The 57208-nt window shown below is 72.9% G+C and carries 46 protein-coding genes and 5 tRNA genes (2 of these 51 cut by a window edge); 8 read left to right on the plus strand and 43 right to left on the minus strand.

Annotation, left to right across the window (positions count from 1 at the left end; translation table 11 throughout):
• From ACZ3TI_RS23890 to ACZ3TI_RS23925, 8 genes are all read right to left on the minus strand, one after another.
• A protein-coding gene (locus ACZ3TI_RS23890; protein ID WP_465729353.1) for a ComEC/Rec2 family competence protein crosses the window boundary here: on the minus strand, positions 1–1684 show its 5' portion. The gene continues 950 nt to the left of window position 1, outside the view; only the first 1684 of its 2634 coding nucleotides appear in the window; its start codon is at positions 1682–1684; the stop codon falls past the left edge of the window.
• Positions 1685–1728: 44 nt separating this feature from the next.
• Entirely contained in the window at positions 1729–2418 is a 690-nt protein-coding gene (locus tag ACZ3TI_RS23895; RefSeq protein WP_465729355.1) for a ComEA family DNA-binding protein, read from the minus strand.
• Positions 2419–2976: 558 nt separating this feature from the next.
• Positions 2977–3822 carry a DegV family protein gene (locus ACZ3TI_RS23900; protein WP_465729357.1) on the minus strand — a complete coding sequence of 282 codons (846 nt, stop codon included), beginning with the start codon at positions 3820–3822 and terminating at the stop codon, positions 2977–2979.
• Between the two features lie 221 nt (positions 3823–4043).
• Positions 4044–4841 (minus strand): hypothetical protein, encoded by a 798-nt coding sequence (locus ACZ3TI_RS23905; RefSeq protein WP_465729359.1) that lies wholly within the window; start codon positions 4839–4841, stop codon positions 4044–4046.
• A gap of 417 nt (positions 4842–5258) precedes the next feature.
• Complete coding sequence (leuS, locus tag ACZ3TI_RS23910) at positions 5259–8147, minus strand: leucine--tRNA ligase (protein WP_465729361.1); 2889 nt, start codon at positions 8145–8147, stop codon at positions 5259–5261.
• 348 nt (positions 8148–8495) lie between these two features.
• Positions 8496–9791, minus strand: a complete 1296-nt coding sequence (locus ACZ3TI_RS23915) for a hypothetical protein (RefSeq protein ID WP_465729363.1) — start codon at positions 9789–9791, stop codon at positions 8496–8498.
• A 98-nt stretch (positions 9792–9889) separates the two neighbouring features.
• Positions 9890–9962, minus strand: a tRNA-Ala gene (locus tag ACZ3TI_RS23920).
• A gap of 203 nt (positions 9963–10165) precedes the next feature.
• Positions 10166–11605 (minus strand): MFS transporter, encoded by a 1440-nt coding sequence (locus ACZ3TI_RS23925; RefSeq protein WP_465729365.1) that lies wholly within the window; start codon positions 11603–11605, stop codon positions 10166–10168.
• A gap of 103 nt (positions 11606–11708) precedes the next feature.
• On the opposite strand from ACZ3TI_RS23925, the gene ACZ3TI_RS23930 reads away from it, so the two are divergent.
• Complete coding sequence (locus ACZ3TI_RS23930; protein ID WP_465729368.1) at positions 11709–12608, plus strand: helix-turn-helix transcriptional regulator; 900 nt, start codon at positions 11709–11711, stop codon at positions 12606–12608.
• Positions 12609–12749: 141 nt separating this feature from the next.
• On the opposite strand, the gene ACZ3TI_RS23935 is transcribed toward ACZ3TI_RS23930, so the two are convergent.
• From ACZ3TI_RS23935 to ACZ3TI_RS23970, 8 genes are all read right to left on the minus strand, one after another.
• A tRNA-Ala gene (locus ACZ3TI_RS23935) sits at positions 12750–12822 on the minus strand.
• Between the two features lie 43 nt (positions 12823–12865).
• Positions 12866–12938, minus strand: a tRNA-Ala gene (locus ACZ3TI_RS23940).
• A gap of 169 nt (positions 12939–13107) precedes the next feature.
• A complete protein-coding gene (locus ACZ3TI_RS23945) occupies positions 13108–13758 on the minus strand; it encodes a histidine phosphatase family protein (RefSeq protein ID WP_465729499.1) in 651 nt (216 codons plus the stop codon).
• The gene (rsfS, locus tag ACZ3TI_RS23950; RefSeq protein WP_387748248.1) at positions 13755–14213 is read right to left on the minus strand and encodes a ribosome silencing factor; all 459 of its coding nucleotides are present in this window, start codon (positions 14211–14213) and stop codon (positions 13755–13757) included. Before rsfS ends, ACZ3TI_RS23945 begins: the two co-directional genes overlap by 4 nt.
• Before the next feature lie 186 nt (positions 14214–14399).
• The gene (locus tag ACZ3TI_RS23955; protein ID WP_465729371.1) at positions 14400–16262 is read right to left on the minus strand and encodes an LCP family protein; all 1863 of its coding nucleotides are present in this window, start codon (positions 16260–16262) and stop codon (positions 14400–14402) included.
• Between the two features lie 16 nt (positions 16263–16278).
• Positions 16279–16911 carry a nicotinate-nucleotide adenylyltransferase gene (gene nadD / locus ACZ3TI_RS23960; RefSeq protein WP_465729373.1) on the minus strand — a complete coding sequence of 211 codons (633 nt, stop codon included), beginning with the start codon at positions 16909–16911 and terminating at the stop codon, positions 16279–16281.
• 147 nt (positions 16912–17058) lie between these two features.
• Positions 17059–17214 (minus strand): hypothetical protein, encoded by a 156-nt coding sequence (locus ACZ3TI_RS23965; protein ID WP_179852881.1) that lies wholly within the window; start codon positions 17212–17214, stop codon positions 17059–17061.
• 152 nt (positions 17215–17366) lie between these two features.
• Complete coding sequence (locus ACZ3TI_RS23970) at positions 17367–17513, minus strand: hypothetical protein (RefSeq protein ID WP_465729375.1); 147 nt, start codon at positions 17511–17513, stop codon at positions 17367–17369.
• A 258-nt stretch (positions 17514–17771) separates the two neighbouring features.
• Here ACZ3TI_RS23970 and ACZ3TI_RS23975 point away from each other — a divergent pair, with 258 nt between their 5' ends.
• Positions 17772–18866 carry a M48 family metallopeptidase gene (locus ACZ3TI_RS23975; protein WP_465729377.1) on the plus strand — a complete coding sequence of 365 codons (1095 nt, stop codon included), beginning with the start codon at positions 17772–17774 and terminating at the stop codon, positions 18864–18866.
• A gap of 135 nt (positions 18867–19001) precedes the next feature.
• On the opposite strand, the gene ACZ3TI_RS23980 is transcribed toward ACZ3TI_RS23975, so the two are convergent.
• The 5 genes from ACZ3TI_RS23980 to proB all read right to left on the minus strand — a co-directional run bounded on the left by ACZ3TI_RS23980 (position 19002) and on the right by proB (position 24222).
• On the minus strand, positions 19002–20063 hold the full coding sequence (locus tag ACZ3TI_RS23980) for an SCO2583 family membrane protein (protein ID WP_465729380.1): 1062 nt from the start codon (positions 20061–20063) through the stop codon (positions 19002–19004).
• 141 nt (positions 20064–20204) lie between these two features.
• Positions 20205–20789, minus strand: a complete 585-nt coding sequence (locus ACZ3TI_RS23985) for an SCO2584 family spore wall biosynthesis protein (RefSeq protein ID WP_465729382.1) — start codon at positions 20787–20789, stop codon at positions 20205–20207.
• Between the two features lie 90 nt (positions 20790–20879).
• Entirely contained in the window at positions 20880–22202 is a 1323-nt protein-coding gene (locus ACZ3TI_RS23990) for a glutamate-5-semialdehyde dehydrogenase (RefSeq protein ID WP_465729384.1), read from the minus strand.
• A gap of 184 nt (positions 22203–22386) precedes the next feature.
• Complete coding sequence (locus tag ACZ3TI_RS23995; protein ID WP_465729386.1) at positions 22387–22911, minus strand: hypothetical protein; 525 nt, start codon at positions 22909–22911, stop codon at positions 22387–22389.
• Between the two features lie 174 nt (positions 22912–23085).
• The gene (gene proB, locus ACZ3TI_RS24000) at positions 23086–24222 is read right to left on the minus strand and encodes a glutamate 5-kinase (protein WP_465729388.1); all 1137 of its coding nucleotides are present in this window, start codon (positions 24220–24222) and stop codon (positions 23086–23088) included.
• A gap of 313 nt (positions 24223–24535) precedes the next feature.
• Here proB and ACZ3TI_RS24005 point away from each other — a divergent pair, with 313 nt between their 5' ends.
• Positions 24536–25336, plus strand: a complete 801-nt coding sequence (locus ACZ3TI_RS24005) for a hypothetical protein (RefSeq protein ID WP_465729390.1) — start codon at positions 24536–24538, stop codon at positions 25334–25336.
• A gap of 102 nt (positions 25337–25438) precedes the next feature.
• Here the strand turns inward: ACZ3TI_RS24005 and obgE are convergent, their stop codons facing one another.
• From obgE to ACZ3TI_RS24035, 6 genes are all read right to left on the minus strand, one after another.
• Positions 25439–26917 carry a GTPase ObgE gene (gene obgE / locus ACZ3TI_RS24010; protein WP_465729392.1) on the minus strand — a complete coding sequence of 493 codons (1479 nt, stop codon included), beginning with the start codon at positions 26915–26917 and terminating at the stop codon, positions 25439–25441.
• 122 nt (positions 26918–27039) lie between these two features.
• A complete protein-coding gene (gene rpmA, locus ACZ3TI_RS24015; protein WP_030058248.1) occupies positions 27040–27297 on the minus strand; it encodes a 50S ribosomal protein L27 in 258 nt (85 codons plus the stop codon).
• 14 nt (positions 27298–27311) lie between these two features.
• Positions 27312–27629, minus strand: coding sequence for a 50S ribosomal protein L21 (gene rplU / locus ACZ3TI_RS24020; RefSeq protein ID WP_045696828.1), 318 nt, complete (start codon positions 27627–27629; stop codon positions 27312–27314).
• A gap of 228 nt (positions 27630–27857) precedes the next feature.
• Positions 27858–31517 carry an Rne/Rng family ribonuclease gene (locus tag ACZ3TI_RS24025; RefSeq protein WP_465729394.1) on the minus strand — a complete coding sequence of 1220 codons (3660 nt, stop codon included), beginning with the start codon at positions 31515–31517 and terminating at the stop codon, positions 27858–27860.
• Positions 31518–31916: 399 nt separating this feature from the next.
• Entirely contained in the window at positions 31917–32717 is an 801-nt protein-coding gene (locus ACZ3TI_RS24030; protein ID WP_465729396.1) for a TIGR03936 family radical SAM-associated protein, read from the minus strand.
• Between the two features lie 235 nt (positions 32718–32952).
• A complete protein-coding gene (locus ACZ3TI_RS24035; protein WP_465729398.1) occupies positions 32953–34881 on the minus strand; it encodes a TIGR03960 family B12-binding radical SAM protein in 1929 nt (642 codons plus the stop codon).
• A 501-nt stretch (positions 34882–35382) separates the two neighbouring features.
• Here ACZ3TI_RS24035 and ACZ3TI_RS24040 point away from each other — a divergent pair.
• A complete protein-coding gene (locus tag ACZ3TI_RS24040) occupies positions 35383–36699 on the plus strand; it encodes a M14 family zinc carboxypeptidase (protein ID WP_465729400.1) in 1317 nt (438 codons plus the stop codon).
• Positions 36700–36826: 127 nt separating this feature from the next.
• Here the strand turns inward: ACZ3TI_RS24040 and rodA are convergent, their stop codons facing one another.
• The 8 genes from rodA to folC form a co-directional block, all read right to left on the minus strand.
• The gene (rodA, locus tag ACZ3TI_RS24045; RefSeq protein ID WP_465729402.1) at positions 36827–38026 is read right to left on the minus strand and encodes a rod shape-determining protein RodA; all 1200 of its coding nucleotides are present in this window, start codon (positions 38024–38026) and stop codon (positions 36827–36829) included.
• Positions 38023–40314: a penicillin-binding protein 2 gene (mrdA, locus tag ACZ3TI_RS24050; RefSeq protein WP_465729404.1), complete on the minus strand. Its 2292-nt coding sequence runs from the start codon at positions 40312–40314 to the stop codon at positions 38023–38025. Before mrdA ends, rodA begins: the two co-directional genes overlap by 4 nt.
• Positions 40315–40365: 51 nt before the next feature.
• Positions 40366–41010, minus strand: coding sequence for a rod shape-determining protein MreD (gene mreD, locus ACZ3TI_RS24055; protein WP_465729406.1), 645 nt, complete (start codon positions 41008–41010; stop codon positions 40366–40368).
• 3 nt (positions 41011–41013) lie between these two features.
• A complete protein-coding gene (mreC, locus tag ACZ3TI_RS24060) occupies positions 41014–41955 on the minus strand; it encodes a rod shape-determining protein MreC (protein ID WP_465729408.1) in 942 nt (313 codons plus the stop codon).
• Between the two features lie 94 nt (positions 41956–42049).
• Positions 42050–43075 (minus strand): rod shape-determining protein, encoded by a 1026-nt coding sequence (locus ACZ3TI_RS24065; protein ID WP_030256393.1) that lies wholly within the window; start codon positions 43073–43075, stop codon positions 42050–42052.
• 321 nt (positions 43076–43396) lie between these two features.
• Positions 43397–43810: a nucleoside-diphosphate kinase gene (gene ndk / locus ACZ3TI_RS24070; RefSeq protein WP_224277488.1), complete on the minus strand. Its 414-nt coding sequence runs from the start codon at positions 43808–43810 to the stop codon at positions 43397–43399.
• Positions 43811–43938: 128 nt separating this feature from the next.
• Positions 43939–44286, minus strand: a complete 348-nt coding sequence (locus ACZ3TI_RS24075) for a DUF4233 domain-containing protein (RefSeq protein ID WP_465729410.1) — start codon at positions 44284–44286, stop codon at positions 43939–43941.
• Position 44287: 1 nt separating this feature from the next.
• Positions 44288–45679, minus strand: a complete 1392-nt coding sequence (gene folC / locus ACZ3TI_RS24080) for a bifunctional tetrahydrofolate synthase/dihydrofolate synthase (protein WP_465729412.1) — start codon at positions 45677–45679, stop codon at positions 44288–44290.
• Positions 45680–45875: 196 nt separating this feature from the next.
• Here folC and ACZ3TI_RS24085 point away from each other — a divergent pair, with 196 nt between their 5' ends.
• Positions 45876–46238, plus strand: coding sequence for a hypothetical protein (locus ACZ3TI_RS24085; protein ID WP_465729414.1), 363 nt, complete (start codon positions 45876–45878; stop codon positions 46236–46238).
• A 98-nt stretch (positions 46239–46336) separates the two neighbouring features.
• On the opposite strand, the gene ACZ3TI_RS24090 is transcribed toward ACZ3TI_RS24085, so the two are convergent.
• Positions 46337–46861 carry a hypothetical protein gene (locus tag ACZ3TI_RS24090; RefSeq protein ID WP_465729416.1) on the minus strand — a complete coding sequence of 175 codons (525 nt, stop codon included), beginning with the start codon at positions 46859–46861 and terminating at the stop codon, positions 46337–46339.
• 346 nt (positions 46862–47207) lie between these two features.
• Complete coding sequence (locus tag ACZ3TI_RS24095) at positions 47208–49847, minus strand: valine--tRNA ligase (protein WP_465729417.1); 2640 nt, start codon at positions 49845–49847, stop codon at positions 47208–47210.
• A gap of 190 nt (positions 49848–50037) precedes the next feature.
• Between ACZ3TI_RS24095 and ACZ3TI_RS24100 the strand changes: the two genes are divergently transcribed.
• Positions 50038–50841, plus strand: a complete 804-nt coding sequence (locus ACZ3TI_RS24100; RefSeq protein WP_465729418.1) for a hypothetical protein — start codon at positions 50038–50040, stop codon at positions 50839–50841.
• A gap of 70 nt (positions 50842–50911) precedes the next feature.
• On the opposite strand, the gene clpX is transcribed toward ACZ3TI_RS24100, so the two are convergent.
• The 5 genes from clpX to ACZ3TI_RS24125 all read right to left on the minus strand — a co-directional run bounded on the left by clpX (position 50912) and on the right by ACZ3TI_RS24125 (position 55823).
• Positions 50912–52201 carry an ATP-dependent Clp protease ATP-binding subunit ClpX gene (gene clpX / locus ACZ3TI_RS24105; RefSeq protein ID WP_045696864.1) on the minus strand — a complete coding sequence of 430 codons (1290 nt, stop codon included), beginning with the start codon at positions 52199–52201 and terminating at the stop codon, positions 50912–50914.
• A 249-nt stretch (positions 52202–52450) separates the two neighbouring features.
• On the minus strand, positions 52451–53113 hold the full coding sequence (locus ACZ3TI_RS24110; RefSeq protein WP_030283759.1) for an ATP-dependent Clp protease proteolytic subunit: 663 nt from the start codon (positions 53111–53113) through the stop codon (positions 52451–52453).
• A gap of 56 nt (positions 53114–53169) precedes the next feature.
• The gene (locus ACZ3TI_RS24115) at positions 53170–53787 is read right to left on the minus strand and encodes an ATP-dependent Clp protease proteolytic subunit (RefSeq protein WP_046386806.1); all 618 of its coding nucleotides are present in this window, start codon (positions 53785–53787) and stop codon (positions 53170–53172) included.
• Between the two features lie 279 nt (positions 53788–54066).
• A complete protein-coding gene (tig, locus tag ACZ3TI_RS24120; protein ID WP_465729421.1) occupies positions 54067–55455 on the minus strand; it encodes a trigger factor in 1389 nt (462 codons plus the stop codon).
• 294 nt (positions 55456–55749) lie between these two features.
• Positions 55750–55823: transfer RNA gene (locus ACZ3TI_RS24125), tRNA-Pro, on the minus strand.
• 167 nt (positions 55824–55990) lie between these two features.
• On the opposite strand from ACZ3TI_RS24125, the gene ACZ3TI_RS24130 reads away from it, so the two are divergent.
• Positions 55991–56061: transfer RNA gene (locus ACZ3TI_RS24130), tRNA-Gly, on the plus strand.
• Positions 56062–56156: 95 nt separating this feature from the next.
• Here ACZ3TI_RS24130 and ACZ3TI_RS24135 read toward each other — a convergent pair.
• Complete coding sequence (locus ACZ3TI_RS24135; protein ID WP_465729423.1) at positions 56157–56711, minus strand: DUF6197 family protein; 555 nt, start codon at positions 56709–56711, stop codon at positions 56157–56159.
• Positions 56712–56901: 190 nt separating this feature from the next.
• On the opposite strand from ACZ3TI_RS24135, the gene ACZ3TI_RS24140 reads away from it, so the two are divergent.
• Positions 56902–57208: the 5' end (the start) of a DUF6348 family protein gene (locus tag ACZ3TI_RS24140; RefSeq protein ID WP_465729425.1), read on the plus strand. Its footprint extends 485 nt past the window's final position; only the first 307 of its 792 coding nucleotides appear in the window; its start codon is at positions 56902–56904; its stop codon lies off the right edge, out of view.

A 57208-nucleotide genomic window follows, 5' to 3' on the forward strand; every position in this document is an offset into this window, starting at 1 on the left:
TCACCAGCACCCGCACCCCGCGGCGTCGGGGCCGGTCGGGCTCCCGGATGCCGGCCACCGCGCGCCGGGGCAGCAGGAGCGGCGCCGCCCAGCAGACCGCCAGGACGGCCAGCGCGACCGTCAGCGTCCCGAACCAGCCTCCCGGCCAGGAGAGTTGGCCGCCCGGCAGCTCGGCCCCGCGTCGCGCGACCAGGGCGAGCCAGCCGGCCGTCACCCCGGCCGGAACCGCGAGCAGGTGTGCCAGGCCCGGGAGGAACGGCTGCAGGACGAGCGCCCCGAAGCCGAGCAGCGTCGCCGGGGCCACCGCCGGCTCGGCCAGCAGGTTGCACGGGATGCCCACCAGGCTGACGTGTCCGGACAGCACCACCGTGACCGGCGCGCACAGCGCCTGCGCGGCCGCCGCAGCCGCGAGGGCACCCGCCAGGTGGTGCGGCCAGCGGCGGGCCCGCAGGGCCTCGGCCCAGTGCGGCCCGAGGACGAGCAGCCCGGCCGTGGCGAGCACCGAGAGCAGGAAGCCGAACGAGCGTGACAGGAACGGGTCCAGCAGGACCAGCACCAGGACGGCTCCGGCGAGCGCGGGCACCGCCTGACGCGGACGGCCGGTGGCCAGGGCCAGCATGCCGATCAGCCCCGTCCCTGCCGCCCGCAGCACACTGGGCTCGGGACGGCAGACGGTCACGAAGGCCAGCGTCAGCCCCGTGCCGAGCAGTGCGCCGGTCCGCAGCGACAGCCCGAGCGCCGCCGCCAGCCCGCGCCGTTCCGGGGTCCCGGCCTGGCCGGGCGCGCCCAGCAGTGCGCCGAGGACGATCGCCAGGTTGGCCCCGCTGACCGCCACGAGGTGGACCAGGTCGGTGGCCCGGAAAGCGTCTTCGAGGTCGTCGGGCAGACGCGAGGTGTCGCCGACGACCAGGCCCGGGAGCAGCCCGCGCGCGTCCGACGGGAGCCCGTCGGTGGCCGTGCGCAGGCCTTCGCGCAGCCGCCCAGCGATCCGCTGCGGCAGGCTCGGCGGTGCCAGCCGCCGGGGTGGGCCGTGGGCGATCAGCAGCGCCGCGGACTCGGTGTCGCGTCCCTCCCCCGGCGGCTGGACCTCGGCCTCCACGGCGAGCCGCTCGGACGGGAGCAGCCGTTGCCAGGGCTCGCTGTCCGACCCTCGGACCATGACGGTCACGGGCGTGCGGGTCCGGGTGGTCCGGCGGTCCGGAAGCAGCACGACTCGGTCGGCCACCGCGTCCACGGTGAGGAGCGTCTGCCCGCCGGTGGTGGTGCCCCGGGAGGTGTGGACCTCGGGGTCTCCCGCGACGGTCAGCTCCACCTCCACCGCGGGGGCGGGCTCGCCCGGGGACCGCGGCGCGGTGTGCTCGGCCGCGCGGGCGAGTTCCGGCAGTGGGCCGCGGTGCAGGTCGGCGGTGTGAAGCGGGGTCGCGATCGCGGCCGCCGCTGCGGTGAGCAGGACGGCGGCCAGCGTCACCGCGGCCCCGCGCCGGCGCAGGACGCCCGGCCGGACGAGCAGCAGGACGGCCGCGAGCGCGGCGACGCCCGCTGCCGCGAAGACAGGGGCCTCGTACCCCGCGTCCGGGTGCAGGAGCGCCGCGGTGACCACCCAGGCCGACACGGCGGGCAGCAGCAGCCGGAAGTCGGCGCCCGAGGATCGGGCGTGCGGGACCGGTGCGGTGGCGGCGGACACGGCGGTTCCTCCCTTCGAGGTGTGGTGGACGGACAGGCGAGGCGTCAGAGGGTGAGCAGCGGACGGAGTTCCGCGTAGGTACGGGCGCCGATGCCGCTGACCTGGCGGAGTTGGTCGAGGGAGCGGAAGGAGCCGTGCGAGGTGCGGTAGGCGAGGATGCGCTGGGCGAGGGTCGGGCCGACGCCGGGGAGGGTGTCGAGCTGCTCGAGGGTGGCGCGGTTGAGGCTGACGGGTGGTCGGGGCGTGGCGGGGCCCGGCGGTCCGCTGCCGGCTCCGGAGCCCGGGACGGGGGCGGAGCCGGCCTGCTCACCGACCAGCAGCTGCTCGCCGTCCGTCAGGATGCGGGCCAGGTTGAGGTTCCTCGTGTCCGTGTCCGGTAGCACGCCGCCCGCGGCCCGCAGGGCGTCGGCCACCCGCGAGCCACCGGGCAGGGTGTGCAGGCCGGGGATGTGGACCCGTCCGCCGATGTCGATCACGACGGCCGCCCCGGCACTGGCACCGGCACCGGCACCGGCACCGGCACCGGCGCCGACTCCCGAGAGGGCGGTACCCGCCTCGGCTACCGCGCCACCTGACGCCGCGTCGGCCGGAACAGGGCCCGGGGTCGAGGCAGTCGCCAGCGCGGGAACGGCGACCGGCTCCGGCCTGGCCAGCCAGAAGTGCTGCACGGCGTAGCCCACCGCGAACAGCAGCAGGATGGCCAGTCCTGCCACCGCGCGTCGGTCGAGTGCCATCGCCGGAGCGAGCACGTTGAATCGTGGCCGCGCTCCGACACCCGGTGGGGCCGTGTCGGCGCCAGGATCCGCTGCGCCGCCAGCGCCGGGCGGCAACGGCGCCGCACCCGCAGGAGGACCGGTCGCCGGCCGCTCCCCCGTCGCGGACGACGCCGCACCCGGAGCCGCCCCGGAGGAACCGCTCAAACCGGCCGAACCGCCCAAGCCGCCCGAGCCGGCCACGTCAGACAGGCCGCCCGTCGGCTCGTCGTCCGTCGGCAGCAGGGCGGCCATCCGCAGCCGCACCGTCTCGTTGATCGCTCGGCGCTTCGCTGCGCCCAGGCCCATGGTCGTCATGCCGAGGACGGTAGGAGTCCTCCGGCGAACGGGCGGAAATTTCCGAAACCCTGTGGATAACCCTGGGGTTGTGGATAAAGAGCGTCACTCGCACGAGCGGGCAAGGCCCCCGTAGGTTGACCAGGCGGCGCACGACCCGCCCACACCTCGCCCGCACCCCGCCCGTGACCCGGCCCCCGCACGCCGCCCGCCAGCCCGGCCCCCGGACCACCACCGCCCGTGTCAACGCGGCGCGACCACCACCGCGAGCAGCCCCGGACCGACGTGCGCGCCGATCACCGCCCCCACCTCGCCGACGTACAGCTCCCGCAGCCCCGGCACCCGTGCCCGCAGCCGCTCCGCGAGCGGCTCGGCCCGGTCCTCGGCCGCCAGGTGGTGCACGGTGATGTCGACGTCCCGCTCCCCCGACCGCTCGACCGCGATCTCCTCCAGCCGCGCGATCGCCCGCGACGCCGTCCGCACCTTCTCCAGCGGCTCGATCCGCCCCCCGTCCAGGTGCAGCAGCGGCTTGACCGCCAGAGCCGACCCGAGCAGCGCCCGCGCCGCCCCGATCCGCCCGCCCCGGCGAAGGTGTTCCAGGGTGTCGACGTAGAAGAACCCGCTGGTCGCCCCCGCTCGGCGGCCCGCCGCCTCGGCTGCCTCGGTCGGGCCCTGCCCGGCCGCGATCGCCTCGGCCGCCGCCAGCACCCCGTACCCGAGCGCCATCCCGACCAGCCGGCTGTCCACCACGTGCACCGGTACGGGGGCCTCGGCGGCTGCCAGCCGGGCGGCCTCGACGGTACCGGACAGCTCGCCCGAGATGTGCACCGAGACGATCCCCTTCGCCCCGGCTTCGGCGGCTGCCCGGTAGGTGGCCGCGAAGGTCTCCGGGTTGGGCCGGGAGGTGGTCACCCGCTGCTTGCCGCGCAGCGCCTCGGCGACGTCCTTCGGGGAGATCTCGACGCCCTCGCTCAGGACCGTGTCACCGACGGCGACGCTGAGCGGGACCACCGTGATCCCGTACCGGTCGAGGGCCTCCTGCGGCAGATAGGCCGTGGAATCGGTGACAAGCGCGAGGTCGGAGGGCATGAGGCGGAGGTTACTCCCCGTTCGTACGCGAGGACAGCGCCCGCCGACGGACGGCCGCGCCCCGGCAACGAGGCACCCGCGAGCTGCCCGAAAGCCGAGCCGAGCCAAGCCGAACCGAACCGAACCGACTCGAGCGAGCCGGCCCGAGCCCCGTGAACGCCATGAGCCCCATGAGCCCCGTGAACCCGGTGAACCCGGTGAACCCGGTGAGCCCCGGCCGATCAGCCCGCCGAGGACCCCGTCGACGGCTTCCGCAGCCGCTGCGCCAGCTTGGCCAGCGGATCGGCGAGCCCCAGCAGCTCCTCCGCGCTCGGACGCCCCTTCCCGTCCGTCAGCCCGGCCCGGGCCGCACCCCCGGCAGAACCCACGGCACCGCCGGAGCCCGAACCGGAGCCCGAAGCGGACCCCGAACCGGAGCTCGGACCGGAGGCACCCCCGCCGGAGGACCCCGCACCGGCGGCCCCCGCCCGGTCCCAGTGCCGCAGCGCCCCCGCCTCGCTCTCGCACTCCTGGCTGAGCCGGCTCAGCTCGTCGTCCGCGAACCGGTGCATCCGGTCCTGCGCCGCCCACCGCATGGTCTCCGCCGCGTGCGTGATCCGCTCCGCCCGCTCGCGCAGCTCCGGCAGCTTGGCGGCGATCCGCGCGACGTCCGGCTCGCGCTCGAGCATCCGCAACTCGCCGTCGAGCTCCGCCGCGTGGGCGTCGAGCCGGGTGAGCAGGGCGAGCGACTCACCGAGCTGGCCGTCCTGCTCGAGCCCGCCCTCCAGCACCTGCCGGGTGCCGTCGAGCGAGGTGCGCAGGCCGAGGCGGACGGTGGCGATCTGCGCGGGCGGGCCGACCTTGGTGTACGTCTTCGCCTTGAGGGTGACGGTCTCGACGGCGCGCCGGGCGTTGGCCTCGTGCTTCTCGATCTTCGCGCCGACAGCCTTGGCCGCCTTGACCGTGCCGACCACCGCCAGGACGACCACCGCGATCCCGAAGAGCAGGACCAGGCCGATCATCACGCCGAACACGTCCATCGCGAGTCACCTTCCGCCGCCGTTTCGGCCCCCACCGGGCCCAACACGGGCCTCATCGCCGATGGTTCCACGGTAGCGGCCGGGCCCGCCCCGAGGGCGGCTCGAGCGGGCCCGCGGGCGGAGATCAGGGACAGATCCGGGATGTCCCCGAGGGCTCCGAACCCACCCGCCCTGACATCCTCACGCCCCCGCCTCCGCGCCCACTGCCCCCCACACACATACGCATCACCACGGCGAAGCACCGCAGCAGAAGCGGGCCCGCAAAAGCACCGGGCGGGCGCCCCGAAGGACGCCCGCCCGATCAGCCAAGCCAGGGATCAGCCCAGCCGGGGATCACCCCAGGCCGGACTCAGCCCCGGCCCGGAGCCGACCCCGCACCGGACTCAGCCCCGGCCCGGACTCGGCAACAGCCCGCAATCACCCCGTGACGATGTTCACCAGCTTCGGAGCCCGCGCGATCACCTTGCGCACCTCCGCGCCGCCGATCGCCGCGACCACCGCCGGGTCCGCCAGCGCCAGCGCCTCCAGCTCGGCGTCCGAGATGCCCGGCGCGACCTCCAGGCGGGCCTTCACCTTGCCCTTGATCTGCACCACGCAGGTCACCGACTCGTCCACCACGTACGCCGGGTCGGCGACCGGGTAGTCGGTGTGCGCCAGCGACTCGCCGTGGCCCAGGCGGCGCCACAGCTCCTCGGCGATGTGCGGGGCCAGCGGCGCGACCATCAGCACCAGCTGCTCGGCCACGGCCCGCGGCGTCGAGCCGCGCTTGACCAGGAAGTTGTTCAGCTCGATCGCCTTGGCGACGGCCGTGTTGAAGCGCAGCCCGGCCATGTCGCCGCGGATGCCGTCGATCGCCTTGTGCAGGGCGCGCAGCGTCGCGTCGTCCGGCGTCTCCTCGGTGACGACCAGCTCGCCGGTGGTCTCGGAGACGATGTTGCGCCACAGCCGCTGCAGGAAGCGGTACGAGCCGACGACGGCGCGGGTGTCCCACGGGCGGGAGACGTCCAGGGGGCCCATCGACATCTCGTACAGGCGCAGCGTGTCGGCGCCGTACTCGTCGGCGATGTCGTCCGGCGCGACGGCGTTCTTCAGGGACTTGCCCATCTTCCCGGCCTCGCGCTTGACCGGCTCGCCCTGCCAGGAGTACTGGCCGTCGCGCTCCTCGACCTCGGCGGCGGGCACCGGGAAGCCGCGCTCGTCGCGGTAGACGTCGGCGGTGATCATGCCCTGGTTGAACAGCTTGTGGAACGGCTCGACGGACGAGACGTGGCCCAGGTCGTGCAGCACCTTGTGCCAGAAGCGCGCGTACAGCAGGTGCAGCACGGCGTGCTCGGCACCGCCGACGTACAGGTCGGCGCCGCCGGCCGGCTTGGTGTCCGTCGGGCCCAGCCAGTACTGCTCGTTGGCCGGGTCGACGACCGCCGAGGAGTTCGACGGGTCGACGTAGCGCAGCTCGTACCAGCACGAACCGGCCCAGTTGGGCATCGTGTTGGTCTCGCGGCGGTACTTCTTCACGCCGTCGCCCAGGTCCAGTTCGACGTTGACCCAGGCCTCGTTGCGCGACAGCGGGGTCTCGGGCGAGGAGCTGGAGTCGTACGCGTCGTAGGTGCGCGGCGAGTAGTCGTCGACCTCGGGGACCTCGACCGGCAGCATCGACTCGGGCAGCGCGTGCATGACGCCGTCCTCGTCGTAGACGATCGGGAAGGGCTCGCCCCAGTACCGCTGGCGGCTGAACAGCCAGTCGCGCAGGCGGTAGTTGACGGTGCCCTCGCCGATGCCGCGCTCGGCCAGCCAGGCGGTCGCGCGCGCCTTGGCGTCGATGACGCTCAGCCCGTCCAGCGACAGGTCGCCCTGCTCGCGGGCGGAGTTGACGATGACGGAGTCGTACGTGTCGAAGGCGTCGTCCCACAGCGCCGGGTCCTCGCCGCGGCCGTCCGTCGGCTCGACGACGCAGCGCATCGGCAGGGCGAAGGCGCGGGCGAAGGCGAAGTCGCGGTGGTCGTGGGCGGGGACGGCCATGATGGCGCCGGTGCCGTAGCCCATCAGCACGTAGTCGGCGATGAAGACCGGGACGGACGCGCCGCTGACCGGGTTGACGGCGTAGGCGCCGGTGAAGACGCCGGTCTTGACCTTGGCCTCGACCTGGCGCTCGACGTCCGACTTGGCGGCGGCCGCGGCGCGGTAGGCGGCGACGGCCTCGGCGGGGGTGGCGGCGCCGCCGGTCCACTCGGCGGGAACGTCCTCGGGCCAGGCGGCGGGGACGATCGAGTCGACCAGGCCGTGCTCAGGCGCCAGCACCATGTAGGTGGCGCCGAACAGGGTGTCGGGGCGGGTGGTGAAGACGGTGATCCGCTCACCGGAGCCGACCGCGAAGTCCACCCGGGCGCCCTCGGAGCGTCCGATCCAGTTGCGCTGCTGCAGCTTGATGGCCTCGGGCCAGTCCAGCAGGTCCAGGTCCTCGATCAGCCGGTCGGAGTACGCGGTGATGCGCATCATCCACTGGCGCAGGTTGGACTTGAACACCGGGAAGTTGCCGCGCTCGGAGCGGCCGTCCGCGGTGACCTCCTCGTTGGCCAGCACGGTGCCCAGGCCGGGGCACCAGTTGACCGGCACCTCCTTGGCGTACGCCAGGCGGTACTCGCCCAGCACCTCGTCGCGCTCGGCGGCGGACAGCGCGGTCCACGCCCGGCCGCCCGGCACCTCGCGCGCGCCGGACTCGAACTCGGCGATCAGCTCGGCGATCGGACGGGCCTTGCGGGCGGCCTCGTCGTACCAGGAGTCGAAGATCTGCAGGAAGATCCACTGGGTCCAGCGGTAGTAGTCCGGGTCGATCGTGGAGATCGAGCGGCGCGGGTCGTGGCCCAGGCCCAGTCGGCGCAGCTGCTGGCGCATGTTGGCGATGTTGGCCTCGGTGGAGACCCGCGGGTGGGTGCCGGTCTGCACCGCGTACTGCTCGGCGGGCAGGCCGAAGGCGTCGTAGCCCAGCGTGTGCAGCACGTTGTGGCCGGTCATCCGCTGGTAGCGGGCGTAGACGTCGGTGGCGATGTAGCCCAGGGGGTGGCCGACGTGCAGGCCCGCGCCCGAGGGGTACGGGAACATGTCCATGATGAAGCTGTGCGGCTTCGCGGCGACGTCACCGGCGGACGGGTCGGCCAGCGCACCGGTGGGGTTGGGGGCGTGGAAGGTGCCCTCCTTCTCCCAGAGGTCCTGCCAGCGGGACTCGATCTCGGCCGCCAGCGCGGCGCTGTACCGGAACGGCTCGGTCGCGGTCTCGGCCGCGCCGGACGCAGGGGTCGTCTCGCTCATGGTCCTTCAAGCTCCATCGGTGTCGGTTGGCGAACCGCGCTGGCGGCCGGCCCGGGGACCCGGCCCGGACGGGGTCGGGGGCGGAAAACAAAAAATCCCCTCGCAGGAGGGGACGCCACGCCGACTCCGGCACCGCCCGTGGGGGCTCAGCCGGTCCTGGTCAGCGCGGCCGGCTAAGGAGCAGGCGCACGGTTCGCATGGGCTCAGGGTACCGCAAGCGGTCCGGCGCGCTGCGGGGTATGCCGCCGGGGCGGCCGTACGACGCCCCGGCGGGCCGCCTGCCCCGTCAGCGCCCGGCAGCGCCGGCGGCAACCGGCACCCCGGCCTCGCCGCACCCCCGCCCCGGCCTCAGCGCGCCACCGCCCGCCCCGCCGCGTCGAAGTCCCGCAGCGCCTTCGCCAGCCGCTCCGACTGCATCCCGGCCGCGAGCGCGCGCGCCAGCGCCGCCGTGCGGGCCGCCTCCCGCTGGTCGCCGAGCCGCCGGTGGGTCTCGGCGAGGCGCACCATCAGCAGTGCTTTGGAGCGGGCCCGCCCGGGCCCGAGCCCGGCCACGGCCTCGGCGAGCAGCGCCTTCGCGGGCCGGTGCCGGCCGAGCGCCAGCCGCCCCTCTCCCACCATCCCGGCGATCAGGGCGCGGGCCTCCTCGGTGCCGGGCACGCCGTCCAGCTCGGCGAAGGCCCTGGCGGCGGCGGCCTCGGCCCGTTCCGGCTCGTCCCGGCGGCCGTACGCGCGGGCGAGCCGGCCGAGCTGGCGGGCCCGCCCGGTGGGGCCGAGTGCGGCGCCGTGGGCCTCCAGGGCGGTCTCCAGCGCGGAGACGGCGTCCAGACCGCGCCCGCCAGGTCCCTGGGTGGCGAGCACCACCAGCGCGCCGAGCACGGCGACCCCGAGCCGGGCGTCGCCGCTGACGTGGGCGGCGCGTAGCGCGGCGACGAAGGCGCGCTGGGCGGCCGCGTCGTGGCCGAGGTCGTACGCGGCCCAGCCGGCCAGTCGGGCGAGCCTGCTGGCCGTGCCGTACAGCTCGCGTCCCAGCCGTTCGTCGTAGGCGCCGAGTTCCAGCAGCTTGGCGAGCATGGCGAGTTCGGCGCGGGTGGGGCCGAGGACGAGTCCGCCGCCGCAGGCGCGTTCGAGCCGCTGCTTGCTGCGGTAGGACAGGCCGAGTTCGCCGACGAGTGCGGCCTCGACGCGCAGTGCGCCCTCACCACCCCCGACGGGCGGTGGCGGGGAGGCGAGCCGGGCGGCGGCCTGGTCGAGGTCGGCGTTGCGGAAGAGGTCGGTGAGGCGGACCGGTCCGGCGTCGGTGGCGGCCTCGCGCAGCGCGGTCTGGGCGGTGTCGGCGGTCCACGGGTCGGTGAGCAGCCGGGGCGAGAGGATCTTGGCGCCGCGGTGGCCGCCCATCCGGCCCCAGAGCTGCTCGTAGGTGACGGCGATGCCGAGGGTGCGGCTGAGCACTTCGCAGACCGCCTGGTCGTGCGGGCTGCGCGGCACCATGCCGCGGTCGCGCCACTTGTAGGGGGCGGTGGAGCTGATGGCCAGGCCCGGCGGCAGCGCGAGGCTCACCTCGCGGGCGAGCCGTTCCGGACTCCAGCCGAGCTGGTGGAGTATCCGGGCCAGTTCCTCGTTCCGCCTTCGCTCCAGATCGGCCATGGCACGACGGTAGCGGGATTCCGGGTCCTCCCGCCGGTGGCATGGTCGAAACGGCGAAGAGCCGCCTCCCGTTCCCGGGAGGCGGCTCTCGACTGCTGTGGAGCTATGGGGAATTGAACCCCAGACCTCTTGCATGCCATGCAAGCGCTCTACCAACTGAGCTATAGCCCCTTGACCTGCGATGTCACCGGGGCTTTCGGCCGTTTCCGTCCGGTTTCCCTCGGCGACATCGACTACTTTACACGGTCGGGGGCGTGCTCCAGAAATCCGTTCCCCGGGCCCCGTTTCCCGGGCTCCGCGCCCGAGACTTCGCGGCCGGGGCTCCGAGGCCTGGGCTCCCCCGGGCCTGGCGCGCCGGGGCCGACGCGCCGGGTCTACCGCGCCGCCCGCCGGCTGCGTGCGGCGAAGCCCGCCGCAACCAGCGCCGCGAGGGCGTCGACCAGCAGGGTGGTCCGCAGGGCGTGCCCGGACTCGGCGGCCGGCGCCGGCAGGTCGACCTGCCCGAGGAACACCGAGCCGAGCACCGCGACCCCGATCACCTGCCCGAGCTGGATGACCGTCACCATCACCCCGCTGGCGTCGGCCGCGTCCTCGGGCGCCACCCCCGCGAGCGCCCGGGCGAACAGCGGTGCGTACGCGCAGCCGGCGACCAGGCCGAGCGCGGACATCTCCACCAGCGGTCCCGTGCCGATCCCGGCGCCGCCGCCGAGCAGGACGCCCAGCAGCAGGTAGCCGCCGCCGAGGAGCATCCCGGCGAGCACCGGCAGGGCCGTGTGCAGCCGCCCGGGCAGCCGGTGCCAGTGCATGCTGGACAGGCCGAAGCCGATGGCGACGGGTGCCGAGCAGAGCCCGGCCTTGAGGGCGCTGTGGCCGAGCGCGGCCTGCTGGTGCAGGGCGAAGGCGAACATAAAGCCGGCGAAGGCCGCCATGATCGCGAACAGTCCGGCCGCCGCGGGCCGCAGCCCGGGGGCGCGCAGGACCCGCCCGGAGATCAGCGGCTGGCCGCCGCCGCGGGCGATCCGGCGCTCGACCGCCACGAAGAGGCCGAACAGCAGCACGCTGCCCGCGATCATCGCCCAGCCCCAGACGGGCCAGCCGAGCTCGTGGCCGAGGACGAGCGGCACCACCAGCAGGCCGAGCGCCGCGCCGAGCACCACCAGGCCGGGGAGGTCGAAGCCGCGCGAGGGGTCGCCGGGCAGCCGGGGCAGCAGCCTGGCGCCGGCGGCCAGCAGCAGCACCCCGATCGGCACGTTGACCAGGAACACCGGCCGCCAGCCGCTGCCGAACAGGTCGGCGCTGACCAGCACGCCGCCGAGGACCTGTCCGAGCGCCATGCCGCCGGCCAGCACCGCCGAGTAGAGGCCCAGCGCCCGGGTGCGGGCGGCACCGGTGAAGGTGCGCTGCAGCAGGCTCATCACCTGCGGCACCATCAGCGCCGAGCCGGCGCCCTGGAGCAGCCGGAAGGCGATCAGCCAGCCGGTGGACGGGGCGAGGCCGCAGGCCAGCGAGGTGGCGGTGAAGGCGGCCAGGCCGAGCTGGAACAGCCGACTGTAGCCGTACCGGGCGCCGAGCCGGGCGCCGGTGATGAGCAGCACGGCGTAGGCGATGGTGTAGCCGGCGATCACCAGCTGCAGGGCGGCGCCGGAGGCGCCCAGGTCGGTGCGGATGGTGGGGACCGCGACGTTGACGATGGAGACGTCGAGCACGGCCATGAACTGCCCGCACAGGACGAGCGCGAGGAGGAGCCCGGGCCGTACGGCCGGGGCCCCGGTGGTGCCTCCGGCCACGCCGGGCCGGGTCTGGAGGTCCGTCATGGCAGCCAGCCTGCGGCCGTGCCGGTACTGGTGGTTAGAGCCTGCCGATCCTGGTACTGGCAGCACCTGTATCGCCCGCCGGGCCTGCGGCACGATGGTGGCCATGACCGTGCTGGAGGAACTGCCCACCGCCGCGGGCGGGCGCGACCGCCGCCGCACCGAGCTGGCCCGCTTCCTGAAGGCCTGCCGGGCGCGGGTCACCCCCGAGGAGGTCGGGCTGCCGCCCGGGCTGCGCCGCCGTACGCCGGGGCTGCGGCGCGAGGAGGTCGCGCAGCTCGCCGGGGTCGGGGTCACCTGGTACACGTGGCTGGAGCAGGGGCGGCCGATCAACGCGAGCGAGCAGGTGCTGCTGGCGGTGGCCCGGGCGCTGCGGCTGGACGGCACCGAGCGCGAGCACCTGTTCCGGCTGGCCGGGATGTCCCCGTCGCCGCACGCGCAGCCAGCCCCGCCGGAGCTGAGCCCGTCGATCCAGGTGATCCTGGACTCGCTCGCTCCGCTGCCGGCGGCGGTCTCCAACACCCGCTTCGACGTGCTGAGCTACAACGGGCCGTACCGTTCGCTGTTCGGCACCGAGCGGATGCGCCCGGCCGGCGGGGTCGTCTTCAACAGCCTCTGGTGCATGCTGACCGCCCCGCCGTGCTGCAACCCGTGCGAGAACCGGGACGAGGCGCTGCCGCGGATGGTGGCGGTGCTGCGCTCGGCGTACGGCAAGCACGTGGGGGAGCCGGCCTGGGAGGAGCACGTGCGGCGGCTGTCGGCGCGCAGCACGCTGTTCCGGGAGCTGTGGGACCGCCAGGAGGTCGCGCCGCCGGAGACCTGGCTGCGGATGTTCCGCCACCCGCAGCTGGGGGTGCTGCGGCTGAACGCCACCTACCTGACGATGCCGGGCGTGCCGGAGTGCTACATCGTGGTGTACGTGCCGGCGGGCCCGCAGGACCAGGAGCGGGTGGAGCGGCTCGGCTCGCTGCCGCCGGGCGGCTGGACGCACTGCTGCGAGGGGTGAGCGGCGGGCGGTGCCCGGCCCTCAGCACCCGCCGGCACCCACCCCCCGGGCACGCCGCATCGGCACCCGGCACCCACGCCGGCACTCGGCACGAACGCCGGGAGGCCGCCACCCCGTGGGTGACGGCCTCCTGAACTGCTGTGGAGCTATGGGGAATTGAACCCCAGACCTCTTGCATGCCATGCAAGCGCTCTACCAACTGAGCTATAGCCCCGCGACACGGACGACCCTGGCTGACCACGACCGCCGATGCGGAGTGGAGCTATGGGGAATTGAACCCCAGACCTCTTGCATGCCATGCAAGCGCTCTACCAACTGAGCTATAGCCCCGCACTCACCGGATCTCCCGCTTCCCTTCCGGGCCGCGTTCCTTCCCTGCGAACGAGGAAGACTCTAGCTGGTCAGGGCCGGAACTGCGAAATCCGTTCCCGTGCGGCCCGGCGAGGCCCCCGCGCTCACGCGCGGCAGCCCCGCGCAGCAGCCCCGCCCGGGTGTCGCCTCAGGTGTCGTCGCCGATGACCGGCTGCGGGAGCGTGCCCGCGTTGTGCTCCAGCAGGCGCCATCCGCGCGCCCCCCGGCCGAGCACCGACCAGCAGCAGTTGGACAGCCCGCCGAAGCACTCCCACTGGGCGGGCTCCAGGTCCAGCAGCCGTCCGAGCATGGTGCGGATCGTCCCGCCGTGGCTGACCACGACCAGCGTGCCGTTCTCGGGCAGCTTGGCGGCGGCCTCCAGCACCACCGGCACGGAGCGGTCGGCGACCTCGGTGGCCAGCTCGCCGCCACCGCCGCGCCGCACCGGCTCGCCGGCCGCCCAGGCCGCGTACTCCTCGGGGAAGCGCTCGCGGATCTCGGCGTTGGTCAGGCCCTGCCAGGAGCCCGCGTAGGTCTCCCGCAGGCCCTCGTGGTGCGTCACGTCGAGCCCGGTGACCGCGGCCAGCTCGTCGGCGGTGCGCCGGGCGCGCTTGAGGTCCGAGGAGATCAGCAGGTCGGGGCGGAGCCCGGAGAGCAGCCGGGCCGCCCGCTGGGCCTGCTGGACGCCCTGGCCGGTCAGCTCGATGTCCGTGGTGCCCTGGAACCGCGATTCGAGGTTCCAGGACGTCTGGCCGTGCCGCCAGAAGACGATGCGCGGGCCTCGCGCCCCGCGGCTCAGTGCAGGTCCTCGGGCTTGCCGAAGTCGTCGGCCGGGGCGAGGGCGTTGCCGGCCTCGTCGGTGTGTGCGTCGGGGCGGTTGCGCGAGGCCAGGGCGTCCTCGGGCAGCGGCAGCTCGGGGCAGTCCTTCCAGAGCCGGTCGAGCGAGTAGAAGGAGCGCTCCTCGGAGTGCTGGACGTGCACGACGATGTCCAGGTAGTCGAGCAGGATCCAGCGGCCCTCGCGCTCGCCCTCGCGGCGCACCGGCTTGATGTCCAGCTGCTCGCGCAGCTGGTCCTCGATCTCCTCGGCGATCGAGCGGACCTGGCGGTCGTTGTTCGCGGAGGCGATCAGGAAGGCGTCGGTGATCGACAGCACCTCGCTGACGTCGAAGGCGATGATGTTGTGCGCGAGCTTGTCGGCCGCCGCCTGCGCGGCGACGGTGATGAGCTGCTGGCTGTGGTCGGTGACGGTCACGGTGTTCTTCCGGCTCGGCGGCTTGGGGGCGGCGCCCCGGCGCGCGGCCGGGGGTCGCCTTCCAGGATCTCACGCCGCCCGGGCGGGCCCGGAACCGATTTCCGGGCCCGCCCGGGCCGCCGTGCCCGCCGCGGGCCGGGGCCGCCGACCGTGCCGGCCCCTCGTCCCGGCCCCGGCCCGACCGTCCTACTGGTTCTTCGGCGCCTGGTAGTCCTTGCCGAGCACGACCAGCAGGTCCGCGTTCTGGGTGTCCCCGGTCACCTTCTTGACCGCCGTCTCCGGCAGGCCGAGGCTGGTCGCCAGCGACTTCGCGACGCCCTGCCGGGCGTCGTCGGTGTAGCGGATCTCACTGGCGGCCTGCGCGGCGGTCTTGGCACCGCCGGGGATGAAGGTCAGGCCCGAGTTGACGATCTGGACCTGCGCGGCGGCCGCCGCGGCGTCGTTGCCGGTGGCGTCCTGCAGCGCGACGCGCGCCGGTGCGTTGCCGGCGGCGGCGGACTTCACGGTGCCGCCCAGCACGTCCTTGACCTGCTTGCCGGCCGTCGCCTCGTCCAGGCTGCCGTCGGGCTTGACGGTCAGCGCGGTGGTGCCGAAGTGGCCGTCCTTCGCCTGCTGGGCGAGCTGGGCGAGCACCCCGGCGAGGGCGTCCTCGGGCAGCGACGGGTCGAGCACCGCGTTCATCCGGTGCACGTCGTCCTTGGCGTCCTTGAACTCGGTCGGCATGGTGCGCACCACCGCGTCCATGACCTGCCCGAACCGGGCCAGCTGGGCGTCCCGGTTCTCGCCGGGGTTCTGCAGGGTGGCGTACGCGACCGCGGCCTTCCCGCTGAGCATGGTGTTCTTCCCGGCCGCGGACAGCAGCTTGCCGTCCGGCTTGCCGCCCTCGTGGGTCTCGGCGTTGGTGTCCACCCGGACGCCGCCGAGCTGGGAGACCAGCAGTTCCAGGTACGGGGTGTCCAGCCGCCAGGTGCCGGCCACCGGGGCACCCAGCACGGTGGACAGGCCGTCCCGGGTCGCCGAGGCGCCGATGCTGTCCATGGCCTGCCCGACGGTGGTGACCGGCGGGTCGCCGGGGCCGGGCAGCCGCAGGTTGTCGGGCAGCAGCAGCACGGTGCCCTTCTTCCCGGAGGCGTCGTCGACCAGCAGCGCGCTGGACACCTTACCCTGCAGGTCCCGCAGGTGGACGACGTTGACCTGGCGCCCGCCGGCCGCGGCGGCCGCGGTCGGCTTGTCACCCGTGAACCAGAGGTAGCCGCCGGCGCCGCCCGCCGCGAGCGCCACCACCACCCCGAGGCCGATCAGCCGGTTGCGCAGCTTGCGGCGGCGCTCGGCGCGCACCTCGCTGCGGGACTCGGCGAACTTCAGCCAGTCGATGACGTCCTCGGTCTCCTCCGCCTCCTCGTCGACGAAGGTGAACTCGCCCGTGGTGTAGCTGTCCTTGGGCGCCTTGCCCCCGGTCTTGCCCCCGCGCACCCCGGCGACCTGCTCGGACGGCGCGGCTGCCTTGGCCGGCGCCGCCTCCGCGGCGGGCCGGGACGCCCGCGGGCGCGGCGGCACGGCGGCGGGAGCGGGCGCGGCGGGGGCGACCGGCGCAGCGGGCGCGACGGCCTCCGGCTGCGCCGGCGGCTCGGCGACGACCGGAGCGGCGGCGGCCTGGTACGGCTGCTGCTGGTACCCCTGCTGCTGGTAGCCGCCGTACGGGTCCTGCACGTACACCGGCTGCCCGTACTGGTCGTACTGCGGCTGCTCGTACGGGGTCTGCTCGTACGGCTCGTACGACTGCTGCTGCGGGAACTGGCCGGTCTGCTGGTACCCGTCGTACCCCTGCTGCCCCTGGTACCCCTGCTGCTGGTAGCCGCCGTACGGGTCCTGCACGTACACCGGCTGCCCGTACTGGTCGTACTGCGGCTGCTCGTACGGGGACTGCTCGTACGACGGCTGCTGCGGGTACTGCTGCTGGTACGCCTGGCCCTGGCCCTGGTACGGCTGCTGGTACTGCCCTGTGGACCAGTCCTCCGGCCGCTGCTGGCCGCCGCTGCGTTCGGTCATGCGCGCCGCTCCCGGCTCAGGTCCCGCGCGGCGCGTACAGCGCCCGCTTGTCGATGTAGCGGACCACGCCGTCCGGGACGAGGTACCAGACCGGCTCGCCCTTGGCGACCCGGTTGCGGCAGTCCGTGGAGGAGATGGCCAGCGCCGGGACCTCCACCAGGGAGACCCCGCCCACCGGAAGCCCGGCGTCCGACAGAGTGTGCCCCGGGCGGGTGCATCCGATGAAGTGGGCGAGCGAGAAGAGTTCGTCGGAGTCGCGCCAGGACAGGATCTGGGCGAGCGCGTCGGCGCCGGTGATGAAGAAGAGGTCGGCGTCCGGGTGCATGGCGTGCAGGTCGCGCAGGGTGTCGACGGTGTAGGTCGGGCCCTCGCGGTCGATGTCGATCCGGCTGACCGAGAACTGCGGGTTCTCGGCGGTGGCGATGACCGTCATCAGGTAGCGGTCCTCGGCCGGGGTGACGTGCCGGTCGCTCTTCTGCCACGGCTGCCCGGTCGGCACGAAGATCACCTCGTCCAGGTGGAACGCGCTCGCGACCTCACTGGCGGCGACGAGGTGGCCGTGGTGGATCGGGTCGAAGGTGCCGCCCATCACGCCGAGGCGCTTCTTCACCGGTTCCGGTCCGCCGGGATTCCCGGCCTGCTCTCCCATGCCGCCACACCTTACGCGACGCCCGTTACGGTGCGGGAACGCCCGGGTGGGGGCCGCCCGGAGACCTCGTGGGGGTTGTCCGCAGATGCGTGAGGGAGCGGCCGACCGGGTGGGCCGGACGCTCCCCGAGCGGTCCGCGGAACGGGCTCAGCGGTCCCGGTTGAAGCGGGTGGTGATGAAGAGCAGGAGCAGCAGGATGAACAGCGCGGCGCCACCCGTCAGGGCCGGGTTCAGGCTGTCGTGGTTGCCCCCCTCGCCCTCGGCGAGCAGGTTCAGAACGGGGAGTGCGGCGGCAGTGTTCATGGTCGGCGGGACCTTCTCGGCTCGGTAACGGACCTGGGGGTTGTTCCGGGCCGGTGAGGGCCCACCCGTCATCGTACGGGGGGTCACACGGCAACCGCTCGGCGGCCCACCGCCGCTGACCGGGCGTGAGCCTGTGCGAGAAAGGGCCGGGTCTAGTTGCCGCGGAAGGCGCGGGCCATCAGCCAGACCAGCAGGCCGATGCCCACGAAGGACGCGACCACGATGATCCGCAGGAAGAGGCCCGGGCCGGTCTCGTCGGAGATCGGCGCGGCCAGGCTGACAAGCGTGTCGGTGGACATCTGCGGGGCTCCTCGCACTGCTCGGTACCGCGGCCGGGTCCGGTCTCGGTGGTCCAGGGCATTCAGGGTAAACCGGCCTCACACCGGCACCGCCCACCGGCCCCGGGGACTCGCCCGCCGGCCCTGGGGACTCGCCCACCGGCCTCCGGGGACGAGTACGCAACCGCGGACGTTGCACAGGCAGTCGTTTCAGGCGAAGACCAGCGGGGGGCCGGCCAGGGGGCCGGGGCCGCCGTCGACCAGGAGGGTACCCAGACCATGACCGACACCACCGCGAAGACCCCGAGCCGTCGCCGCGAGCGCTTCCCCGGGATCTCCACCCGGGCCTGGGAGCACCCGGCGGACCGCTCGGCGCTGGTCGCCCTGCGCAAGCTGACCGGCTTCGACGACGTCCTGAAGAAGCTGGCCGGGCTGGTTTCCGAGCGCGCGATCCGGCTGATGTTCCTGGCCACCGCGGTGAAGACCTCCGAGCGCCAGTTCCCTGAGCTGTACGACATGGTGCGCGACACCGCGTACGTGCTCGACCTGGAGCAGGTCCCGGACCTGTACGTGACCCAGGACCCGGCGGTCAACGCGTTCACCATCGGCATCGACTCCCCGATCATCGTGGTCACCAGCGGCCTGGTCGAGCTGCTCGACGAAGAGGAGCTGCGCTCGGTCATCGGCCACGAGGTGGGCCACGCGATGTCCGGCCACGCCGTCTACCGGACGATGCTGATGATCCTCACCAACATCGCCGCCCGGATCGCCTGGGTGCCGCTCGGCAACCTGGCGATCATGGCCATCGTCACCGCGCTCAAGGAGTGGTTCCGCAAGGCGGAGCTCTCCAGCGACCGGGCCGGCCTGCTGGCCGGGCAGGACCTCCAGGCGTCCATGCGGGCCCTGATGAAGCTGGCCGGCGGGCACAACCTGGCCGAGATGAACGTCGACGCCTTCCTGGAGCAGGCCGAGGAGTACGAGAAGGCCGGGGACCTGCGCGACGGTGTCCTCAAGCTGCTCCAGGTGCTGCCGCAGACCCACCCCTTCGCGGTGGTCCGGGTCGCCCAGCTGAAGAAGTGGGCGGAGAGCGACGAGTACCGCTCGATCATGGCGGGCGCCTACCCGCGCCGCGCGGACGACCCGGACGCCTCGGTCGGCGAGCAGTGGAAGGCCGCGGCCGACCACTACACGACCTCGGTGAAGGAGAGCAAGGACCCGCTGATGGGCCTGCTGCGGGACGTCGCCGGCGGCGCCGCGACCGTCGGCGGCAAGCTCCGCGACACCTTCACCGGCAACGGCAACGGCAACGGCAACCGCGGCGGCACGAACGGCTCGAAGGGTTCGAACGGCTCGAACGGCTCGAACGAGAGCTGACCTGCCTCCGGAGCCCTGAGCGCGGAACGCTGAAGACCGAGCGCCGAGAACCGAGCGCCGAACACCGCCGACGGCCGGTGACCCACCCGGGTCACCGGCCGTCGGCCGTCCGACTGCCCCCGGGCGCCCCCGCACTCAGCTCCCCGCCAGCACCCCGCACACCTGCCACGCCGGCCGGGCGTGGTTGCCCGGGTCGACCGCCGTCGGCGGGGCGACCGTCGTGCCCTGCGCGGTGGCCAGCACCGGCTGCAGGAAGCCCGCCATCGAGGTGCCGCAGGGCGCCGGCCCGGCCTGCAGCACCGAGTCCACCAGCCGCAGCTGCGCCGCGGCCAGGTCGACCCGGTCGAACTGGAAGGTCAGCTGCCGCCGCACGGTCTCCAGGGTGACCGGCGCTCCGGCCGGGGCGCCGGCCGGCTTCAGCGCGTAGACGAAGGTGTGGTCGGTGGTGATCTGCAGCGTCCCGCTGTCCGCCTCGTCGATCCTCATCGCGCCGACCACCTTCACGGTGTCCGAGGCCAGCGCGACCTGCGCCGGGTCGAAGCGGACCAGCCAGCCGGTCACCGCGTGGTGCCGGTCGTCCACGGGCTGGGTCACGCTCGCGTCGAACTCCGCCTGCTCACCCGGGGTGACGAAGGCCCGGACGTCCGCGGTGGCGCCCTGGACCAGCGCGGTCTGCGCCAGCGAGGAGGTGACCAGGTAGCGCTGGACGGTGTCGAGCGCCTTGGTCACCTCGACCTTGCTGAAGTGCTCGGTGGGCGCCCCGGACGGGGTGTTCAGCCCGAGCGTGCCGTCCCCGTACCCGGCCGGCAGCGCGGCGTAGGGGTTCGCCGGGTCGGCGACCGGGTGGACTGCCGAAGCCGGGCTCAACGCGACCAGGCTGACGGTCAGTTGGCTGCCCTCGGCCCGGGCCGGGATCCCCCTCGGCGAGCTGACCCCGAAGTACACCGCGGCCCCGAACGCGAGCAGGATGAGCAGCAGCAGGGCGAGCGCCTGGCGCGGGATGCTGCCCAGCGGGCCGAGCCGCACCCGCGGCCGGGTGGCCTTGCCGAAGGAGCCCGCCAGCCGCTCCCGGGCGGACAGCTCCTGGATCCGGGCAGCCCGGACGAACGATTCGTCGAACACGACGGACCGGAATTCGTCCTCGTTGCCGGAACCGCCCTCGGGCGTACCCTCAGGAGGCTCTCGCGGGTCACCCATAACACCAGGGTAGGCGGACACCCGCGCCGCCACGAGGGTCCCCGCAGAGATTCCCGGGGACGCTCCGTGACCGCCCGCCCCGGGTGTGCGCCCGCGCGACGGCCTCCGGCGTTCCGGCGGGGGCCTCCGTGGTCGATACACCTAGCCCGCAGGCGCGGTCACCGCCAGCGACGGCTCGGCGGGGGCGGGGCGCGGGTCCACCCCGGCGCTGCTGCTGCCGGACTCCGGCCTGCGGGGGGTGCCCGAGGAGCCCACGCCCTGGTAGATCGCCGCGACCGCCACCGCGACCAGGCTCACGCCCATGATCACGGCGAGCACCCAGGCCACCGGCCGGTGCCAGCGCTGCTGGGCCACGTACCGGCCGCGGGCGCGCACCGGGTCGTAGCCCCGCCGCCGCCGACGGCGTCGGCCCTCCCGGTCGACGGCCCGGCCCGGGCCCGACCAGGGGTCGGGGTAGAGGTGGTCCGCGTCGAGTCCGCTCGGGTACGGGCGCAGCTCCAGCGGGAGCCCGTCTCCGGCCGAGACGTCATAGCCCCAGCCCGGGCCCGCGGTGTCCGGCTCGAACCGGGCCTCGGCGGCGGCGAGTTGCCGCTCCTTGGCGGTCGGCTCGTGCACGGCGGCGGACCGGACGAAGGCCTCATCGAAGACCACGGTGGCGAACTCGTCGTCCGCTCCACCGTGGTCGGCGCCGTCGGGGTACGGCAAGCCCCCCACATCCTCAGCCACGGATTCAGCGTATTACCGGCCGGCCGTTTTGTCTGTGGCTCCCGGCAGTTGGTCCGTCACACGTGTGACGCACCGGCTCCCGGGCCCCGCTCAGCGGGCGTCGGAGGCCCCGCCGACGGTCTGCGAGGCCTCGCCCCGCACGTGCCCGTCGCCGGTGACGATGTACTTGGTGCTGGTCAGCTCCGGCAGTCCCATCGGGCCGCGGGCGTGCAGCTTCTGGGTGGAGATGCCGATCTCCGCGCCGAAGCCGAACTCGCCGCCGTCGGTGAAGCGGGTGGAGGCGTTGACGGCCACCGTGGTCGAGTCGACCAGCTGGGTGAAGCGCCGGGCGGCGGCCTGCGAGGTGGTGACGATCGCCTCGGTGTGGCCGGAGGACCAGCGACGGATGTGCGCGACGGCGTCCTCCAGCGAGGGCACCACGGCCGCGGCCAGGTCCAGCGAGAGGTACTCGGCGCCCCAGTCCTCGTCGGTCGCGGGCACCACGGTGGCCGGGCCGCCCTCGGCGGCCTTGAGCACCGCCTCGTCGCCGTGCACCGTCACCCCGGCCTCGGCCAGGGCGGCCAGCGCGAGCGGCAGGAAGACGTCCGCGACGTCCTGGTGGACCAGCAGCGTCTCGGCCGCGTTGCAGACGCTGACCCGCTGTGCCTTGGAGTTCAGCAGGATGCCGACGGCCATCGCGAGGTCGGTCTCGGCGTCCACGTACACGTGGCAGTTGCCGGTGCCGGTCTCGATCACCGGAACGGTCGAGCCCTCGACCACGGTACGGATCAGCGAGGCGCCGCCACGCGGGATCAGCACGTCGACCAGGCCGCGGGCGCGCATCAGCTCCTGCACGGAGTCGCGGCTCTCCCCCGGCACCAGCTGGATCACGTCGGCGGGCAGCCCGGACGCGACGACGGCGTCGCGCAGGACGGCGACCAGTGCGGAGTTCGAGCGGTAGGCCGAGGCCGAGCCGCGCAGCAGCACCGCGTTGCCCGACTTGAGGCAGAGCGCGGCGGCGTCCGCGGTGACGTTCGGGCGGGCCTCGTAGATGATGCCGACCACGCCGAGCGGCACCCGCACCTGCCGCACGTCCAGACCGTTCGGCAGGGTGTAGCCGCGCACCACCTCGCCGACCGGGTCGGGCAGGCCGGCGACGTCGCGCACGTCGGAGGCGATCGCGGCGACCCGCTCGTCGGTCAACGTCAGCCGGTCGATCACCGACTCGGCCGTCCCGGCCTCCCGGGCCCGGGCCACGTCCTCGGCGTTGGCCGCGACGATCTCGGCGCTGCGGGCCACCAGCGCGTCCGCGATCGCCAGCAGCGCGGCGTCTTTCGCCTTGCGCGGCAGCGGGGCGAGCGCGGCGGCGGCCTCCCGGGCTCGGCGCGCTACGGCGAGGACGGGGCTGTCGGCGGTGGCGAGTTCGCTGGTCATGCCGCCAAGGGTAGCGACTGCACCCGCCCCGCCCGTCCTGCATTTCGCGATGCGAACACGAGGGCTCAGCGCGATGCGAACACGACGGCCCAGCGCCATGCGAACACGACGGCCCAGCGCCATGCGAACACTGCAGGCCGGCGCCCCGCGAACAGGACGGCTCCCCGGATGCGAACCGAGCAGCTCAGTACGGGTGCACCCCGCCCAGGTGCGGCGGCGGGGTTCCGAAGCCCTCCGCCACCCGCTTGTGGTACGTCGCCCGGTCCACGACCTCCAGCCCGACGATTTCCCACGGCGGCAGGTTCGCGGTGACCTTGTGCTCGCCCCAGAGCCGCAGCGCGATCGCCGCCGCGTCGTGCAGGTCCCGGGCCTGCTCCCAGTAGCGGATCTCGGCGTGGTCGGCCGCGTAGCGGGCGGTCAGGAAGAACGAGTGGTCGTGCGCCAGTTGCTCCAGCGAGGCGCGCAGCGAGGTCAGCGGGGTGACCTGCCCCGCCACGCTGAGCACGACGTGCCACAGCCGCGCCTGCTCGGGCACGGTGGGCGGGTCCGCCGCGTCCGCGTGCTGGGGCCGCAGCCTGCGCATCCCGGCGTGCACCTGGGGCGGCGGACCGGCCGGCTCGGCGGGGCCGTCCCCGCGTCCGCCGTCGATGCTGGTCAGCCGCCGGCCCGCCGTCCCTCCGGTCAGCGCTGCCTCGCGCCTGCGTTCCACCGGCGGCCTCCTGTTCGGCGATCTCGTGTCGTCCCCCCACCGGACCCGTCGACCCTCGGCCGACCGGTACGGCTGCGCCCCTCCTCGCCCGTGGCCGGGCCGCTCCCGGTACGGAGCGGCCCGCCGTCCGCACTGCGCCGATCGGCCGGCGGCCGGTGCCGGCCCGCTGGACGGTCAGCCGCGCAGAACGACCAGGTCGTCGCGGTGGACGACCTCGCGCTCGTACGCGGCGCCGAACTCCTGGGCCAGGTCGCGGGTGGACCGGCCGAGCAGGCGGGGCAACTCCCTCGCATCAAAGTTGACCAGTCCGCGAGCCACGATGTGGCCGTTTTCGCCAAGAAGGTCCACCGGATCACCCGCGGCGAACTCCCCGTCGACCTTGGTGACCCCGGCCGGCAGCAGCGAGGCGCCGCCGGAGACGACCGCCGCGACGGCGCCCGCGTCCAGGTGCAGGGCGCCGCGCGGGCTGCTCGCGTGGGCCAGCCAGAGCATCCGGTCGGAGGTGCGGGCGCCGGTGCGCAGGAAGAGCGTGCCGGTGGGGCGGCCGGACAGCGCGTCGGCGGCCTGGCTGGCGGCGGTGAGCACGACCGGGATGCCCGCGCCGGTGGCGATCCGGGCCGCCTCGACCTTGGTGACCATGCCGCCGGTGCCGACCCCGGCCTTGCCCGCGCTGCCGATCTCGATGCCGTCGAGGTCGTGCGGGCCGCCGACCCGGGCGATCCGGCTGGTGCCGGGGCGGGACGGGTCGCCGTCGTACAGGCCGTCCACGTCGGAGAGCAGCACCAGCAGGTCGGCCCGGACGAGGTGGGCGACCAAGGCGGCGAGCCGGTCGTTGTCGCCGAACTTGATTTCGGCGGTGGCGACGGTGTCGTTCTCGTTGACGATCGGCATCGCGCCCATCGCCAGCAGCTGGTCCAGGGTGCGGTAGGCGTTGCGGTAGTGGGCGCGTCGGCTGGCGTCCTCGGCGGTGAGCAGCACCTGGCCGACCCGGATGCCGTACCGGGCGAAGGAGGCGGTGTACCGGGCGACCAGCAGTCCCTGGCCGACGCTGGCGGCGGCCTGCTGCCGGGCGAGGTCCTTGGGGCGCTTGTCCAGGCCGAGCGGGGCGAGTCCCGCGGCGATGGCACCGGAGGAGACGAGCACGACCTCCGGGGCGTCCGGGCGGCTGCGCACCTTGGCGAGCGCGTCGACCAGGGCGTCGACGCGGTCGGCGTCCAGGCCGCCGGCCGCCGTGGTGAGTGAGGAGGAGCCGACCTTGACCACGATCCGTCGTGCGGTCAGCACCTCCTCCCGCAGAGAGTCCTCGCTCATCTCGCTGTACGCCCTTCCGGTGTGGTGCGGGTGCGGCGGGCCGGGCCCGGCCGTCACCCCCGAAATCTACGCGATTCACGCAGGTCGTCCGCAGGCTGTTTCATCGGCTGGACCCGGACCGGTCACGGGCTTGCCACAGCCCGTACGGCAATCCGGATGGCTGGTATGGTCCCTGACCGAAAGCCAGATCGGGGGACGGCTTCTTGCCCGCTGGACCCGTTTCGTCTTCGACCGTTGCGGTCACGAGAGGGCGGCGCCGCACTGGGCAGGCCGGCAACGGTTCGCGGTCGCGCGCCCAGGAGAAAAGCGCATCATGCGTTCGTACACCACCAAGCTGACCGTCGCCGCCCTGGCGGCGGCCACCGCCCTGTCGCTCGCGGCCTGCGGCCCGGACAACGCGGATCCGGCCGCCACCGGCGGTGCCACCGGTGCCGCTCCGGCGCCGACCAGCGGCGCTCCGGGCGCCACCGCCGGGGGCGCCGCCACCGGCGGGGCGGCCGGCGGTTCGACCGCGGCCCCGACGGGCGGCGCCACCGGCGCTGCCACGGGCGGGGCTGCCACCGGCGGCTCCACCGCCGGAACGACCCCCGGAGCCACCGGCGGTGCCGGTACGGCCGGCGCCGCGGGCGGCGGCGCCGGCGGCGGCAAGCTGCCGCAGGCCGGCACCTCGGTGAAGTTCGGCCAGCCCGCCACCGTGGACTTCGCGGACAAGACCTTCAACGCCGCCGCGAAGCTGGAGATCACCGTCACCGGCGTCGTGCCGGGCTCGATCAAGGACCTCCAGGACGCCAAGGCTCCCACCACGGGCCTGGACGGCCGCTCGCTGTTCTACGTCAGCTGGACCATGAAGAACCTCACGGACGCCAAGCTGACGTTCGCCGCCCCGAACTCCAAGTTCAAGGTCTACGACGCCTCCGGCAACTCCGCGATGTTCGCCGGCTCGGCCGGCAACCCGGTCGCCAAGTGCAGCACCCCGAGCTTCTCGGGTGCCACCAAGGACGTCGAGTTCAAGGGCTGCGACATCGTCAGCTTCCCGGCCGGCGCCAACCCGGTGATGGTCGGCTACGGCGACTCGACCGACATCACCAAGGTCCAGGCCGCCTGGACCAAGTGACGCCCGGTCACCCCTGAACACGCGAACGGCCCCCGCCACCTCGACAGGTGGTGGGGGCCGTTCGTCAGACCGGGCCGTTCGCGTCAGCCGAGCCGACCGGGCTCAGTCCTCGTCGTCGTCGCCCTCGATGGCGGCCTGGCGGCCGCTGGAGAGCGCCTCGAAGGCGAGGAACTCGGCCTCGGCCGCGTCCCGGCCCTTCTGCTTCTCGCGGCGGCGGTCGACCGCCGGGCGGGGCGACTCGAAGCGGTGGTCCTCACCGCGGCGGCCGAGCATCTCGGCGCCGGCGGCCATGGTCGGCTCCCAGTCGAAGACGACGGCGTTCTCGTCCGGGCCGATGATGACGGTGTCGCCCTCGTGCGCACCGACCTTCCACAGCTGGTCCTCGACGCCGAGGCGGGCCAGCCGGTCGGCGAGGTAGCCGACGGCCTCGTCGTTGCTGAAGTCGGTCTGGCGGACCCAGCGCTCCGGCTTGACGCCGCGGATGCGGTAGGCGCCGTCCTCCTCGGTGATGGTGAAGCCCGCGTCGTCGACGGCCTTGGGCCGCAGCACGATCCGGGTGGACTCCTCGACCGGCTTGGCGGCGCGCGCCTCGCCGACGATCCCCGCCATCGCGAAGCTCAGCTCGCGCAGGCCCTTGCGGGAGGCGGCGGAGACCTCGAACACCCGGTAGCCGCGCTCCTCCAGGGAGGCGCGGGTCAGGTCGGCGATGTCCTGGCCGTCCGGCACGTCCACCTTGTTGAGCGCGACCAGGCGCGGGCGGTCGTCCAGGCCGCCGTACTCGGCGAGCTCGGCCTCGATGGTCTCCAGGTCGGTCAGCGGGTCGCGGCCGGGCTCCAGGGTGGCGCAGTCCAGCACGTGGACCAGCACCGAACAGCGCTCGACGTGCCGCAGGAACTCCAGGCCCAGGCCGCGGCCCTGGCTGGCGCCGGGGATCAGGCCGGGCACGTCGGCGATGGTGTAGACGGTGTCGCCCGCGGTGACCACGCCGAGGTTCGGGATCAGGGTGGTGAACGGGTAGTCCGCGATCTTCGGCTTGGCGGCGGAGAGCACCGAGATCAGCGAGGACTTGCCCGCGCTCGGGTAGCCCACCAGGGCCACGTCGGCGACGGACTTGAGCTCCATCACGATGTCGCGGGCCTCGCCGGGCTCGCCGAGCAGCGCGAAGCCGGGTGCCTTGCGGCGGGCCGAGGCCAGCGCGGCGTTGCCGAGGCCGCCGCGGCCGCCCTGGGCGGCGACGAAGCTGGTGCCGTGCCCGACGAGGTCGGCCAGCACGTTGCCCTGGCGGTCGAGCACCACGGTGCCGTCCGGCACGAGCAGGACGAGGTCCTCACCGTCCGCACCGGTGCGGTTGCCGCCCGCGCCCGGCTTGCCGTTGGTGGCCTTGCGCTTGGGCGAGTGGTGGTACTCGAGCAGGGTGGTGACCTGCGAGTCCACGGTGAGGATGACGCTGCCGCCCTCACCGCCGTTGCCGCCGTCCGGGCCGCCGAGCGGCTTGAACTTCTCGCGGTGCACGGAGGCGCAGCCGTGGCCCCCGTTACCCGCGGCGACGTGAAGTTCGACGCGGTCCACGAAGGTGGTCATGGGGTGTGCCTCCAGTGCGCGAGAGTCTGCTTCTACCTGCGTAAAGCGTGAAGGGTGGACCGGAGAATTCCGGCCCACCCCTTCGCTGTGAGTCTTTATACGACTCGGGAGTCCGCGTGGACTCAGGCCTCGACGGCCACGATGTTGACGACCTTGCGGCCGCGACGGTTGCCGAACTGGACGGCACCGGCGGTCAGCGCGAACAGGGTGTCGTCGCCACCGCGACCGACGCCCGCACCCGGGTGGAAGTGGGTGCCGCGCTGGCGGACGAGGATCTCGCCGGCCGAGACGACCTGGCCGCCGAAGCGCTTCACGCCGAGGCGCTGGGCGTTCGAGTCACGGCCGTTACGGGTAGAGCTTGCGCCCTTCTTGTGTGCCATATCTCGCTAACCCCTTACTTGCTGACCGAGTCGATGCTGGTGATGCGCACCGCGGTGTGCTGCTGGCGGTGGCCCTGACGGCGGCGGTAGCCGGTCTTGTTCTTGTAACGCAGGATGACGATCTTGTCACCCTTGGTCTGGTCGACCACCTCGGCGTGAGCCTTCACGCCGGCCAGGACCCACGGGTCGGAGGTGACGGCGTCACCGTCGACGACGAGGATGGTCGAGAGCTCGACCGAGTCACCCGGCTTGGCCTCGATACGGTCGATCTCCAGCACGTCGCCGACGGCGACCTTGTGCTGGCGGCCGCCTGCGCGAACGATCGCGTACATGCGGTACCTGCTTTCCTTGCTCGGTCGGAACCCCCGACGCCAGCCACCTGGGTACGGACACAGGAGCCTCTCCCCGACTCTCCGCGCGGACGCGGTGACCTCGGGAAGGTGATGTGCTCGGGAGCATGGCGTAGACACGCCGATGGTCAAGAATACGGACCGGCCGCCCGAGGGGCAAACCGGCCCGTACGGCCCGGGGCGGGACAGCGCCCGCCCCGGGCGTGGGCACTACTCGGCCGCCGTATCACCCTCGGCGGCCGCGGCCTTCTTGGCCGCCGCGCTCGTCCGCTTGGTCGCGGTCTTGCGGGCGGTGGTCTTCTTGGCCGCCGTGGCCGTCTTCTTGGCGGCGGTCTTCTTCGCGGCGGTCTTGCGGGCGGCCCGCTTCTTCGGCGCCGGCGCCTCCTCGGCGGGGGCCTCCTCGACCGGGGCCTCGGCGGCGGGAGCCTCGGGGGCCTGCGCCTCCGGGGTCTCGGCGACCGCGGCCTCCGCGACGACGACCGGCTCGCCCGGCGCCTCGGCGGCGGCTTCGGCAGCGGCTTCCGCGACGGCCGGGGCGGCGGCCTCCAGGGCCGCCTCCAGCGCCGCCTCGGCCTTCGCCTGCAGCACCACGATCTCGGCGGTGTCCGGCGAACCGGCCGGAGCCGTCGCCTTGCGCACCGCGCGGCGGCGCGGACGCCCGGCCGGAGCGGCGGCCGGGGCCTCCGCGACGACCGGAGCGACGACCTCGGCGGCGACCGGCTCCTCGACGGCCGGAGCCTCGGCCTCGGCCTCGACGCCCGGGACCTCCAGGGCCAGCTGGCCCTCGATCTCCTCGCGCACCGGCTCGACCGCCTCGGCGGCCTCGGCCACCGTCTCGGTCACGACGGCCTCGACGGCCTGCGGCTGCTCGTGGCCCGCACCGCCCTTGCCCCGGCGACGGCGCTTGCCGCCGCCCGAGGCGGCCTCGCCCGCCGGGGCGGACGGGGCGTGGACGTGGGCGCTCGGCTGCTCCATGTGGACGATCACACCGCGGCCGTTGCAGTGCACGCAGGCCTCGGAGAAGGACTCCAGCAGGCCCTGGCCGACCCGCTTGCGGGTCATCTGGACCAGGCCCAGCGAGGTGACCTCGGCCACCTGGTGCTTGGTCCGGTCCCGGCCCAGGCACTCCAGCAGGCGGCGCAGCACCAGGTCGCGGTTGGACTCCAGCACCATGTCGATGAAGTCGATCACGATGATGCCGCCGAGGTCGCGCAGCCGCAGCTGGCGCACGATCTCCTCCGCCGCCTCGATGTTGTTGCGGGTGACCGTCTCCTCCAGGTTGCCGCCCTGGCCGACGAACTTCCCGGTGTTGACGTCGATGACGACCATCGCCTCGGTGCGGTCGATCACCAGCGAACCACCGCTGGGCAGCCAGACCTTGCGGTCCAGCGCCTTCATCAGCTGCTCGTCGATCCGGTAGGTGGCGAACACGTCCACCTCGGAGGTCCACCGCTGGAGGCGCTCGGCGAGGTCCGGGGCCACGTTGGAGACGTACTCGTGGATGGTCTTCCACGCCTCGTCGCCGGAGACGATGACCTTGGTGAAGTCCTCGTTGAAGATGTCGCGGACGACCCGGACGGTCATGTCCGGCTCGCCGTACAGCAGCGCCGGGGCGTTGCCGGTCGCGGCCTTCTTCTGGATGTCCTCCCACTGCTGCTGCAGCCGCTGGACGTCGCGGGTCAGCTCCTCCTCGGAGGCGCCCTCGGCGGCGGTGCGCACGATGACGCCCGCGTCGTCCGGGACGATCTTCTTGAGGATCTGCTTCAGGCGGGCGCGCTCGTTCTCCGGCAGCTTGCGGGAGATGCCGGTCATCGAGCCCTCGGGCACGTACACCAGGTAGCGGCCGGGCAGCGAGATCTGGCTGGTCAGGCGAGCGCCCTTGTGGCCGATCGGGTCCTTGGAGACCTGCACCAGCACGGACTGGCCGGACTTCAGCACCGACTCGATCCGACGGGGGCCGCCGTGGCCGCCCAGCGCGCCGAAGTTGACCTCGCCGGCGTACAGCACCGCGTTGCGGCCCTTGCCGATGTCGACGAAGGCGGCCTCCATCGACGGCAGGACGTTCTGGACCTTGCCCAGGTAGACGTTGCCGACGTACGAGGTGGCCTGCTCCTTGTTGACGTAGTGCTCGACCAGCACGCCGTCCTCGAGGACGCCGATCTGGGTGCGCTGGCCGTTCTGGCGCACCACCATGACGCGCTCGACCGACTCGCGGCGGGCCAGGAACTCGGCCTCGGTGATGATCGGCACCCGGCGGCGGCCCAGCTCGCGGCCCTCGCGGCGGCGCTGCTTCTTCGCCTCCAGACGGGTCGAGCCCTTGATGGACTGCACCTCGTCCGGGTCGAAGGACGGCTCGGTGGAGCGGCGGCGCGGCTCGCGCACCTTCACCACCGTGCGGACGCCGTCCTCGGTGGTCTCGGCGGCCTCGACGGCACCGGCCTCACCGCTGCGGCGGCGACGGCGACGGCGACGGCGGGACGAGGACAGGCCGGCGGCCAGCTCGTCGTCCTCCTCGTCCTCCTCCTCGGCGACGGCCTGGGCCGGCTCCTCGGCGGGCTGCTCGGCCTCGACGGTCTCGGCGGCCTCGAACTCCTCGGCCTCGCCACGGCGACGGCGGCGGCCGCCCCGGCGGCGACGGCGCGACGGACGGCCGTCGTCCTCCCACTCGCCCTCGGTCTCCGGACCAGCGGCGGGGGCCTCCGCGGCGGGCGCCTCGACGGCCGGGGCCTCGACCGGCGCCTCGACGACCGGCGCCTTGGCGACCGGGGCCTTGGCAGCCGGTGCCTTGGCGACCGGAGCGGCGGCGGCCGACTTGCGGCGGCCCGGCTCGACGCGGGTGCGGACCCGGCGGCGGCGGCCGACGCCGCTGTACTCGAACTCGTCGTCCTCCTCGCCCTCGGCGGCCACGGCCGGAGCCTCGACCGGCGCCGGGGCGGCGGCGGGCTGCTGCGGCGCGGACGGCGCGACGTAGGGGGCGGGCTCCTGGAAGACCGGAGCCTGGAAGACCGCGGTGGCCGGGCGGACGGCGCGGCGGCGCACCCGGTGGGGCGGCTCGCCCTCGGCGACCGGAGCGGCAGCCGGCGCGGCGGCGGCCGGAGCGGCAGCCGGCGCGGCGGCGGCCGGAGCGGCAGCCGGCGCGGCGGCGGCCTGGGCGGCCTCCTCCTCGGGCTCCTCCGCGACGGCAGGCTCCTCGGCCTGCGGCTCCTCGGCGGCCGGCTCCTCGACCGGGGCCTCGACGACCGGCGCGGCCTCGACCACGCGACGGCGGCGGGTGCGGCGGGCCGGAGCGGCGGGGGCCTCCTCGGCCGCCGGCTCGGCGGCGGCGGGCTCGGCCGCGGCCGGCTCCGCGACGGGGGCTTCGGCAGCGGGCGCCTCGGCGGCGGGCGCACCGGCCGGAGCCTCGGCGCGCTTGCGGGTGCGGCGGGCCCGGGCGGGCTTCTCCGCCTTCTCGTCCTTCTTCTCGGCCTTCGCCTCGACGACGGCCTTCGCCTCGACGGCAGCCTTCGCCTTGGCGGCGGCGGGCTCCTCGGCGGCGGCCTCCGGCGCGGTGACCACGATCGCGGTCGCCTCCGGCGTCCCGGCCGGGGCCTCGGCGCGCTTGCGGGTACGGCGGGCCCGGACCGGCTTCTCGGCGGCCGGCTCGGTCACCGGCTCTGCGGCCGGGGCCGGGGCGGGCTCGGCCGCCGGCGCCTCGGCCGGCAGCACCGTCTCGGCCGCCTCGACGGCCGCACCCTGCGGGGTGCCGGCCGGGCGGGAGACCGCGCGGCGACGACGGCGCGGCGGCGCGGCGGACGCGCCCTCGCCGCCGGTCGCGGCGGTCCCGTTCTGTTCCGTGGCCGCAGTCTGCTGCGGATCGGTGTTATCGAGCATGCGGGTGGATCTCCCGTCAGGCCCCCGGGCTCCGCATCCGGGCACGGCGCGGCACCGGTGGGCGGCCGGCATCGCGACGATGCTCGGGCCGGACCCTTTCACGGTGCCGCCGCGCGGACGCGAGGCCGCACAGGGGCTCGTAGTCTCGCTCGGCGCCCCGCGCTCGGCGGGGTGTCGAAAGTCTTCTGGTCTGACCAGTCTTCTGAGGTTTTCCCAAGCTGCGCCGTCCCCCAACCCCGGGTGGCTCCCGGACGGGGGCCCCGGGCCCACCGGCCGTCCTGGCCGGCAGGCCCCGGGTGGCAGGCCTGTGCGCTGCGACGACGCTCGCTCCCCTGGGGAGCCGCGGGAACCCTGGAGGACCGTCGGGCCCAGTGAGGCACTGGACCCGGCCTCCGCCCGCTAGGCGGGCGCGGTAGCGCGCGGCCCGGCGCCCGGCTCCGAGCCGGCCTGGGCCGCGGCGCGGTCGAGCGCCAGCGGGTCGGTCACCGTGCCGGTCCCCTCGTCGAGCGGCCCCTGCGCCAGCCTGGTCACCTCTGCGGGGACCGGCGGCGCCAGGTCGGCCGTCGCACGGAGACCGGACAATACGTCGTCGGGTCGTACGGCGGGTGTGGCGTGTCGTACTACCAGGCGCAGTATCGCACAGGGACGGCCGGTCCGAACATCGCGGTCGGATCCGGCCTCCGTGTCCGCAGTGCCGTCGACCTGGGGCGGGACGACCTCGAGCGCCGCCACCGCACCGCGCGCGTCGAAGACCCGCACGCCGTTCTTGGTGAGGCGTTCGACCTCGACCCGCTCCTCGGCGAGGAATCGCGCCGCCGCGCCGGCCGCCTCGGCCGGCTCGACGCCGTCCAGCCGGACCAGCCACTCGGAGGCCTCCAGGCGCTCCACGAAGTTCGGCGTCCGCACCTCGACCGCGTCGATCACGTCGAGGCCGTTCGGCAGCGACTCGTCCAGCTGCGCCCGCAGCTGCTCGGGGTCGCGGACGGCGGCCAGGCCGATCTCCAGGTACTCCGCCTCGCTCGCCACCCCGGTCGGGGCCGCGTTCGCGTAGGAGACCTTCGGGTGCGGTGTGAAGCCGGCCGAGTAGGCCATCGGAACGGCGGACCGGCGCAGGGCGCGCTCGAAGGCGCGCTGGAAGTCGCGGTGGCTGGTGAAGCGGAGCCGGCCGCGCTTGGTGTAGCGGAGACGAATCCGCTGCACCGTCGGCGCGGGCGGCGGACCGTCGGGCGTACGGCGTGCCAGGGTCGCTCAGTCCTTAGTCAGTTGTCCCCGTCCGGTATGGCGTGTTCCCGCCAGTGTCCGGACTCTGTCACCTCAAAGGGTACGCGCCCCGCCGGCCCGCTCGCCCCGCCCCTGGTCAGCCGCATACCGGCGGCCCCCGGCCGGAACGTTCCGGCCGGGGGTCCAGGGTGTGGGAACCGTCACTCGCCGACGGCTACTTGTTCACCACCGACAGCGGCAGCAGCTTCTTGCCGGTGGGGCCGATCTGGATGTTGGTGTCCATCTGCGGGCACACGCCGCAGTCGAAGCACGGCGTCCAGCGGCAGTCGTCGACCTCGACCTCCTCCAGCGCGTCCTGCCAGTCCTCCCAGAGCCAGTCCTTGTCGAGGCCGCTGTCCAGGTGGTCCCAGGGCAGCACCTCCTCGTAGGTGCGCTCACGGGTGGTGTACCAGTCGACGTCGACGCCGGTGCCGGCCAGGCCCTTCTCGGCGCAGGCGATCCAGCGGTCGTACGAGAAGTACTCGCGCCAGCCGTCGAAGCGGCCGCCGTCCTCGTAGACCGCGCGGATGACCGCGCCGACCCGGCGGTCGCCGCGGGAGAGCAGGCCCTCGATGATGCCCGGCTTGCCGTCGTGGTAGCGGTAGCCGATGTTCTTGCCGTACTTGCGGTCGCCACGGATCGAGTCGCGCAGCTTGGCCAGGCGGGCGTCGGTGGCCTCGGCGGACAGCTGCGGGGCCCACTGGAACGGGGTGTGCGGCTTGGGCACGAACCCGCCGATGGAGACGGTGCAGCGGATGTCGTTCTGGCCGGTGACCTCGCGGCCCTTCTGGATGACGTTCTTCGCCATCTCGCCGATCTGGAGCACGTCCTCGTCGGTCTCGGTCGGCAGGCCGCACATGAAGTACAGCTTCACCTGGCGCCAGCCGTTGCCGTACGCGGTGGCGACGGTGCGGATCAGGTCCTCCTCCGACACCATCTTGTTGATCACCTTGCGCATGCGCTCGCTGCCGCCCTCGGGGGCGAAGGTGAGGCCCGAGCGGCGCCCGTTGCGGGACAGCTCGTTGGCGAGGTCGATGTTGAAGGCGTCGACACGGGTGGACGGCAGCGACAGGCCGATCTTGTCCTCGGTGTAGCGGTCCGCCAGGCCCTTGGCGATCTCGCCGATCTCGGTGTGGTCGGCGCTGGACAGCGACAGCAGGCCGACCTCCTCGAAGCCGGTCGCCTTCAGCCCGCGCTCGACCATCTCGCCGATACCGGTGATGCTTCGCTCCCGCACGGGGCGCGTGATCATGCCGGCCTGGCAGAAGCGGCAGCCGCGGGTGCAGCCGCGGAAGATCTCCACGGACATCCGCTCGTGCACGGTCTCCGCGAGCGGGACGAGCGGCTGCTTCGGGTACGGCCACTCGTCGAGGTCCATGACGGTGTGCTTGGACACGCGCCACGGCACGCCCGGGGCGTTCGGCACGACGCGGCCGATCCGGCCGTCGGCCAGGTACTCCACGTCGTAGAACCGCGGCACGTAGACCCCGCCGGTACGGGCCAGGCGCAGCAGCACCTCGTCGCGGCCGCCCGGGCGGCCCTCGGCCTTCCAGGCGCGGATGACCTCGGTGATGTCGAGCACGGCCTGCTCGCCGTCGCCGACCACCGCCGCGTCCAGGAAGTCCGCGATCGGCTCCGGGTTGAAGGCCGCGTGGCCGCCGGCGAGGACGATCGGGTCCTCGTCGGTGCGGTCCTTGGCCTCCAGCGGGATGCCGGCCAGGTCGAGCGCGGTGAGCATGTTGGTGTAGCCGAGCTCGGTGGAGAACGACAGGCCGAACACGTCGAAGGCCTTCACCGGGCGGTGGGCGTCGACGGTGAACTGCGGGACGTCGTGCTCGCGCATCAGCGCTTCGAGGTCCGGCCAGACGCTGTAGGTGCGCTCGGCCAGCACGCCCTCGCGCTCGTTAAGCACCTCGTAGAGGATCATGACGCCCTGGTTGGGCAGCCCGACCTCGTAGGCGTCGGGGTACATCAGCGCCCAGCGGACGTCGCAGGCGTCCCAGTCCTTGACGGTCGAGTTGAGCTCGCCGCCGACGTACTGGATCGGCTTCTGGACGTGCGGGAGGAGGGCCTCCAGGCGTGGGAAGACCGATTCGACAGTCATGTACTAGGAACCCTTACGACGTGATTCGGTGCCGCGAGTCGGCACGGGAGGGGTGACCCTCAAGGGTAGCCCAATCCGGGGATCGGCCCGTCTGCCCGGGAGCGGCCCCGGTGCGCGGCCCCTGCGCGCTCCGGCGCGGCCCGACCGCCGGGTGCCCGCCCCGGTACGCGCAGTGCGCGCCCGCGGCCCGGCACCGTCCGCCGTTGACACGCCCGGACGGCCCGTGCGGTACTGGCAGGGCTCCGTCAAAGGGTTCTGTACCCCTTCCGGACAAGGGAGTTGGGTCGTACGCTCGGCCCTCGTCGGAGTTCCCCCGGCGCTGCCCTCCCCCTCCCCCCGCACGCACGGCCCCGTCCACCCTCACCAGGCCCGTCCGGGTCCGCCCGGCCGCCGTCCCGGCCCGCGGTGCCCCGTCCCCCGCCGCACCCCGTGCCCGGCGGCGCACCCGCGCGCCCGCGCCCCGGCGGCCGTACGATCCGTACGACCGGCGCAAGGAGAACCATGACCGACACCGGTCGGCGGATCCGCCCCCTCCGGACCCTCGACGCCCGGCCGGCCCGCTACCCCTCGCAGGCGCAGGCCGAGTGCGCCGCCCGGCGGCTCGCCCTGCGCCACCCGGACCGCTGCCGGCTGCGCGAGGTGGGCCGCTCCCGGGCCGGGCGCCCGCTGCTGCTGCTCTCCGTCGACCGCGGACCACGCGCCGTCCTCGTGGTCGGCGGACCGCACCCCAACGAGCCGATCGGCACCGCCGGGGCGGTCCGGCTGGCCGAGCTGCTGCTGGAGCGCCCCGCCCGTCCCGGGCTGTCCTGGCACCTGCTGCTCTGCCTGGACCCGGACGGCGCCGCGCTCAACGCGGGCTGGCTGGACGGGCCGCTGACCATGCGCCGCCACTACGAGCACTTCTTCCGCCCCGCGTTCGAGGAGCAGCCGGAGCTGCTGCCCGCCCCCGGCTCCGGGCGCCCGCCGATGCCGGAGAGTGTGGCGCTGACCGGTCTGATCGACGAGCTGCGTCCGTTCCTGCAGTGCTCGCTGCACGGGGTGGACTTCGGCGGCGCCTTCGTCCAGCTCACCGGCCCGGTGCCGGAGCTGGCCGAGCGCTTCGCCCGTTCCGCGGAGCGGGCCGGCCTGCCGCTCGACGTGGACTCCTACGACGCGATCGGCTGGGCCAGCCCCTCTCCCGGCACCTATCTGATGCCGGCGCCGGGCAGTTCCGAGGCGTCCCGGGCGCTGCCGGACGAGCCGGAGCTGTCCACCTGGTCCCACGCCGCCCGGTACGGCGCGGTCACCGCCGTGCTGGAGGTCCCGATGTGGGCCGTGGACGCGGTCGGCGACGCCCGTCCGCACCCGGCCGGAGCCCAGGCGCTGACCGCCGCGGCCCGCGACCTCACCGCGCGCGCCGAGGAGCTCAGCGCCCTGCTCGCCCACGTCCCGGCGTTCGGCCGCGGGGCGTACGGGCACGAGGCGTACGGCCCGCTGGTGCGCACCGCCGAGTTCAACCTGGCGGTGGCTCCGCGGGTGGCCGAGGAGTGGCTGGACCGCTGGCGCCCGGAGCCGCTCTCCTCCTCGCGGGTGACCACCGCCGGGCTGGTCGCGGCCCGCCTGCCGCTGCGGGTCGCGTCGGTCCTGCTGCGCCTGCTCGCGGACGCCCGCGGCCCGGGTGCGGAGGCCGCCAGGGAGCGCGCCCGCGCGGTGGTCGCCGACAGTCTGGACCGGCTGCGCAACCGTTTCGGGGCCCGCTGGGTGCCGGTGCCGGAGCAGCTGGCGCACCAGACCCGGGCCGTCCTCACCGCTGCCGACTGCCTGCTCCGCGCGGCCTGACCGCGGGGCGGGCCCCGAGAACAAGCCGCGGGTACGCGAAGGGACCGGCCCTCGGCACGGCGAAGGGGCCGGCCCGGGATTCCCCGGACCGGCCCCACCGCCTCACCCGCCGCTCGGGCGGCTCCGCTCAGGCCGCTATCGGCCGTTGGCTGCGGACCGCCTGGAGCAGCCCGACCGCGATCCAGACCGCGAACATCGACGAGCCGCCGTACGAGACGAACGGCAGCGGGATGCCCGCCACGGGCATGATGCCCAGGCACATCCCTATGTTCTCGAAGGCCTGGAAGGACAGCCAGGCGATGACCCCGGCCGCCAGGATCGTCCCGTACAGGTCGGTCGCCTGCCGGGCGATCCGGCAGGCCCGCCACAGCACCACGCCGGTCAGCACGATGATCCCCAGCGCCCCGACGAAGCCGAGCTCCTCGCCGGCGACGGTGAACACGAAGTCGGTCTGCTGCTCCGGCACGAACTGCCCGGTGGTCTGCGTGCCGTGGAACAGGCCCTTGCCGAACAGGCCGCCCGAGCCGATGGCGATCCGGGCCTGCGCGGTGTTGTAGCCGACGCCGGACGGGTCCAGCTGCGGGTTGGCGAAGGCGGCGAAGCGGTCGATCTGGTACTTGCTCAGCACCCCGAGCTTCCAGATCGCCACGCAGCCGCCGGCGCCCGCCACCAGCAGCCCGAGCACCCAGCGGTTGGGCGCTCCGGAGCCGAGCAGGATGCCGAGCACGATCGCGGCCATCACCATCACCGAGCCGGCGTCCGGCATCAGCATCACTATCGCCATCGGCAGGCACGCCCAGACCAGGCCGCGGAACACCGCCCGGTGCGAGGGGAACTCCCGCTCCCCCGCGTCCACCTGGTCCGACAGCACGACCGCCATCGCCAGCACGATCGCCAGCTTGGCGAACTCGGCCGGCTGGATCGAGAAGCCGCCGCCCAGCTGGATCCAGGAGTGCTGGCCGTTGATGGTCGAGCCGAGCGGGCTGAGCGTCGCCAGCAGCATCAGGATCACGCCGACGAACACGAACGGCACGAGCGTGCGGAAGCGGCGGCTCCCTATCGCTATCACCACGGCGCACAGCACCAGTCCGACCACCACGTTGGTCAGGTGCCGGTAGAGGAAGTACTGCGGGTCCCCGTGGGTGAGCGAGTCGCGCCCGCGGGTGGCCGACCAGACCAGCAGTGAGCTGCCGAGCGACAGGACGAGCGCGGCGAGCAGCAGTATCCAGTCCAGCCGCCAGAGCGGGGAGTCCTTGGCGAGGGCCTTGGAGACCCCGCTGCGCTGCGGGGCCAGCCGCAGCTGCCGGTAGGAGCCGTAAGAGGTCATGCCCGTCCCCTTCCCGGGCCGCGGCCGGGTTCGAGCGCGGCGTCGACGGCGGTGTAGGACACCGGGTGGTCGGTCGGCGGCGCCTCGTCGAGGAAGGCCGCCGCGGGTGCCGGTGCGGCCCGGTCCAGGACCGCCGGGGCGACGGCCGCGGCGCCGGGCGCCCGGTCGACCGAGTAGGCGGCCTGCTTGATGATCGCGGTGCCGTCCGGGTTGAACTTGGGCAGCTCGGTCTGCGGCGTCGGCAGCAGCGCCTTGCTCGCGTCGATGGTGCCCTTGTCGTCGACCACGCCGTAGAGGGCCTGGTAGATCCGGCGGACGGCGTCGCCCGAGCCGCCGGAGCCGGTGCCGCCCTGGCTTATCGTCATGACGATCGCGTAGTCCTTGCTGTACGTGGTCAGCCAGGAGGTGGTCTGCTTGCCCTCGACCTCGGCGGTGCCGGTCTTGGCGTGCAGCGCGATCTTGTCCTGCGGCCAGCCGGCCTGCACGAACTTCCAGGCGGCGGTGCCGTTCTTGACGACGCCCTCGGTGGCCTGGTCGATGTAGCTCAGCAGCTTCTGGTCGCCGGGGAACTTGGCATCCGCCTGCGGGGCGATCTCGCGGACGAGGTCCCCGCCCGGGCTTATCACCGCCTTGGCGATGGTCGGCCGGTAGAAGGTGCCGCCGTTGGCCAGCGCCGAGTAGATCCGGGCCATCTGGACCGGGGTGACGAGGGTGTCGCCCTGGCCGATCGCGAAGTTGACGGCGTCACCGGCGCGCATCTGGTAGCCGTCGACGCAGTTCTCCCGGGCGATCTGGTCGGAGAAGCTGTTGCCGCCCTTCTTCGCCTGGGCGCACCAGGCGTCCTTGTTGTTGTCGTAGAAGGACTGCTTCCACTGCCGGTCGGGCACCCGGCCGGGCACCTCGGAGGGCAGGTCGATGCCGGTCTTGGCGCCGAGGCCGAACTCGTGGGCGGTCTTGAAGAACCAGTCGGCGGGGTCCTTCTTCGGCTTGATGCCGCCGTCCTTCAGCCACTGGTCGTTCGCCAGGCCGTAGAAGACGGTGTCGCAGGAGACCTCGAGCGCCTTCTCCAGCGTGATGGAGCCGAAGCTCTCGCTCTCGAAGTTCTTGAACTCGCGGCCGCCGATGGTCAGGCTCTTCGGGCACGGGTAGGTGCCGTCCAGCGGGTAGCCGGCCTGGACGGCGGCGGTGGTGGAGATGACCTTGAAGGTCGAGCCGGGGGCGGACTGACCCTGTATGGCCCGGTTCAGCAGCGGGAAGTTGGATTCCTTGCTGGTCAGCGCCTGGTAGTCCTTGCCGGTGATGCCGCCCACCCAGAGGTTGGGGTCGTAGGTCGGGGCGCTCGCCATCGCGATGATCCGCCCGGTGTGCACGTCCATCACGACGGCGGCGCCGGAGTCGGCCTCGTAGTTGCGGTTGGTGACCTTGTCGAAGGTGTTCCGGGCGTCCTTCATGGCCTGCGCCAGGTTGTCCTCGACCACCTTCTGCACCCGGGCGTCGATGCTGGTGACCAGGTTGTCGCCGGTCTTCGGGGCGACGGCGCCGGCGGTGCCGATCACCCGGCCGAGGTTGTCCACCTCCAGCTTGGTGATGCCGGCGGTGCCGCGCAGGTCGCGGTCGTACACCGACTCCAGTCCGGCGCGGCCGATCTGGTCGGCCGGCAGGTAGCGGTCCAGGCCGGTCTTGTCGGCGGTCTTGCTGACCTCCTCGTCGGTGACCGGCGAGAGGTAGCCGAGCACCTGGGCCAGGTTGGCGCCCTCGGCGCCGGTGTAGCGGCGTACGGCGGTGGGCTGCGCGGTGATCCCGGGGAAGTCCTCTCGGCGCTCCATTATCTGCATCGCCTGCTGGGTGGTCGCCTCCTTGGTGACCGGGATCGGCTGGTAGGGCGAGCCGTTCCAGCAGGGCTGCGGGGTCTTGGCGTCGCAGAGCCGGACCTTCTCCTGCACGTCCTTGGCGGGCATCCCGAGCACCTCGGCCAGCCGGGACAGCACCGCCTTGCCGCCGTCCTTCTGCTGCAGCAGCGAGGTGCGGCTGACGGAGACCACCAGCCGGGTCTCGTTGCCGGCCAGCACCCGCCCGGAGGCGTCCAGGATCTCGCCGCGGACGGCCGGGTCGACCACCTCGCGGATGTGGTTGCCGGTCGCCTTGGCCGTGTACTCCTTGGCGTTGCGGATCTGCAGGTACCACAGCCGCCCGCCGAGGGTGGCGAGCAGCGACAGCACCAGGATCTGCAGCACCACCAGACGGATCGTCACCCGCCGGGTGCGGCCGGTCTCGGGGATGTTGCTCACGTCTCGTGCGCTCCAGGGTGCGGGGAAGTCGGGAGGTCGGGGCCGGTCCGGTTACGGTCGGCGGGCGAAGCCGGGCAGGCGCCGCTTCTTGTAGCTCGGGCCGGAGGAGACCTCGCGGGTGGTGCGGTAGCGGGCCAGCGAGCCCAGGCCCAGGCCCGGGCCGCTCTCGTCGTCGTCGGCGGCGGCCACCGGGTCGCGCCCGAAGCGGCGGCCGAGCAGCATCACCAGCGGCACCACGAACGGCGCCAGCAGCAGGTCGTAGAGCAGGGCGCTGATCACCAGGCCGCCGAGGCCGACGTGCCGGGCCGCGGTGTCGCCGACGAGGGCGCCGACCGTCGCGTACAGCAGGGTGGAGGCGACGGCGGCGGCGCCCACCACCACCAGCGCGCTGGAGACCGAGCGCTGGCGGCCGTGGTCGGGGCGCAGCAGTCCGGCGGCGTAGCCCATCAGGCAGAGCACCAGCGCGTAGCGGCCGATGGCGTGGTCGGAGGGCGGTGCGAGGTCGGCCAGCAGGCCGGCCGCGAAGCCGACCAGGCAGCCGCCGGTAGGCCCGTAGACCATGGCCAGGCCGACCACGACGAGCAGCAGTATGTCCGGGGTGGCCCCCGGCAGTTGGAGCCGGCCGAAGACGCTGACCTGGAGGATCAGGCCGAACAGGATCAGGCCGGCGGAGACGGGGATGCGGGCGAGGCGCATGGCTCAGTTCCCCCCATTGGGCTTGGCGGGCAGGGCGGCGGCCACGGTCGGCGCGGCGGGGGCCTGGCCAGGGGCGGCCGCGGCGGGGGCCGGCGGCAGGACGGCGTCGCGCGGGTCGGCGCGTGGCGGTACGACCACCACGCCGACCAGGTCCAGCCGGGTGAACTGGACGAAGGGCTCGACCAGAACGGTCTTGGTGAGCTGGCCGGCGTTGGCCTGGACCTCGATGACCTTGCCGACCGGGACGCCGGGCACGAAGGGGCGGCCGCTCTGCGAGCCGAAGGTGACCAGCCGGTCGCCGGCCTTGACCTGGGCCTTGCCGTTGAGCAGGGAGACCTTCATCGGGCTGTCGCCGCCGCCGGAGGCGAAGCCGATCTCGCCGGTGCCCTCCAGGCGGGTGCCGGCCGAGAAGCCGGGGTCGGAGGCGAGCAGCACGGTGGCGGTGGTCGGGCCGACGGTGGTGATCCGGCCGACCAGGCCCTGGCCGTTGATCACGGTCATGTCGCGGGTGAGGCCGTCGTCGCTCCCGGCGTCGATGGTGATGGTCCAGGAGAAGCCCTGGGCCGGGCCGATCGCGATGACCTGGGCGGCCTTGACGGTGTATCCGCCGGCGCCGGCGGTGCGCAGCAGGTCGTCCAGCTGCTTGGTGCGTCCGGCGGCCATGTCGGAGGAGGCGAGCTTCTGCCGCAGTTCGGTGTTCTCGCGGGCGAGCTGGTCGGTGCGGCCGCTGTTGGTGGCGGCGTCGCGGAAGGCGCGGACGGTGTCGGCGACCGGGTCCACGACGGTGGCGGCGCCGCGTTCGACCGGGCCGAGGACGCCGGCGGCGGCGTGCCGGGCGGGTCCGAGCGGGGAGTCCTCACCGCCCTTGATGTCCACGGTGATCAGTGCGAAGGCGACGGCCACCAGCAGGATGAGCAGCAGCCGGCTCTCTCGTGTGTCCCTCACGGTGCTGGTACTGCCCCTTCGTACCTGGCGGCCGCCCGGGGCTGTGGGGCCCGGGCGGCGGCCCGTTCAGTCGTGTCGGATGTGTGCTGTGGTGCTAACGGCGCGGCTGCGCGTCGAGTACCTGCTGGAGCGCCTCGAACTCCTCGACGCACTTGCCGGAGCCGAGTGCGACGGAGTCGAGCGGGTTCTCGGCGATGTGGATCGGCATGCCGGTCTCGCGGCGCAGCCGCTCGTCGAGGCCGCGCAGCAGGGCGCCGCCGCCGGTGAGCACGATGCCGCGGTCCATGACGTCGCCGGCCAGCTCGGGCGGGCACTGGTCGAGGGTGGTCTTGACCGCGTCGATGATCGAGTTGACCGGCTCGTCGATGGCCTCGCGGACCTCGGCGGCGGAGATGACGACGGTCTTGGGCAGGCCGCTGACCAGGTCGCGGCCGCGGATCTCGGCGTGCTCGTCCTTCTCGCCCTCCAGGCCGAAGGCGCTGCCGATGCTCATCTTGATCTGCTCGGCGCTGCGCTCGCCGAGGAGGAGCGAGTACTCCTTCTTGATGTGCTGGACGATCGCGTTGTCGAGCTCGTCGCCGGCGACGCGGATGGACTGGGCGGTGACGATGCCGCCGAGGGAGATGACCGCGACCTCGGTGGTGCCGCCGCCGATGTCGACGACCATGTTGCCGGTGGCCTCGTGGACGGGCAGGCCGGCGCCGATGGCGGCGGCCATCGGCTCCTCGATGATGTGGACCTGGCGGGCGCCGGCCTGCGAGGAGGCCTCGATGACGGCGCGGCGCTCGACGCCGGTGATGCCGGAGGGCACGCAGACGACGACGCGCGGGCGGGCGAGGTAGCGGCGGCGGTGGATCTTGAGGATGAAGTAGCGCAGCATCCGCTCGGTGATCTCGAAGTCGGCGATCACGCCGTCCTTGAGCGGGCGGATGGCGACGATGTTGCCCGGGGTGCGGCCGATCATCTTCTTGGCCTCGGCGCCGACGGCGAGGATGCCGCCGGTGTTGGTGTTCACCGCGACCACCGAAGGCTCGTTCAGGACGATGCCCTTGCCCCTGACGTACACCAGCGTGTTGGCAGTTCCGAGGTCGATCGCCAAGTCGCGGCCGATGAACGACAGGTTGCTCGCCATGGGGTGTGGGTGCCTTCCCGGGCTCGGAGTTCATGAGAGGTGGACGACTGCGTGCGCCCACGCTTGGGCGGAGACCAGCTGAGCTGCCTTACCGGGCCCTTGAGTCGCGTCCATCGTAGTCACGCCATGCGGTACGGACGTCGACGTGGGGCATACCGTCCATTGTCCGGAGCGTGATCGCTTCTCCGAGGATTGGGACGCCGTGTCGGCACCCCCAGTTCCCTATTTCCCGATAAGAATGCCCCGGCCGGGCCAATGGTCCCGACCGGGGCAGTCCCGGGGTCCTTCGGGCGTGCCGCCCGGCCCGGCTCAGGCGTGAGCGGGGAAGAAGATCTTGATCTCGCGCTCGGCGGACTCCGGGGAGTCGGAGGCGTGGATCAGGTTCTCGCGGGTGATCGTCGCGTAGTCGCCGCGGATGGTGCCGGCGCCGGCCTCCAGCGGGTTGGTGGCCCCGGCGAGCATGCGGATGCCCTTCACGACCTCCTCGCCCTCGACGATCAGCGCGATCGACGGGCCGGAGGTCATGAACTCCAGCAGCGGCTCGTAGAACGGGCGGCCGACGTGCTCCGCGTAGTGCTGCTCCAGCGTCGCCCGGTCGAAGGTGCGCAGCTCGATGGCGGCGAAGCGCCAGCCGGCCTTGCGCTCGATGCGGCTGATGATCTCGCCCGCCAGGCCGCGGCGGACGGCGTCGGGCTTGAGCAGGACGAGAGTGCGCTGGGACACGGTGCGTCTCCTGGGGATTCGGTTCGGCAGACAGTCGGGTCGACGAGTGGGCCGACACGGCAGAGGTTACCTTGCGTACACGGCGTGTCGGTGCGCCGGTCCGGGCCCCCGGCCGGTAGGAGCAGCGCCTACGCGACGGCCGCGTCGGTGGCGGCGGCGCGGGCGGCCTTGAACTCGTCGACCTTGCGGCCGTAGTGCACCGAGCACCACCACAGGCCGGCGAAGACCACGCCGAGGCCGAACATGGTCGGCAGGATGAAGCCGCTGGCGATCAGGCCGATCTGCAGCGCCCAGCCGATCTGCACCGCGCCCGGGCGGTTGATCATGCCGCAGAGCGCGATGCACAGGGCCATCGCGATGCCGCTGACCGTCCAGATCTCCCCGGTGGAGACGTCGGTGAGCCGCATCGCGACCAGCGCCGCGAACATGACCAGCAACGCCTCGCCGATCAGCGTCGAGGAGCAGAGCGTCCTCATGTCACTTCCTCCCGAGCAGCAGGCGGGCCTCGCCCACCGTGATGACCGAACCGGTGACCAGCACCCCGGCGCCGCCGAGGTCGCCCTCCTCCTCGGCGAGGGTGACGGCGGCGGCGATGGCGTCGTCGAGGCGGGGCTCGACCTGGACGCGGTCCTCGCCGAAGACCTCGACGGCCAGGGCGGCGAGCGCGTCGACGTCCATCGCGCGGTGGGTGGAGTTCTGGGTGATGACGACCTCGGCCAGGATCGGCTCGAAGGCCTCCAGCACGCCGGCCACGTCCTTGTCGCCGGAGGTGCCGATCACGCCGACGAGCCGGGTGAAGCCGAAGGACTCGGTGAGGGCGGCGACGGTGGCGCGGGCGCCGTGCGGGTTGTGCGCGGCGTCCAGGACGATCGTGGGGCTGCGGCGGACGATCTCCAGGCGGCCCGGCGAGGAGACGCCGGAGAAGGCCTGGCGGATCTTGTCGGCGTCGAGCTGCCCGCCGCGGGCACCGCCGACGCCGAAGAAGGCCTCGACCGCGGCGAGCGCGAGCGCCGCGTTGTGCGCCTGGTACTCGCCGTGCAGCGGGATGAAGATGTCCTCGTACTCCTCGCCGCCGAGCCCGCGCAGCGTCACCAGCTGGCCGCCGACGGCGAGTTCGCGGCGGATGACGCCGAACTCCATGCCCTCGCGGGCGACCGTGGCGTCCACCTCGACGGCGCGGCGCAGGATGGTCTGGGCGGCGTCCAGCTGCTGCTGGGCGACGACGGCGACCGAGCCGGGCTTGATGATCCCGGACTTCTCGACGGCGATCTCGCCGGTGGTCTCGCCGAGCTTGTCGGTGTGGTCCAGACCGATCGGGGTGATCACGGCGACGGCGGCGTCGATGACGTTGGTGGCGTCCCAGGAGCCGCCCATGCCGACCTCGACCACGGCGACGTCCACCGGGGCGTCGGCGAAGGCGGCGTAGGCCATGCCGGTCAGCACCTCGAAGAAGGACATCGGCACGGGCTGCGCCGCGTCGACCATCTGCACGTAGGGCTCGATGTCGCGGTAGACCTCGACGAAGCGCTCGGGGGTGATCGGAGCGCCGTCCAGGCTGATCCGCTCGGTGACGGTCTCGACGTGCGGGCTGGTGTAGCGGCCGGTGCGCAGCTCGAAGGTGTTGAGCAGCTGCTCGATCATCCGGGCGGTGGAGGTCTTGCCGTTGGTGCCGGTGACGTGGATGGAGGGGAAGGACCGCTGGGGCTGGCCCAGGATGTCCATCAGCGCCTCGATCCGGTCGAGCGAGGGCTCCAGCTTGTTCTCCGGCCAGCGCTTGGAGAGTTCCGTCTCGACGTCGCGCAGGGCGTCGCCGGTGCCGCCGTCGGCGGGGCGGATGGTGTACGGGTTCGGGTCGGCCTTGTCGCTCACGACCACAGTCTACGGAGCGGTGGCGGGGTGTTCTCACGGGGTGAGGGCGGGGCGAGAACGGCCACTATGCCCGGTCTCTGCCTGTACTGACCAGTTTGATCCCTTTACTATTGATTTAGCGAGTTTGGACCGCAATGAAGCATCGATTCGCAACCGGCAGGAGCCGCCGACCTTTGATCACGAGGAGCGCTGCGCCATGCCCGACGCCCTGCACGACCGGATCGCGCTTCACCAGGACGCCATCATCTGGGTCGCCGGACTGATCTCCCTGGCCCTCGTCGGCTACATGGCGCTCGTCTTCGGACGCTTCCTCGTGTACTGGGCCAGCTCCCGCCACGCCTTCAAGCACAGCTGGCCCGCCGAACCCGGCGACTCCGCCGCCTTCCAGTGGCACCTGGTCATCCCCTGCCGCGACGAGGAGGCCGTGGTCACCCAGGCGCACCCGGGCCACCGTCGAGCGCTTCGGCCTGGACGCCCTGCTGGAGCGCCTGGCCGTCACCGGACCGGTGGGCAGTCCACCGAACCCGCCGCGGCCGCGGCTGCGCTGCCGGCCGCCTGAGGCACCCGACCGGGCGGCCCCCGCCTTATTCGGTCACGTGCCCATTCCTGACCGGGACTTGGGCTCCCAGCGGCGGCTGGTCGGCCGGAGGCCCGGGCTCAGACCCCGGCCCGGGCCTCCGGCACGTGCGCGGCGCCGCCGTGCCGACGGCGCAACTCGGCGGTGATCTCGGCCAGTTCGCCCTCCGGCAGCAGCGGCAGCATCATCGCGACGCCCTGCAGCAGACCGCCCAGCAGGAAGGTGGTGTCGGCCGTCGAGGCGACCAGGCCGCGGACCTCGGCCACCTCGCCGGCCGCCACCGCCTCGATCAGCCGCGCGGCGTTCACGCTCTCCTCGTCCACCGCGACCGCGCCGGTGTCGACCGGCGCGCGCCGGGCCATCGCCCGCAGCACCTTGTCGCCGACCTCGGGGGCGTACGCCTTGCGGACGGCCTCGGCGGCGATCCAGGCGAGCAGCGTGGCCACCTCGCGCCCGGCGTGCTCGGCGAAAAGCAGGTCCAGCTCGTGATCGAACGCGAGCTGGTTCCCGTGCCGGAAGGCGAGCAGCAGGGTCGCCGCCCTGGCCTTGGCCTCCTCGACCGCCTCGGCAGGCAGTTCGTCGGCCAACTCCTCGGTCACCACCACGCCGTGCCCTCCCGTCCGTCGCTCATCAGGAACACCCCGCAGGAACGCTCGGCAGAAAACGCCCTTCGGAAACTCCGTGCACACCGTACACATCCGACCTGCAAACTTCCGCGAACGCGCGCGGGCAAGACCGGAATCAATTCGCTCGGAATAGGACCTCACCCGGTCCAGGATGAATATTCGCCGGAAGGGAGCAATGTTGGTGCGCTATTAGGCGTAACGCTGCGCCCTTACGCGTAGCCGAAAGGCGGCCCCCCCTGACGGAGCCGGGCGCACGGACCGCGAAACGCCGAGGGGCCGCACCCCGCGCGTCGCGGAGTGCGGCCCCTCACGGGCCGGTACGGGCTCAGCCCTGCGGCAGCGCCGTGAGCTGGGCGGTGATCCGGGCGATGTCGGCCTCGGCGGCCTCCTGGCGGGCCTTGATCTTGGCGACCACCTCGTCCGGCGCCTTGGCGAGGAACGCCTCGTTGCCGAGCTTGGCGGTGGTCTGGGCCTTCTCCTTCTCGGCGGCCGCGAGGTCCTTGGCGAGGCGCTTGCGCTCCGCCGCGACGTCGATGGTGCCGGAGAGGTCCAGCGCGACGGTGGCGCCGGCGACCGGCAGCGAGGCGGTGGCCGCGAAGCCCTCCTCGGGGACGGTCAGCCGCAGCAGCGAGCGGATCGCGTCCTCGTGGGCGGCGAGCGCGGTGCCGTCCAGCTCCAGCTTCGCCGGGACGCGCTGGCCCGGCTTGAGGCCCTGGTCCGTGCGGAACCGGCGGACCTCCGTGACGACCTGCTGCAGCGTGGCGATCTCCGCCTCGGCCGCGGCGTCGCGGTAGCCGCTGTCCTTCGGCCAGTCGGCGATGACCACCGACTCGGCGCCGGTCAGCGTGGTCCACAGGGTCTCGGTGACGAACGGGACGATCGGGTGCAGCAGGCGCAGCGTGACGTCCAGGACCTCGCCGAGCACCCGGCGCGCGGCGTCGGCCTGCGGGCCGCCCTTGGCCAGGGTGGTCTTGGAGAGCTCGACGTACCAGTCGAAGACCTCGTCCCAGGCGAAGTGGTACAGCGCCTCGGAGAGCTTGGAGAACTGGTAGTCCTCGTACAGCCCGTCCACCTCGGCGACGGTGCTGTTGAGGCGCGACAGGATCCAGCGGTCGCTCGCGGTCAGCTCCTCCGGCGCGGGCAGCGGGCCCTCGACGGTGGCGCCGTTCATCAGCGCGAAGCGGGTGGCGTTCCAGATCTTGTTGGCGAAGTTGCGGGCCGCCTGGACCCAGTCCTCGCCGATCGGCACGTCGACGCCCGGGTTGGCACCGCGCGCCAGCGTGAAGCGCAGCGCGTCGGAGCCGTACTTGTCCATCCAGTCCAGCGGGTTGACCACGTTGCCGAAGGACTTCGACATCTTCTTGCCGTTCTGGTCACGGACCATGCCGTGCAGCGCGATGGTGTGGAACGGCGGGGTGCCGTCCATCGCGTAGAGGCCGAACATCATCATCCGGGCGACCCAGAAGAACAGGATGTCGTAGCCGGTGACCAGGACGGAGTTCGGGTAGAACTTCGCGAGGCTCTCGGTCTGCTCCGGCCAGCCGAGCGTGGAGAACGGCCACAGGCCGGAGGAGAACCAGGTGTCCAGGACGTCGGTGTCCTGGTGCCAGCCCTCGCCGGTCGGCGGCTGCTCGTCGGGGCCGACGCAGACGATCTCGCCGTTCGGGCCGTACCAGACCGGGATGCGGTGGCCCCACCACAGCTGGCGCGAGATGCACCAGTCGTGCAGGTTGTCGACCCAGTCGAAGTACCGCTTCTCCATCTCCTGCGGGTGGATCTTGACCTTGCCGTCGCGGACCGCGTCACCGGCGGCCTGGGCGAGCGGGCCGACCTTGACCCACCACTGCATGGACAGCCGCGGCTCGATGGTGGTCTTGCAGCGCGAGCAGTGGCCCACCGAGTGGACGTACGGGCGCTTCTCGGCGACGATCCGGCCCTCGGCGCGCAGCGCGGCGACGATCGCCGAGCGGGCCTCCAGGCGGTCCAGGCCGAGGAAGGGGCCGTGCACGGTGATGACGGCATGCTCGTCCATGACGGCGATGTTCGGCAGGCCGTGCCGCTGGCCGATCTCGAAGTCGTTCGGGTCGTGCGCGGGCGTCACCTTGACGGCGCCGGTGCCGAACTCCGGGTCGACGTGGGTGTCGGCGACGATCGGGATCCGGCGGCCGGTCAGCGGCAGCTCGATCTCGGTGCCGACCATGTGCTTGTAGCGCTCGTCCTCCGGGTGGACGGCGACCGCCGTGTCGCCCAGCATCGTCTCGGCGCGCGTGGTGGCGACGACGATGGAGTTCTCGCCCTCGCCGTAGCGGATCGAGACCAGCTCGCCGTCGTCGTCCTGGTACTCCACCTCGATGTCCGAGATGGCGGTCAGGCAGCGCGGGCACCAGTTGATGATGCGCTCGGCGCGGTAGATCAGCTCGTCGTCGTAGAGCTTCTTGAAGATGGTCTGGACGGCCTGGGACAGGCCCTCGTCCATGGTGAAGCGCTCACGGGACCAGTCCACGCCGTCGCCCAGGCGCCGCATCTGGCCGGAGATCTGGCCGCCGGACTCCGCCTTCCACTTCCAGACGCGCTCGACGAAGGCCTCGCGGCCCAGGTCGTGGCGGGACTTGCCCTCCCTGGCGAGCTCGCGCTCGACCACGTTCTGGGTGGCGATGCCGGCGTGGTCCATGCCGGGCTGCCACAGGGCCTCGTAGCCCTGCATGCGCTTGCGGCGGACCAGGGCGTCGATCAGCGTGTGCTCGAAGGCGTGGCCCAGGTGCAGGCTGCCGGTGACGTTCGGCGGGGGGATGACGATGGTGAACGGCGGCTTGTCGCTCTTCGCGTCGGCGCTGAAGTACCCACGCTCCACCCAGCGCTCGTACAGCTCGCCCTCTACGTCCGCGGGGGTGTAGGTCGTCGGGAGGGTTGCCGCTTCGTCCCCGGCAGAGGTGCTCACGGGGCGCTGGTTCGTCGTGTCGGTCACGACGCACAGTTTACGTAACCGGGGGGGCGGGTTACGAACCGCTTTCGGTCCGTGGACCCGCCGCGCCCGGACGGGCCCACATCGGGCACCGTGCGGTACCGTGCCCGGGCACTCGTCCGGTTGACCGGACGGGCACGGAACGACTCCACACAAGACAGGCCGCGGGTGCGGCGGGGGAGCACAGACGCAGATGTACGGCCAGGGACAGCAGTATCCGCAGGGACAGCCGCAGCCTTACGGGGGCCAGCCGCCGTACGGCCAGCCGCCGCAGCAGGCGTACGGCGCCCCGCAGCCCCAGTACGGGCACCCGCAGCAGCAGCCCTACGGCGCGCCCCAGCAGCCGTACGGCGCGCCGCAGGCTCCGTACGGCCAGCCGGGCTACCCGGTGGCCCCGCCGCCGAAGGGCAAGGGCGGCCTGGTCATCGGCCTGGTGGTCGGCGCACTGGTGCTGGGCGGCGGCGGCTTCGCGGCGTGGAAGTTCCTCGGCGGCAGCGACGCGGGCGGCAAGTACAAGATCACCTCTCCGCAGACCCTGGCCGACGGCTACGTACAGAAGTCGTCCAAGGAGCAGGCCGCCGACATGAGCAAGCCCGAGGCGTCGAAGCTCGGCACGGACCTGCACGTCCTGATCGCCAGCTACAGCAAGGGTTCGGACGCGCTGGACACCTTCTCGGTGATCGGCGTCTACGGGGACCTCAACGACCCGGGGCAGATCATCGAGGACTCCAAGAAGGACAGCGGCGGCCTGTCCGTGTCGATGACCGACTTCCCGGCGCAGGACGCCAACAACTCCTCGGCGAAGCTCTCCTGCGGCACGACGACCATGCTCGGCAAGCCCGGCCCGACGGTCTGCGTGTGGGCGGACAAGTCCACCACCGGTCGGGTCTCCTTCACGAAGGTCGGCACGAGCGGCAGCAGCGGCCCGGCGCTCACCGCGGAGCAGGCGGCCGCCAAGACCCGGACGATCCGCGACGCCATGGTCGTCGCCCGGTAGCGCCCGACAGCACGCGAAGGGGCCCCGCACCGGATCCGGTGCGGGGCCCCCTTTGCGTGCGGAGCTCGGGTCAGGCGCTCTTCTCGCGGCGCTCGCGCTTGATCATGTCGCGCGGGACGAGGGTGGGGATGGCGTGCTTGGAGACCACGTCCCCGGTGACCACCACGCGGGCGACGTCCTGGCGCGAGGGGACCTCGTACATCACGGACATCAGCACCTCCTCCATGATGGCCCGCAGCCCGCGCGCGCCGGTGCCGCGCAGGATCGCCTGGTCGGCGATCGCCTCCAGCGCGTCCCGGGAGAACTCCAGCTCCACGCCGTCGAGTTCGAAGAGCTTGCGGTACTGCTTGACCAGCGCGTTGCGCGGCTCGGTGAGGATCTGCAGCAGCGCCTCGCGGTCCAGGTTGTGCACGCTGGTGATCACCGGCAGGCGCCCGATGAACTCGGGGATCATGCCGAACTTCACCAGGTCCTCGGGCATCACCTGGCGGAAGTGGTCGCTGGCGTCCGACTCCCGCTTGGAGCGGATGTTGGCGCCGAAGCCGATGCCCTTGGCACCCGCGCGGCCCTCGATGATCCGCTCCAGGCCGGCGAACGCGCCGCCGACGATGAACAGCACGTTGGTGGTGTCGATCTGGATGAACTCCTGGTGGGGGTGCTTGCGGCCCCCCTGCGGCGGCACCGACGCGGTGGTGCCCTCCAGGATCTTCAGCAGGGCCTGCTGCACGCCCTCGCCGGAGACGTCCCGGGTGATCGACGGGTTCTCGCTCTTGCGGGCGACCTTGTCGATCTCGTCGATGTAGATGATCCCGGTCTCGGCCTTCTTGACGTCGTAGTCGGCCGCCTGGATCAGCTTCAGCAGGATGTTCTCGACGTCCTCGCCGACGTAGCCCGCCTCGGTCAGCGCGGTGGCGTCCGCGATCGCGAACGGCACGTTGAGCATCCGGGCCAGGGTCTGCGCCAGCAGCGTCTTGCCGGAGCCGGTGGGGCCCAGCAGCAGGATGTTGGACTTCGCCAGCTCGATGGCGTCCTCGCGGCCGTTGCCGCCGCTGCGGCCCGCCTCGCCGGCCTGGACGCGCTTGTAGTGGTTGTAGACGGCCACCGAGAGCGCCTTCTTGGCGAGGTCCTGGCCGACCACGTACTGGTCCAGGAACTCGTAGATCTCGCGCGGCTTCGGGAGTTCCTCGAAGCGCACCTCGGAGGTCTCGGCGAGTTCCTCCTCGATGATCTCGTTGCACAGGTCGATGCACTCGTCGCAGATGTACACGCCTGGGCCGGCGATCAGCTTCTTCACCTGCTTCTGCGACTTGCCGCAGAACGAGCACTTGAGCAGGTCGCCACCGTCTCCGATGCGTGCCACGAGGTGCTTCCCCTTCGCCAGGGGCCCCGCAGGGGTTCCGGGGCCTGGTGCTGTGGACCGTCAACGCCGACGGCGCTCGGTCTCGCTATCCGACGGTACTCTGCCGGGCCCGTGATTCCGTCCTCTTCGCCGGGTCTGCCCTACGCCCTGGGCGAATTGATACCGAACAGATGCCGTGACGGAGCCCGCCGACAAGTCCGGGGCGGGGCGCGCCATCCGTGCGCGCCCCGCCCCGGGCCGGTGCCGACCTCAGGAGGTCAGCGAGGTCTTGCGGGTGGAGATGATCTGGTCGACCAGGCCGTACTCGACGGCCTCCTCGGCGGTGAGGATCTTGTCGCGCTCGATGTCGTCGCGCACCTGCTCCACCGACTTGTTGGAGTGCTTGGAGAGCATCTCCTCCAGCTGCTCGCGCATCCGGAAGATCTCCTTGGCCTGGATCTCCAGGTCGGACACCTGACCGCGGCCGGTCTCGGTGTACGGCTGGTGGATCAGGATGCGGGCGTTCGGCAGCGCCATCCGCTTGCCGGGGGTGCCGGCGGCGAGCAGCACGGCCGCGGCGGAGGCCGCCTGGCCCATGCAGACCGTGGTGATGTCCGGCTTCACGTACTGCATCGTGTCGTAGATGGCCGTCAGGGCCGTGAACGAGCCGCCGGGCGAGTTGATGTACATCTGGATCTCGCGGTCCGGGTCCATCGACTCCAGGCACAGCAGCTGCGCCATGATGTCGTTCGCCGAGACGTCGTCCACCTGCGAGCCGAGGAAGATGATGCGCTCCTCGAACAGCTTGGCGTACGGGTCGTACTCGCGGATGCCCTGCGTGGTGCGCTCGACGAAGCGCGGGACGATGTAACGGCCCTCGGCGCGCATGTCCTCGACGCGGGCCTTGGCGGCCGACAGGCTGGGGATGTTCATGGGGATTCTTGTCCTCCGGGGCGTTGTGGCTGTGGTCTCGTGGGCCGGGCCGAGGCTCAGGCGCCCGTGCCGCCGCCGCCGGGGACGTCCGCGGCGCTGTGCATGATCGCGTCGATGAGGCCGTACTCCAGGGCCTCCTCCGGGGTGAACCAGCGGTCGCGGTCGGAGTCCCTGGTGATCTGCTCGAAGGACTGGCCGCTGTGGAAGGCGATCAGCTCGGACATCCGCTTCTTGGTGCGCAGGAGCTGCTCGGCCTGGATGCGGATGTCGGTGGCGGAGCCGCCGAGGCCCGCGGAGGGCTGGTGCATCAGGATGTTGGCGTTCGGCAGCGAGAAGCGCTTGCCCTTGGCGCCGGCGGTCAGCAGGAACTGGCCCATCGAGGCGGCCATGCCCATCGCGATGGTGACGACGTCGTTCTTGATGTACTGCATGGTGTCGTAGATCGCCATGCCGGCCGAGATCGAGCCGCCCGGGGAGTTGATGTAGAGGAAGATGTCCTTTTCCGGGTCCGCGGCCAGCAGCAGCAGCTGCGCGGTGATCTTGTTGGCGATGTCGTCGTCGACCTGCTGGCCGAGGAAGATGATCCGCTCGTTGAGCAGCCGGTTGTAGACCTGGTCGCCAAGGCCGCCGAGCACGTCACCAGCGGCGGCGTGCGGCGCCATCGGGCCAGGCATCTGCATCTGCGGGAACGTCACTTAGCCACCTGCTCAGTCGATTTGGAGGGCCGTTCCACGGCCGTCACGATGTCGCACAGCTTCCGGGTATCACGTCGTGATTGGTTGCTGTCCAAGGACCCTAACGCGCAGGCCCGGCCGCAGAATCCCTCACGCAGAACTGTTCGCTGTGAGCGCAGGGTCGTGGCGCCCCGCGGGCGGGGTGGCGCGGGAAGACGACGGGCCCGGACACCATGACGGCGTCCGGGCCCGCTGCGTGCCTCAGGGGCTTTCCGGGGCTCAGGCCTCGGTCTTCTCCTCGGCGGCCTCGTCGGCGGCGGCCTCGACGGTCTCGCCCGTCTCGTCCTCGTCGTCGAAGTTGATCTCGTTGCCCTCGGTGTCGACGACCTTGGCGGCCTCGACCACGGTGGCCAGGGCCTTGCCGCGGGCGACCTCGCCGACCAGCAGCGGCACCTGGCCACCCTGGACGACCTGCTGCGCGAACTGGTCGGGGGTGAGGCCCGAGCCGGCGGCGCGGCGGATGAGGTGCTCGGTCAGCTCCTCCTGGTTAACACCCAGCTCCTCGTCGGCGACGATCTGGTCCAGGACGAACTGGGTCTTGATGCCCTTCTTCGCCTGCTCCTCGATCTCCGCGTCCCACTCCTCGCGGGTCTTGCCCTGGGTCTCCAGGTAGGTGTCGAGGTTCAGGCCCATCGGCTCCAGCTGGTGGTGCTCGACGTTGTGCTTGCGGGTCTGGATCTCGTCCGCGAGGAGCTTCTCGGGGTACTCGATGTCGACCAGCGCGAGCAGGGCGTCCAGCACCTTCTCCTGGGCCTGGGTGGCCTGGTCGTACTCCTTCATGCGCTCCAGGCGCTTGCGGGAGTCGGCGCGCAGCTCCTCCAGGGTGTCGAACTCGCTGGCCAGCTGGGCGAACTCGTCGTCCAGCTCCGGCAGCTCCTTCTCCTGGACGGCGGTGACGGTGACGGTGACCTCGGAGGTCTTGCCCGCCTGGGTGCCACCCTTGAGCTCGGTCTCGAAGGTCTTCTCCTCGCCGGCGGACAGGCCGACGACGGCCTCGTCGATGCCGTCGATCAGGCGACCCGAGCCGATCTCGTAGCTGACGCCGGCGGCGGTGCCGTCCTCCGGCACCTCGCCGTCGACCTTGGCAACCAGGTCCACGACCACGATGTCGCCGGCGGCCGCGGCGCGCTCGACGTCCTTGACCGAGGAGAAGCGCTCGCGCAGCTGCTCCAGCGACTTCTCGACGTCCTCGTCGGAGACGGCGATCGGGTCGACGGTCACCTCGATGGAGGAGAACTCCGGCAGGGTGATCTCCGGACGGATGTCCACCTCGGCGGTGAACTTCAGGTCACCGCCGTCGGCGATCGTCTCGACACCCTCGATGTTGGTGATGTCGGGCTGGCCGAGGACCTCGATCTTGCCCTCGTCGACGGCCTGCGTGTAGAAGCGCGGCAGGGCGTCGTTGACGGCCTCCTCCAGCACGGCGCCACGGCCGAAACGCTGGTCGATGACGCGAGCCGGGATCTTGCCCTTGCGGAAGCCCGGAACCGTGACCTGCTGGTTGATCTTCTTGTACGCCGCGTCGAGGCTGGGCTTGAGCTCCTCGAAGGGCACCTCGACGGTGAGTCGAACCCGGGTCGGGTTCAGAGTCTCGACGGCGCTCTTCACGGTTAGGTCTCCTAGGGGCTTGCGGTCAGGTTGTCTCCGCCCGTCCCCGCCGCCCGGCCGGAGCCGTACGGGTGGGTCGGACGAGACGGGCGATGGGCGGTTGGAGCTGCATCTCCCGTGGGGTGGACGGTGAGCTTGACTCCTCGCCCTCGTGCGGTTGACCTGGGTTGACGCCACAGGGACTACCGCCAGCGCCCCATCCTACCGGTACCACGAAAGGCGGACGCCAGACGCCACCGTACCGGCCGAACAGAACAGGGCCCCGCCCCCCGTGGACGAGACCCTGCCGCACTGTCGGGGTGACCGGATTCGAACCGACGGCCTTCCGCTCCCAAAGCGGACGCGCTACCAAACTGCGCCACACCCCGTGGTGCCGAGAGGAAGCGTACACGGCGGGCCTGTTCGGCTCGCCGACTATTCGAGCGCGGGCGCGGAAGGCGCGGAAGAGGGGTGCGCGAAATGGGGTGTGCACGCGGGCGGCCGGACCAGGTACGCTGTTCCCCGAACTTCCGGCCGGTCACGGCTGGGGGATCACGCGGGCGTAGCTCAATGGTAGAGCCCTAGTCTTCCAAACTAGTCACGCGAGTTCGATTCTCGTCGCCCGCTCTCCGCCCGGCCCCGGTGCGCACTCGCGCGCCGGGGCCGGCTGCGTTTCCGGGCCGGCGCGCTCCCGGAGCCGTGCGCCCCTCCCCCGTCCGGGTTCAGAGCCCGAGGCGGGTGGCCCTGGCGGCGGCCCGGTCGAGCAGCAGGTGGACGTCGCCCTCCCGGGTGGTGGGGCGGTCGTTGAACTCGTCCGGGGAGCTCGCCGGGCGGCCGGTGCCGTGCAGCACCTCCATCAGCTGGACCCGGGCGGTGCGGACGGTGGCCGGGGTGCCGTAGCCGTACGCCAGCACGGCGGCCTGGGCGCCGAGCAGGCAGACCCGCCCGGCCTCGTCCCACATCGCGCCCTGCAGCCAGCCGTGGGCCCCGATGTAGCGGGAGGCGAGCCGGAGGTGGTCGGCCGCGGTGACCGGGACGGGCCGGGCCGGGCGGCGCAGCGCCCGGTCGAGCAGGGTGGCCCGGGGCGCCGGGTGGCCGGCGTGCCAGGGTCGCGGGGTGCTGCCGTACGGGCAGACGTACGGCACGGGGGTGCGTACGGGGGCCGGCAGCGAGGCGAGGTAGGCCTCGATCTCCGCGACCAGGCCGGAGCCGTCCGGACGGATCGGCAGCGGCGGGGCGGTGAGCGAAGGGGGCGTCAGGTCGGTGGTGCGGGGCATGCGGACTCTCCGGGCGGGCGGCTTTCTGGTTCCGCTGCCCAAAGTGGGGCATTCAGGGCATTTCCGCGACCGGAGGACCCGGACGTCCGGGCGGTTTCCCGGTTGGGTGTCGGGCCGATAGCCTCGGCGGCGTTCGAGCGCAGTTCGAGCGCGAGCTCAGCCGCCGCGCTCCCGAAGTCGAGGAGTCCCGGTGCGTCCGCAGGAGCGACTGGCCGTCATACAGCGCTGCGTGGTCGTGGAGATGGCGCGACTGGGCCAGGTGTTCCGCCTGGACGGCGAGGTGGTGCGCGGCCCCGGCACCACGGCGGTGGCGGTGCGCGAGCACCCCGGGGACGACGGCGCCGGGCACGTGGACCTCGGCTTCGTGCTGCAGCTGGGCCGGGCGGACGCACCGGTGGTGTGGGACTGCGCGGCCGGCCTCGGCAAGACCGAGGAGGAGAAGCTCGCCAACGCGGTGAAGATGTGGGCGACCACCACCGCCTCGGTGCTGGTCGAGC

The organism is Kitasatospora sp. NPDC023120, from assembly GCF_055560835.1.

Excerpts from the sequence above, each read along its gene's own strand:
- ACZ3TI_RS23895 (WP_465729355.1), bottom strand. The coding sequence starts at position 2,418 with ATGGCACTCGACCGACGCGCGGTGGCAGGACTGGCCATCCTGCTGCTG.
- ACZ3TI_RS23900 (WP_465729357.1), bottom strand. The coding sequence starts at position 3,822 with ATGCCCTCCGACCTCGCGCTTGTCACCGATTCCACGGCCTATCTGCCG.
- ACZ3TI_RS23905 (WP_465729359.1), bottom strand. The coding sequence starts at position 4,841 with ATGGACGTGTTCGGCGTGATGATCGGCCTGGTCCTGCTCTTCGGGATC.
- leuS (WP_465729361.1), bottom strand. The coding sequence starts at position 8,147 with ATGAGCGAGACGACCCCTGCGTCCGGCGCGGCCGAGACCGCGACCGAG.
- ACZ3TI_RS23915 (WP_465729363.1), bottom strand. The coding sequence starts at position 9,791 with ATGGCCGATCTGGAGCGAAGGCGGAACGAGGAACTGGCCCGGATACTC.
- ACZ3TI_RS23925 (WP_465729365.1), bottom strand. The coding sequence starts at position 11,605 with ATGACGGACCTCCAGACCCGGCCCGGCGTGGCCGGAGGCACCACCGGG.
- ACZ3TI_RS23930 (WP_465729368.1), top strand. The coding sequence starts at position 11,709 with ATGACCGTGCTGGAGGAACTGCCCACCGCCGCGGGCGGGCGCGACCGC.
- ACZ3TI_RS23955 (WP_465729371.1), bottom strand. The coding sequence starts at position 16,262 with ATGACCGAACGCAGCGGCGGCCAGCAGCGGCCGGAGGACTGGTCCACA.
- nadD (WP_465729373.1), bottom strand. The coding sequence starts at position 16,911 with ATGGGAGAGCAGGCCGGGAATCCCGGCGGACCGGAACCGGTGAAGAAG.
- ACZ3TI_RS23965 (WP_179852881.1), bottom strand. The coding sequence starts at position 17,214 with ATGAACACTGCCGCCGCACTCCCCGTTCTGAACCTGCTCGCCGAGGGC.
- ACZ3TI_RS23970 (WP_465729375.1), bottom strand. The coding sequence starts at position 17,513 with ATGTCCACCGACACGCTTGTCAGCCTGGCCGCGCCGATCTCCGACGAG.
- ACZ3TI_RS23975 (WP_465729377.1), top strand. The coding sequence starts at position 17,772 with ATGACCGACACCACCGCGAAGACCCCGAGCCGTCGCCGCGAGCGCTTC.
- ACZ3TI_RS23980 (WP_465729380.1), bottom strand. The coding sequence starts at position 20,063 with ATGGGTGACCCGCGAGAGCCTCCTGAGGGTACGCCCGAGGGCGGTTCC.
- ACZ3TI_RS23990 (WP_465729384.1), bottom strand. The coding sequence starts at position 22,202 with ATGACCAGCGAACTCGCCACCGCCGACAGCCCCGTCCTCGCCGTAGCG.
- proB (WP_465729388.1), bottom strand. The coding sequence starts at position 24,222 with ATGAGCGAGGACTCTCTGCGGGAGGAGGTGCTGACCGCACGACGGATC.
- ACZ3TI_RS24005 (WP_465729390.1), top strand. The coding sequence starts at position 24,536 with ATGCGTTCGTACACCACCAAGCTGACCGTCGCCGCCCTGGCGGCGGCC.
- obgE (WP_465729392.1), bottom strand. The coding sequence starts at position 26,917 with ATGACCACCTTCGTGGACCGCGTCGAACTTCACGTCGCCGCGGGTAAC.
- rpmA (WP_030058248.1), bottom strand. The coding sequence starts at position 27,297 with ATGGCACACAAGAAGGGCGCAAGCTCTACCCGTAACGGCCGTGACTCG.
- rplU (WP_045696828.1), bottom strand. The coding sequence starts at position 27,629 with ATGTACGCGATCGTTCGCGCAGGCGGCCGCCAGCACAAGGTCGCCGTC.
- ACZ3TI_RS24025 (WP_465729394.1), bottom strand. The coding sequence starts at position 31,517 with ATGCTCGATAACACCGATCCGCAGCAGACTGCGGCCACGGAACAGAAC.
- ACZ3TI_RS24035 (WP_465729398.1), bottom strand. The coding sequence starts at position 34,881 with ATGACTGTCGAATCGGTCTTCCCACGCCTGGAGGCCCTCCTCCCGCAC.
- ACZ3TI_RS24040 (WP_465729400.1), top strand. The coding sequence starts at position 35,383 with ATGACCGACACCGGTCGGCGGATCCGCCCCCTCCGGACCCTCGACGCC.
- rodA (WP_465729402.1), bottom strand. The coding sequence starts at position 38,026 with ATGACCTCTTACGGCTCCTACCGGCAGCTGCGGCTGGCCCCGCAGCGC.
- mreD (WP_465729406.1), bottom strand. The coding sequence starts at position 41,010 with ATGCGCCTCGCCCGCATCCCCGTCTCCGCCGGCCTGATCCTGTTCGGC.
- ACZ3TI_RS24075 (WP_465729410.1), bottom strand. The coding sequence starts at position 44,286 with ATGAGGACGCTCTGCTCCTCGACGCTGATCGGCGAGGCGTTGCTGGTC.
- ACZ3TI_RS24085 (WP_465729414.1), top strand. The coding sequence starts at position 45,876 with ATGCCCGACGCCCTGCACGACCGGATCGCGCTTCACCAGGACGCCATC.
- ACZ3TI_RS24100 (WP_465729418.1), top strand. The coding sequence starts at position 50,038 with ATGTACGGCCAGGGACAGCAGTATCCGCAGGGACAGCCGCAGCCTTAC.
- ACZ3TI_RS24110 (WP_030283759.1), bottom strand. The coding sequence starts at position 53,113 with ATGAACATCCCCAGCCTGTCGGCCGCCAAGGCCCGCGTCGAGGACATG.
- ACZ3TI_RS24115 (WP_046386806.1), bottom strand. The coding sequence starts at position 53,787 with ATGCCTGGCCCGATGGCGCCGCACGCCGCCGCTGGTGACGTGCTCGGC.
- ACZ3TI_RS24135 (WP_465729423.1), bottom strand. The coding sequence starts at position 56,711 with ATGCCCCGCACCACCGACCTGACGCCCCCTTCGCTCACCGCCCCGCCG.